Source organism: Streptomyces sp. NBC_00083 (genome assembly GCF_026343295.1).
Lineage (GTDB): Bacteria > Actinomycetota > Actinomycetes > Streptomycetales > Streptomycetaceae > Streptomyces.
Genome location: NZ_JAPELY010000002.1, coordinates 1,245,574 through 1,302,018, shown reverse-complemented (window position 1 = coordinate 1,302,018; position 56,445 = coordinate 1,245,574). Strand labels below are relative to the sequence as shown.

54 protein-coding genes and 1 riboswitch (1 of these 55 only partly in view) are annotated in these 56,445 nt (G+C 71.4%); of the genes, 12 read left to right on the top strand and 42 right to left on the bottom strand.

The window, feature by feature from the left end; genetic code table 11:
- Positions 1-2,113 carry the 5' portion of an ATP/GTP-binding protein gene (locus OOJ98_RS22285; RefSeq protein ID WP_267056697.1) on the bottom strand. It extends 233 nt beyond the left edge of the window, so the window shows 2,113 of its 2,346 coding nt (coding positions 1-2,113); the start codon lies at positions 2,111-2,113; its stop codon lies beyond the left edge, outside the window.
- 244 nt (positions 2,114-2,357) lie between these two features.
- On the opposite strand from OOJ98_RS22285, the gene gabT reads away from it, so the two are divergent.
- Together gabT and OOJ98_RS22275 are read left to right on the top strand one after the other, a co-directional pair.
- Complete coding sequence (gene gabT, locus OOJ98_RS22280) at positions 2,358-3,692, top strand: 4-aminobutyrate--2-oxoglutarate transaminase (protein WP_189968255.1); 1,335 nt, start codon at positions 2,358-2,360, stop codon at positions 3,690-3,692.
- 113 nt (positions 3,693-3,805) lie between these two features.
- Positions 3,806-4,603 carry a phosphatase PAP2 family protein gene (locus OOJ98_RS22275; RefSeq protein ID WP_267056696.1) on the top strand — a complete coding sequence of 266 codons (798 nt, stop codon included), beginning with the start codon at positions 3,806-3,808 and terminating at the stop codon, positions 4,601-4,603.
- Here the strand turns inward: OOJ98_RS22275 and OOJ98_RS22270 are convergent.
- From OOJ98_RS22270 to OOJ98_RS22225, 10 genes are all read right to left on the bottom strand, one after another.
- A complete protein-coding gene (locus OOJ98_RS22270; protein WP_323177920.1) occupies positions 4,554-6,374 on the bottom strand; it encodes a glycoside hydrolase family 18 protein in 1,821 nt (606 codons plus the stop codon). The genes OOJ98_RS22275 and OOJ98_RS22270 overlap by 50 nt on opposite strands.
- A 110-nt stretch (positions 6,375-6,484) precedes the next feature.
- Entirely contained in the window at positions 6,485-6,958 is a 474-nt protein-coding gene (locus tag OOJ98_RS22265) for a hypothetical protein (RefSeq protein WP_267056694.1), read from the bottom strand.
- 271 nt (positions 6,959-7,229) lie between these two features.
- Positions 7,230-8,003 (bottom strand): alpha/beta fold hydrolase, encoded by a 774-nt coding sequence (locus tag OOJ98_RS22260; protein ID WP_267056693.1) that lies wholly within the window; start codon positions 8,001-8,003, stop codon positions 7,230-7,232.
- 150 nt (positions 8,004-8,153) lie between these two features.
- Positions 8,154-9,026 (bottom strand): helix-turn-helix transcriptional regulator, encoded by an 873-nt coding sequence (locus OOJ98_RS22255; RefSeq protein ID WP_267056692.1) that lies wholly within the window; start codon positions 9,024-9,026, stop codon positions 8,154-8,156.
- A gap of 179 nt (positions 9,027-9,205) precedes the next feature.
- Positions 9,206-10,627, bottom strand: coding sequence for an FAD-binding oxidoreductase (locus OOJ98_RS22250; RefSeq protein ID WP_267056691.1), 1,422 nt, complete (start codon positions 10,625-10,627; stop codon positions 9,206-9,208).
- Between the two features lie 31 nt (positions 10,628-10,658).
- Entirely contained in the window at positions 10,659-11,462 is an 804-nt protein-coding gene (locus OOJ98_RS22245; RefSeq protein WP_267056690.1) for an ABC transporter permease, read from the bottom strand.
- Positions 11,462-12,388 carry an ABC transporter permease gene (locus OOJ98_RS22240; RefSeq protein ID WP_267056689.1) on the bottom strand — a complete coding sequence of 309 codons (927 nt, stop codon included), beginning with the start codon at positions 12,386-12,388 and terminating at the stop codon, positions 11,462-11,464. The genes OOJ98_RS22245 and OOJ98_RS22240 overlap by 1 nt, the downstream gene beginning before the upstream one ends.
- A complete protein-coding gene (locus tag OOJ98_RS22235; RefSeq protein ID WP_267056688.1) occupies positions 12,385-13,536 on the bottom strand; it encodes an ABC transporter ATP-binding protein in 1,152 nt (383 codons plus the stop codon). The genes OOJ98_RS22240 and OOJ98_RS22235 overlap by 4 nt, the downstream gene beginning before the upstream one ends.
- A 199-nt stretch (positions 13,537-13,735) precedes the next feature.
- Positions 13,736-15,025, bottom strand: a complete 1,290-nt coding sequence (locus OOJ98_RS22230) for a spermidine/putrescine ABC transporter substrate-binding protein (RefSeq protein ID WP_267056687.1) — start codon at positions 15,023-15,025, stop codon at positions 13,736-13,738.
- Between the two features lie 50 nt (positions 15,026-15,075).
- Positions 15,076-16,635, bottom strand: a complete 1,560-nt coding sequence (locus tag OOJ98_RS22225) for a gamma-aminobutyraldehyde dehydrogenase (protein WP_267056686.1) — start codon at positions 16,633-16,635, stop codon at positions 15,076-15,078.
- 181 nt (positions 16,636-16,816) lie between these two features.
- Between OOJ98_RS22225 and OOJ98_RS22220 the strand changes: the two genes are divergently transcribed.
- Positions 16,817-17,395, top strand: coding sequence for an NADAR family protein (locus OOJ98_RS22220; protein ID WP_267056685.1), 579 nt, complete (start codon positions 16,817-16,819; stop codon positions 17,393-17,395).
- A 112-nt stretch (positions 17,396-17,507) separates the two neighbouring features.
- Here the strand turns inward: OOJ98_RS22220 and OOJ98_RS22215 are convergent, their stop codons facing one another.
- Positions 17,508-18,248, bottom strand: a complete 741-nt coding sequence (locus tag OOJ98_RS22215) for a DUF4190 domain-containing protein (RefSeq protein ID WP_267056684.1) — start codon at positions 18,246-18,248, stop codon at positions 17,508-17,510.
- 141 nt (positions 18,249-18,389) lie between these two features.
- On the opposite strand from OOJ98_RS22215, the gene OOJ98_RS22210 reads away from it, so the two are divergent.
- Both OOJ98_RS22210 and OOJ98_RS22205 read left to right on the top strand, forming a co-directional pair.
- Entirely contained in the window at positions 18,390-19,421 is a 1,032-nt protein-coding gene (locus OOJ98_RS22210) for an adenosine deaminase (RefSeq protein ID WP_267056683.1), read from the top strand.
- 57 nt (positions 19,422-19,478) lie between these two features.
- The gene (locus tag OOJ98_RS22205; RefSeq protein WP_267056682.1) at positions 19,479-20,171 is read left to right on the top strand and encodes a glycerophosphodiester phosphodiesterase; all 693 of its coding nucleotides are present in this window, start codon (positions 19,479-19,481) and stop codon (positions 20,169-20,171) included.
- 15 nt (positions 20,172-20,186) lie between these two features.
- On the opposite strand, the gene OOJ98_RS22200 is transcribed toward OOJ98_RS22205, so the two are convergent.
- From OOJ98_RS22200 to OOJ98_RS22190, 3 genes are all read right to left on the bottom strand, one after another.
- Positions 20,187-20,711 (bottom strand): hypothetical protein, encoded by a 525-nt coding sequence (locus OOJ98_RS22200; RefSeq protein ID WP_267056681.1) that lies wholly within the window; start codon positions 20,709-20,711, stop codon positions 20,187-20,189.
- Positions 20,712-20,788: 77 nt separating this feature from the next.
- Entirely contained in the window at positions 20,789-21,985 is a 1,197-nt protein-coding gene (locus tag OOJ98_RS22195) for a spermidine/putrescine ABC transporter substrate-binding protein (protein WP_267056680.1), read from the bottom strand.
- A gap of 186 nt (positions 21,986-22,171) precedes the next feature.
- The gene (locus tag OOJ98_RS22190) at positions 22,172-23,611 is read right to left on the bottom strand and encodes a gamma-aminobutyraldehyde dehydrogenase (RefSeq protein ID WP_267056679.1); all 1,440 of its coding nucleotides are present in this window, start codon (positions 23,609-23,611) and stop codon (positions 22,172-22,174) included.
- A 180-nt stretch (positions 23,612-23,791) separates the two neighbouring features.
- Here OOJ98_RS22190 and OOJ98_RS22185 point away from each other — a divergent pair, with 180 nt between their 5' ends.
- From OOJ98_RS22185 to OOJ98_RS22160, 6 genes are all read left to right on the top strand, one after another.
- Positions 23,792-24,337: an Lrp/AsnC family transcriptional regulator gene (locus tag OOJ98_RS22185; RefSeq protein ID WP_267056678.1), complete on the top strand. Its 546-nt coding sequence runs from the start codon at positions 23,792-23,794 to the stop codon at positions 24,335-24,337.
- Positions 24,322-25,701, top strand: a complete 1,380-nt coding sequence (locus OOJ98_RS22180) for an aspartate aminotransferase family protein (protein ID WP_267056677.1) — start codon at positions 24,322-24,324, stop codon at positions 25,699-25,701. The genes OOJ98_RS22185 and OOJ98_RS22180 overlap by 16 nt, the downstream gene beginning before the upstream one ends.
- A 192-nt stretch (positions 25,702-25,893) precedes the next feature.
- On the top strand, positions 25,894-26,631 hold the full coding sequence (locus OOJ98_RS22175) for an ABC transporter ATP-binding protein (protein WP_267056676.1): 738 nt from the start codon (positions 25,894-25,896) through the stop codon (positions 26,629-26,631).
- A complete protein-coding gene (locus tag OOJ98_RS22170; protein ID WP_267056675.1) occupies positions 26,613-27,770 on the top strand; it encodes a hypothetical protein in 1,158 nt (385 codons plus the stop codon). The genes OOJ98_RS22175 and OOJ98_RS22170 overlap by 19 nt, the downstream gene beginning before the upstream one ends.
- A 554-nt stretch (positions 27,771-28,324) precedes the next feature.
- Entirely contained in the window at positions 28,325-29,461 is a 1,137-nt protein-coding gene (locus OOJ98_RS22165; protein WP_267056674.1) for an LOG family protein, read from the top strand.
- 124 nt (positions 29,462-29,585) lie between these two features.
- Positions 29,586-30,563, top strand: coding sequence for a hypothetical protein (locus tag OOJ98_RS22160; protein ID WP_267056673.1), 978 nt, complete (start codon positions 29,586-29,588; stop codon positions 30,561-30,563).
- Here OOJ98_RS22160 and OOJ98_RS22155 read toward each other — a convergent pair.
- From OOJ98_RS22155 to rpsB, 9 genes are all read right to left on the bottom strand, one after another.
- Positions 30,560-31,609: an ABC transporter ATP-binding protein gene (locus OOJ98_RS22155; RefSeq protein WP_267056672.1), complete on the bottom strand. Its 1,050-nt coding sequence runs from the start codon at positions 31,607-31,609 to the stop codon at positions 30,560-30,562. The two genes, OOJ98_RS22160 and OOJ98_RS22155, sit on opposite strands and share 4 nt — an antisense overlap.
- Complete coding sequence (locus OOJ98_RS22150) at positions 31,609-33,222, bottom strand: iron ABC transporter permease (RefSeq protein WP_267057056.1); 1,614 nt, start codon at positions 33,220-33,222, stop codon at positions 31,609-31,611. The genes OOJ98_RS22155 and OOJ98_RS22150 overlap by 1 nt, the downstream gene beginning before the upstream one ends.
- A 92-nt stretch (positions 33,223-33,314) precedes the next feature.
- Complete coding sequence (locus OOJ98_RS22145) at positions 33,315-34,415, bottom strand: thiamine ABC transporter substrate binding subunit (RefSeq protein ID WP_267056671.1); 1,101 nt, start codon at positions 34,413-34,415, stop codon at positions 33,315-33,317.
- 83 nt (positions 34,416-34,498) lie between these two features.
- Positions 34,499-34,618, bottom strand: a riboswitch (TPP riboswitch).
- A 122-nt stretch (positions 34,619-34,740) separates the two neighbouring features.
- Entirely contained in the window at positions 34,741-35,853 is a 1,113-nt protein-coding gene (rlmN, locus tag OOJ98_RS22140; RefSeq protein WP_267056670.1) for a 23S rRNA (adenine(2503)-C(2))-methyltransferase RlmN, read from the bottom strand.
- Positions 35,854-36,146: 293 nt separating this feature from the next.
- Positions 36,147-37,256: a phosphatidate cytidylyltransferase gene (locus tag OOJ98_RS22135; protein ID WP_267056669.1), complete on the bottom strand. Its 1,110-nt coding sequence runs from the start codon at positions 37,254-37,256 to the stop codon at positions 36,147-36,149.
- A complete protein-coding gene (gene frr / locus OOJ98_RS22130) occupies positions 37,256-37,813 on the bottom strand; it encodes a ribosome recycling factor (protein ID WP_120727660.1) in 558 nt (185 codons plus the stop codon). Before frr ends, OOJ98_RS22135 begins: the two co-directional genes overlap by 1 nt.
- Positions 37,814-37,937: 124 nt before the next feature.
- Entirely contained in the window at positions 37,938-38,726 is a 789-nt protein-coding gene (pyrH, locus tag OOJ98_RS22125) for a UMP kinase (RefSeq protein ID WP_267056668.1), read from the bottom strand.
- Positions 38,727-38,886: 160 nt separating this feature from the next.
- A complete protein-coding gene (gene tsf, locus OOJ98_RS22120; RefSeq protein WP_267056667.1) occupies positions 38,887-39,723 on the bottom strand; it encodes a translation elongation factor Ts in 837 nt (278 codons plus the stop codon).
- Positions 39,724-39,845: 122 nt separating this feature from the next.
- Complete coding sequence (rpsB, locus tag OOJ98_RS22115; RefSeq protein ID WP_267056666.1) at positions 39,846-40,781, bottom strand: 30S ribosomal protein S2; 936 nt, start codon at positions 40,779-40,781, stop codon at positions 39,846-39,848.
- A gap of 205 nt (positions 40,782-40,986) precedes the next feature.
- Between rpsB and OOJ98_RS22110 the strand changes: the two genes are divergently transcribed.
- Positions 40,987-41,541: a M23 family metallopeptidase gene (locus tag OOJ98_RS22110; RefSeq protein WP_267056665.1), complete on the top strand. Its 555-nt coding sequence runs from the start codon at positions 40,987-40,989 to the stop codon at positions 41,539-41,541.
- Between the two features lie 116 nt (positions 41,542-41,657).
- On the opposite strand, the gene OOJ98_RS22105 is transcribed toward OOJ98_RS22110, so the two are convergent.
- The 18 genes from OOJ98_RS22105 to proS all read right to left on the bottom strand — a co-directional run bounded on the left by OOJ98_RS22105 (position 41,658) and on the right by proS (position 56,445).
- Positions 41,658-42,215, bottom strand: a complete 558-nt coding sequence (locus tag OOJ98_RS22105; RefSeq protein ID WP_267057055.1) for a TetR/AcrR family transcriptional regulator — start codon at positions 42,213-42,215, stop codon at positions 41,658-41,660.
- 84 nt (positions 42,216-42,299) lie between these two features.
- Positions 42,300-43,142, bottom strand: a complete 843-nt coding sequence (gene whiG / locus OOJ98_RS22100) for an RNA polymerase sigma factor WhiG (protein WP_267056664.1) — start codon at positions 43,140-43,142, stop codon at positions 42,300-42,302.
- A gap of 241 nt (positions 43,143-43,383) precedes the next feature.
- Positions 43,384-44,550, bottom strand: coding sequence for a DNA-processing protein DprA (gene dprA / locus OOJ98_RS22095; protein ID WP_267056663.1), 1,167 nt, complete (start codon positions 44,548-44,550; stop codon positions 43,384-43,386).
- The gene (locus tag OOJ98_RS22090) at positions 44,547-46,163 is read right to left on the bottom strand and encodes a YifB family Mg chelatase-like AAA ATPase (protein ID WP_267056662.1); all 1,617 of its coding nucleotides are present in this window, start codon (positions 46,161-46,163) and stop codon (positions 44,547-44,549) included. Before OOJ98_RS22090 ends, dprA begins: the two co-directional genes overlap by 4 nt.
- Position 46,164: 1 nt before the next feature.
- A complete protein-coding gene (locus OOJ98_RS22085) occupies positions 46,165-46,542 on the bottom strand; it encodes a YraN family protein (protein ID WP_267056661.1) in 378 nt (125 codons plus the stop codon).
- Between the two features lie 140 nt (positions 46,543-46,682).
- Positions 46,683-46,991: a DUF2469 domain-containing protein gene (locus OOJ98_RS22080; protein WP_003965949.1), complete on the bottom strand. Its 309-nt coding sequence runs from the start codon at positions 46,989-46,991 to the stop codon at positions 46,683-46,685.
- A 55-nt stretch (positions 46,992-47,046) separates the two neighbouring features.
- A complete protein-coding gene (locus OOJ98_RS22075; protein ID WP_323177919.1) occupies positions 47,047-47,532 on the bottom strand; it encodes an NUDIX hydrolase in 486 nt (161 codons plus the stop codon).
- 5 nt (positions 47,533-47,537) lie between these two features.
- A complete protein-coding gene (lepB, locus tag OOJ98_RS22070; protein ID WP_267056659.1) occupies positions 47,538-48,281 on the bottom strand; it encodes a signal peptidase I in 744 nt (247 codons plus the stop codon).
- 102 nt (positions 48,282-48,383) lie between these two features.
- Positions 48,384-49,238 carry a signal peptidase I gene (gene lepB, locus OOJ98_RS22065; protein ID WP_267056658.1) on the bottom strand — a complete coding sequence of 285 codons (855 nt, stop codon included), beginning with the start codon at positions 49,236-49,238 and terminating at the stop codon, positions 48,384-48,386.
- Positions 49,183-50,376 (bottom strand): signal peptidase I, encoded by a 1,194-nt coding sequence (lepB, locus tag OOJ98_RS22060; RefSeq protein WP_267056657.1) that lies wholly within the window; start codon positions 50,374-50,376, stop codon positions 49,183-49,185. Before lepB (OOJ98_RS22060) ends, lepB (OOJ98_RS22065) begins: the two co-directional genes overlap by 56 nt.
- Positions 50,369-51,142 (bottom strand): signal peptidase I, encoded by a 774-nt coding sequence (lepB, locus tag OOJ98_RS22055; RefSeq protein ID WP_267056656.1) that lies wholly within the window; start codon positions 51,140-51,142, stop codon positions 50,369-50,371. Before lepB (OOJ98_RS22055) ends, lepB (OOJ98_RS22060) begins: the two co-directional genes overlap by 8 nt.
- Positions 51,143-51,199: 57 nt before the next feature.
- Complete coding sequence (gene rplS / locus OOJ98_RS22050) at positions 51,200-51,550, bottom strand: 50S ribosomal protein L19 (protein ID WP_100577961.1); 351 nt, start codon at positions 51,548-51,550, stop codon at positions 51,200-51,202.
- 126 nt (positions 51,551-51,676) lie between these two features.
- Entirely contained in the window at positions 51,677-52,498 is an 822-nt protein-coding gene (trmD, locus tag OOJ98_RS22045; RefSeq protein ID WP_267056655.1) for a tRNA (guanosine(37)-N1)-methyltransferase TrmD, read from the bottom strand.
- Positions 52,498-53,094, bottom strand: coding sequence for a ribosome maturation factor RimM (rimM, locus tag OOJ98_RS22040; RefSeq protein WP_267056654.1), 597 nt, complete (start codon positions 53,092-53,094; stop codon positions 52,498-52,500). Before rimM ends, trmD begins: the two co-directional genes overlap by 1 nt.
- A gap of 144 nt (positions 53,095-53,238) precedes the next feature.
- Positions 53,239-53,478: an RNA-binding protein gene (locus OOJ98_RS22035; protein WP_030206382.1), complete on the bottom strand. Its 240-nt coding sequence runs from the start codon at positions 53,476-53,478 to the stop codon at positions 53,239-53,241.
- Between the two features lie 2 nt (positions 53,479-53,480).
- Positions 53,481-53,918, bottom strand: coding sequence for a 30S ribosomal protein S16 (rpsP, locus tag OOJ98_RS22030; protein ID WP_267056653.1), 438 nt, complete (start codon positions 53,916-53,918; stop codon positions 53,481-53,483).
- 212 nt (positions 53,919-54,130) lie between these two features.
- Complete coding sequence (locus OOJ98_RS22025; protein WP_114040425.1) at positions 54,131-54,733, bottom strand: hypothetical protein; 603 nt, start codon at positions 54,731-54,733, stop codon at positions 54,131-54,133.
- A 299-nt stretch (positions 54,734-55,032) separates the two neighbouring features.
- Positions 55,033-56,445: a proline--tRNA ligase gene (gene proS, locus OOJ98_RS22020; RefSeq protein ID WP_267056652.1), complete on the bottom strand. Its 1,413-nt coding sequence runs from the start codon at positions 56,443-56,445 to the stop codon at positions 55,033-55,035.

Sequence of the window (56,445 nt, the reverse complement as noted above, 5' to 3'; positions counted from 1 at the left end):
CGACCTCGGTGGTCTCCACCCACTCGGTGCCCCAGGCCTGCGCGAAGAGCCGCCCGTCCCAGGTGGTGACCCCGGAGAACGCCATGTGGCAGCCGACCGAGCCGAGCAGCGAGGTGTGCAGCTGTTCCGGTACGTCACCGAGCGCCCGCAGGGTGAGCAGTACCCCGGCGTTGCAGTTCCGCAGCCGCTGCACGGCCCGCACGGATTCGGCGGTGATGGCGTGGGTCGCGTCGTCGAGGGCGAGGAAGGCGAAGAGCGAGCGGTCCCTGCGGGCGGTCGCCCCCGCGGTGAACTGGGCGAGGACCAGCCGGGTCAGGAGGTGCGCGGCCTCCGGGTGGGCGCGCTCGGGCACGTCGACGCGCACCCGCAGCGGGTGTTCGAGGGCGCGCAGCGAGAACGGCCGGGTCTCGCCGGTGGTGTCGAAGAACCCCTCGAAGGCGGGCCGGTCGAGCACCGCGACCCGCGCGGCCAGCGCGAGCCCGGGGTCGCCCGGCATGCCCAACTGGCGTTCCCGTGCGTCGAGTTCGCGCAGGTACGCACGGTGTGTCTCGGCGTCGAGCCGGCCCCGGAGCTCCGCCATGGCGCCGGGTGAGCCGTCCAGGAGCTCGCGCAGCACGGGCACGGAGGGGAAGCGGCCGTGGGCGGCGCGGTAGGGGCCGAGCAGCTGGGCGAGGGCGGTCGCGGCGCGGCGCGCGTCGACCTCGGCGAGGTCGCCCGCGAAGGCCTCGGCGAGCAGCGCCGCGGCCTCGTCGGGGTCGAGGGAGCCGCCGTACAGGTCGAGGTCGTACGCCGACGCGGGGTCGCCGGGCTTGATCACCACGTCGTATCCGTCGTCGGCGCCGAGCGGGGTGCCGGCCGCGCAGACCGCGACGACGGCGGCCTTCCCGGCGAGCGCCTGAAGGGCGAGCGATTCCACGACGGGCCGGACCAGGTGCCGGGTCTTGCCCGAGCCGAACGGGCCGATCGCGAGCAGCGAGGAGCCGAGCGCGGCCGGCTCGACCGCGGCGCCGGCGCCCCTGCGGGCGGCCGGGGTGCGTTCGGTGTCGGGGTAGCGGCCGATCCGTACCTGCGAGGTGAGCAGGTCGTGGGTGGCCGCGCGGGCGGGCAGGTCGCGGTCGCCCGAGGGGTGCAGACAGGCCCGCGCGCCCTGGCCCGCGACGGCGTCGGTGAACGCGCCGAGGCGGGAGGGGTCGGCCTTGACGGTCGTCCAGGCCCGCCGGATCCGTACGCAGTCGACGTCGTTCATCCGCCCGGCCCGCTCCTCGGCCACCAGCCGGTCGGCGACCGCGCCGAGCCCGGCGTCGCGCAGCTGGGGCCAGTCGGCGGGCGAGGAGGCGGGCGCCGCGGTGGGCGCGCTCTGGGTGTGCGCCGCGGGCGCCCCGCCCCCGCGGAAGCGGCCCAGCCAGTCGCCCGCCTTGGCGAAGGGCCACAGCACGGCTCCGCCCACCAGCACGTACAGGGCGTAGTTGACGAACGTGACGAAGCCGCGGTTGCCGTCGCCGGTGGTCCAGGTCGACGGGAGCAGGCTCCAGATCGCGTAGTAGAACGGGAAAAGGGTGGTCCCTATCACCAGCCATACCGCCGCCGCCCCCGCGAGGCCGGTGCGCAGGGTCCGCTCGGGCTGCGGGCAGTCCACGGCGTAGCGGTGGAACACCTCGATCCAGTTGCCCATCCGCCCGAAGGCGAACATCAGCAGCGCCGCGAACAGACTGTTGTAGACCGCGATCGCCTCTCCGGCCTCCGGCGGCCGGGGGTAGGCCCACCAGTCGGCCGGGGTGAACAGTTCGAGCAGCACCCGGCTGTGCGGGATGTAGCCGTTGCTCCACAGCGACCAGACCAGCACGGCCGCGAGGAACGCCACCAGCGCACCGCCCAGCAGCGCCCGGTCCGGCACCCGGTCCGGGTCCGCGTCCGGGCGGGGCTTGTGCCCGAAGCGCCACAGGCCGGGCTCGGCGGCGGCGCGCGGAGTGCGCAGCCAGTCGCCGAGGGGGGCGCCGGCCGTGGGCGCTCCGGCGGGCCGGGGCGGGAGCGCCGGGCGCGGAGGCGGCCCGGCGGGACGCGGGACCGAACCCGAACGGGTGCCGCGTGCGTCGTACGTGCCTTCGGTGTCCATCGACCCCTTGCCCCCTGACCAGCCAGGTCCGTTCCGAGCGGTGCGAACGCTCAATCTAGTGGCAGCGCGCCGGGGTTCACCGCTGCCGCGCACCAAGCGCCCGTGCCGGGGAACTGTCCGCCGAGGACAAGGGACACACCCCCACCACTACCGATCGGCGCATGCCAGGGTCCCCCGGTCCGCCCTAGCCTGCCCATACAGCCGAGAAAGCCGTCCGAAACCCCAGAATCTCCAGGAGCCCCTCATGAGCGCGATCCCGCAGGAGCGCCGCGTCGTCACCGCCATCCCCGGCCCGAAGTCGCAGGAGCTTCAGGCCCGCCGTCTCGCGGCCGTCGCCGCGGGTGTGGGCTCCACGCTGCCCGTCTTCACCGCGCGCGCGGGTGGCGGCATCATCGAGGACGTCGACGGCAACCGTCTGATCGACTTCGGTTCCGGCATCGCGGTGACCTCGGTGGGCGCCTCCGCCGAGGCCGTGGTGCGCCGGGCCAGTGCCCAGCTGCAGGACTTCACGCACACCTGCTTCATGGTCACGCCGTACGAGGGCTACGTGGCCGTCGCCGAGCAGCTCGCGGAGCTGACGCCGGGCGACCACGCCAAGAAGTCCGCGCTGTTCAACTCGGGCGCCGAGGCGGTCGAGAACGCCGTCAAGATCGCCCGTGCGTACACCAAGCGCCAGGCCGTCGTCGTCTTCGACCACGGCTACCACGGCCGCACCAACCTGACGATGGCGCTGACCTCCAAGAACATGCCGTACAAGAACGGCTTCGGCCCGTTCGCGCCCGAGGTCTACCGGGTGCCGGTGGCCTACGGCTACCGCTGGCTGACCGGCCCGGAGAACGCCGGCGCCGAGGCGTCCGCGCAGGCCATCGACATGATCAACAAGCAGATCGGCGCGGACAACGTCGCCGCGATCATCATCGAGCCGGTGCTCGGCGAGGGCGGCTTCATCGAGCCGGCCAAGGGCTTCCTGCCGGCGATCAGCCAGTTCGCCAAGGACAACGGCATCGTCTTCGTGGCCGACGAGATCCAGTCCGGCTTCTGCCGGACCGGCCAGTGGTTCGCCTGTGAGGACGAGGGCATCGTCCCGGACCTGATCACGACCGCCAAGGGCATCGCGGGCGGCATGCCGCTCGCCGCGGTGACCGGCCGCGCCGAGATCATGGACTCCGCCCACGCGGGCGGCCTCGGCGGCACCTACGGCGGCAACCCGGTGGCGTGTGCCGCCGCGCTCGGCGCGATCGAGACGATGAAGGAGCTCGACCTCAACGGCAAGGCCAAGCGCATCGAGGAGGTCATGAAGGCCCGCCTGGCCACCATGGCCGAGAAGTACGACATCATCGGCGACATCCGCGGCCGCGGCGCCATGATCGCCATCGAGCTGGTCAAGGACCGCGCCTCGAAGACGCCGAACCCGGAGGCCGCCGGCGCGCTCGCCAAGGCCTGCCACGCGGAGGGCCTCCTGGTCCTGACCTGCGGCACCTACGGAAACGTGCTGCGTTTCCTGCCGCCGCTCGTCATCGGCGAGGACCTGCTGAACGAGGGCCTCGACATCATCGAGCAGGCCTTCACCGGCGTCTGATCCGAACACGAACCAGAGGCACTCGCACCGCCTGTGAAGAAGGTGTGGGGGGGCGATGGCGGGATGGAGTTCCCGCTGTCGGACCCCCGCCGACTGCCGTACGGTTCCTGCAGATGAGAGAAACACCCCGCCCGCAGGGGACTGCGGGCGATCCCAGGGCTCAGCAACCCCAGCCTCGCCCTGGTCGTGCCCTCGCGCACACCACTGGAGCCTCCGGCTCCGGAACTCCTCACCGATCGGATGACCGACCGCCCCACACCCCCCGGGGCGAGCGGTACGCCGGTCCAGGCGGCCGCCCCGGAACCTCCCCCCCTGTTCCGGGGCGGCCGGCTTTCCTCTTCGCCGCGCTGCTCTGCGTGTTCGCGGTCATCACCTGGCAGGTCGTATCTCACGGCCCGCTGCGCCGCCTCGACGAGCGCGTCGACCCCTCGCTCGCCGGCCACGGCCCGTCCTGGTTCGCCGAGGCCCTCGCCGATCTCGGCAGCATGCCGGTGGCCCTGCCGGTCCTCGCCTGCGCGATCGGGTACGCCCTGTGGCGCGGTCTGCGCCGGCAGCCCCTGATCGCCGCCGTCACGATGGCGCTGGTGCCGCTGCTGGTGGTCCCGCTGAAGGAGTGGACCGCGCGGCCCGGCCCGTTCGACCCGGCCACCGGCTACTACCCCTCGGGGCATACGGCGACCGCGATGGTGGCCTACGGCGCGGCGGCCCTGCTGCTCGCCCCCTTCGTACGCCGCAGGTGGCTGATGCCCGCCGCCGCGGGGGCGCTGACAGCGGCGACGGGCATCGGTCTGGTGCTGCACGGCTACCACTGGCCTCTTGATGTGCTCGCCAGTGTCTGCCTGTGCGGAGCGCTCCTGGTGGTCAGCTCCACGGGTATGCGTCGTAGTTCTTGGAGAACTCGCCGCCGTTGAACCGGTCCCAGTTGATGGACCAGGTCATCAGGCCGCGCAGCCCCGGCCAGCTGCCGTGGGTCTGGTACGAGCCGCAGTTGGCCTTCTTCGTCAGGCAGTCCAGGGTCTTGGTGACCTCGGCGGGGCTGGTCCAGCCGTTGCCCGCCTGAGTGGAGGCCGGCAGGCCGATGGCGACCTGGTCGGGCCTCAGTGCCGGGAACACCTTGCCGGTGTCGCCGGCGACCGGGAAGCCGGTGAGCAGCATGTCCGTCATGGCGATGTGGAAGTCCGAGCCGCCCATCGAGTGGTACTGGTTGTCGAGGCCCATGATCGAGCCCGAGTTGTAGTCCTGGACGTGCAGCAGGGTGAGCGCGTCGCGCAGCGCGTAGATCACCGGCAGGTAGGCGCCGCACCGGGGGTCCTGTCCGCCCCAGGGCCCCGAACCGTAGTACTGGTAGCCCATCTGCACGAAGAACGTCTCCGGCGCCATGGTGAGGACGAACTTCGCGCCGTACTTGGCCTTCAGCGTCTTCAGGGCGTCGATGAGGTTGACCACGACGGGGGTGGTGGGGTTCCGGAAGTCGGTGTCGCCGGTGTTCAGGGAGAGCGAGTGGCCCTCGAAGTCGACGTCGAGGCCGTCGAGGCCGTAGTCGTCGATGATCTTCGAGACGGACGCGACGAAGGTGTCGCGGGCGGCGGTCGTGGTGAGCTGGACCTGGCCGTTCTGGCCGCCGATGGAGATGAGCACCTTCTTGCCCGCGGCCTGCTTGGCCTTGATGGCCGCCTTGAAGTCGGCGAGGGACTCCACGGTCGGGCACTCACTGACGGGGCAGAGGCTGAAGCGGATGTCGCCCGAGGTCGGCGAGGTGGGCTCGCCGAACGCCAGGTCGATGATGTTCCAGTCGTCCGGCACGTCCGCCATGCGCGTGTAGCCCGCTCCGTTGGCGAACGAGGCGTGCAGATAGCCGACGAGGGCGTGCCCGGAGGCCGGCGGGGTGGTGCCGCCCCCGCTAGTGGTGCTCGCGCTGACGGCGGACGACTTCGGGGACTCCCCCGCGCTGTTGGTGGCGGTGACCTGGAAGCTGTACGAGGTGGTGGCGGAGAGCCCCGTCACGGTGGCCGAAGTGCCGCTCGCCGACGCCACTTTGGCGCCGTCGCGGTAGACGTTGTAGCCGGTGGCGCCGGTGACCGGGGACCAGCTCAGGCCGATGCTGGAGGAGGTGGCGCCCGAGGCGGCGAGGCCGCCGGGCGCGGCCGGTATCTGCACGGGCGCGCCGCCGGGGCCGGTCAGGCTCACGTCGTCGGCGGTGTAGGCGGGTGTTCCGTACCAGCCGTGCGTGTAGACGGTCACCGATGTGGTGCTCGGGCCCGTCTTGAACGTGGTCGTCAGCTGCTGCCAGGAGGACGCGGACTGGGTCCAGGTCGACACATCGGTGGTGCCGGTACCGGAGGCGCCGAGGTACACATAGCTGCCCTGCACCCAACTGCTGAGCGTGTACGAGGAGTTGGGCTGCACGGCCACGCTCTGGGCGCACTGCGCGTTGTCGCTGCCGGCCGGGGTGGCCTTCAGGGCGTGGCTGCCGCTGTGCACGGGCGAGGTGACGACGGCGCCGCTGCCCGCGGTGCAGGTCCAGCCGTCGAGCGAGGACTCGAAGCCCCCGTTGCGCATGAGGTCGGTGTCGGCGGCGTGCGCGGCCGGCACGGCGGCGACGAGCCCGGCCGCGGCGAGGGCCGCCGCCGTCAGGGCGCCGAGGAGCGATGACCGTGGGGCCTGATGTCTGGTGCGGACCACAACTGCCTCCGGGCAAGGGGGTATTGAGACACGAAGTGCGCACAACATGGTCCAGACCAATCCCCTTGTCAAGGGTTCCGGCAGCGAACCGCCCGCGGGCCGGCCCCTGCTCAGCCCTCCTTGCCCCGCTTGTCGCCGTCGTGTGCGATATGGGCGGCGGCCTCGTGCATCGCCAGCTCCAGGACGGCGGGGTCGGTCAGGGTGCCGGAGCCGTCGGGCGCCACGACCCACCGCACCCCGCCGGTCACCCGGCCCGGGTAGGGGACCACGATCCAGCTGCCGCTCCCGGCGCCCCGCACGCCCGTACCCAGCCAGCGCGCGGCGGTGCCGGGCGGCACGAAGAACCCGAGGCGGGTCTCGCCCAGGTCCGCGAGGACCGGGCCCGGCCGGTCCACGAGCCGGGACAGCACGTCGAGCGCGCCGCGTCCGAGCCCGCCGGGCAGGATCAGTACGTCCCAGCGCCGGCCGGCCGGAAGGAGCGCGACCCCCAGGGGGTTGCGCTCCCATTCCCACCGGCAGGCGTCGGGATCCGGCGCCACCGCTGCCAGCCATTCCACCGCGCTCCTTGCCCCCGAGGCAGTCATTGCCGTCCTCCGTTCCGAGGCCATTCCACCGGGCGCAGAGGTTGCGTCCACTGAGGAGAGCGGCTTCGGGGCGGGCTATGACGCGACTTCGGCTACCTGGTGGTAGTGAACTGGGTCACATCATGATCCAACGGGGTGCGCCCCCGGCGTGACCGGGGGCGCGCGGGGTGATCAAGCCGTGGGTCGACCGGTGCCGGCCAGCGGGGCAGGGCGATCCCGAACGGGCCCCGCTTCACTGGGGGATACCGCCGGTCGGGGCCCGGAGCGATCTTCAGGCCGGGAGACGGCGGATGAAGTCCATGAGCAGGGTGCAGAACGCGGAGGGCTGTTCCAGCGGCGCGAGGTGCCCCGCGGCCGGGATGACCACGGTCCGGCCCGCGCCGAGGTCGCGGGCCAGGCCGTCGCCACCCGTGAAGAAATCGGGCATGTCGTGTTCGCCGACTCCGACCAGGGCGGGAGCAGTCAGTCCCCGCAGCGCTGCCGTGCCCGCGCCGAGCGGGTCCGCCGCCAAGGGCGGCTCGCCGTGGGCGAGTTGTCCGGCGAGCCGGCCGCGGAGCATGCGGGCCGCGTGAGCACGCACCTCGTCGCTCGCGCCGGACCAGGTCCATGCCGCGACGCCGGCGGTCACCGCCGCGTCCAGGTCGCCGACGGCGAGCGCTGTCCTTTCGGCGTCCCAGGCGGCTTGCAGCTGTGGAGAGGCCGGCTGGTCGTGGGGCCGGTACCCGACGAGCACCAGACCCTCGACCCGCTCGGGCGCCGTGACGGCGGCCTGGAGCGCCACCAGGGCGCCGAGCGAGTTCCCGGCCAGGACGAAGCGGTCGATCCCGAGGTGGTCGAGCGTGTCGAGCACGTCCGTCCAGGGCGCCACTTCACGGCCTTCGGGCACGCACGCGTCGCCGTGGCCGGGCAGGTCCAGGGCTATGGCCCGCACGCCGGCGTCGGCCAGCAGGGGAAGGTGGGCACCCCACATGGTCCGGTCGGTGGGGCGGGCGTGCAGCAGGACTACGGGGCGGCCTCGGCCCGATTCGTCGGAGGGCAGCAGCATGGCAGACGTCTTTCTTCGGCGCGGACATTCGGTGGGAGCAGGGAGGGGGAACGGGCGAGGCAGGCAGGGGTGGGACCGACGACAGTCAGCTCGGGCTCAGGGTGCGAGGGAGCGCGAGGGAGCGCGAAGCCTGTCGTCCCGGGGCGGATGTCACGCCGTGGCCGGCTTCTCCTCTTCCGCCACGGAATCGTTCCGGTCCGCCGAGGCCGCGTCCTGTTCGGAGAGCCGGCCGAGCAGGACCAGTGCGTCGGCGCTCGCGCTGCCGGGCGCCGCGCTGTAGACGGACAGGTGCTGCCCGGGGGCGCTGGTCACGGCGAGCGCCTCGAAGTGCAGACGCACCTCTCCCACCTGCGGGTGCCGGAAGTGCTTGTCCTCGTGCGTCCGGGGACGCACCTCGTACCGTGCCCACAGGCCCGTGAACGCGGGGCTGTGCACGCTCAGCTCGCCGACGACCCGCTGGATCCGCTCGTCCCGGGGGAACTGTGAGGAGGACGCCCGCAGGTTGCCCACCGCGATCCGCGCCGCCTGGTCCCAGTCGGCGTAGAAGTCCCGCGCGAAGGGGTCGAGGAAAATCATCCGCAGCAGGTTGTCGTAGCGGGCGAATCCGCGGTACAGCTCCCGCGCCATCGCGTTGGCCGCCAGTACGTCCTGCGCCGCCCCGACCACGAAGGCCGGTGCACCCTTCATGCCGTCCATCAGCCGCAGCAACTCGGGAGCCACGGTCGTCGTGGCGGCCACCGTCCCGCCGACGGACAGGCCCAGCCGGAAGAGGTGGGCGCTTGCCGCGTCGTCCAGCCGCAGCGTCCCGGCGATCGCCCGCAGCACCTGCTCGGACGGACGCCGCTCCCGGCCCTGCTCAAGCCGGATGTAGTAGTCCGTGCTCATCCCGGCCAGTAGTGCCACTTCGTCCCGGCGCAGCCCCGGCACCCGCCGAGGCCCGTCGTCGGGCAGGCCGACATCCGCCGGTGCCAGCGCCGCACGACGGGCACGGAGGTAGTCACCGAGTTCGTTCTCGCTTTGCATGACAGCCACGCTAATCGCGGACGGACGCCGGGGCGTGGGTGCGCTGCACCCACCCACGAAGGCTCATGTCGTCATCCGCTCCATGACTGAGCCCCAGGCCGGTGACCTGGGGCTCAGTCATGGAGCGGATGACGGCGAGGCCGAGCTCCCCCGGGGAAGCTCGGCGCCGTCGGGCGGGCTCAGCTGTCGAAGCCCAGTCCCACCCGGTCCATCGCCTTCAGCCACAGATTGCGCCGCCCGCCGTTCTCGTCGGCCCTGGCCAGGGACCACTTGGTGATGCCGATGCCCGCCCAGGCCACCGGCTCCGGCGGGAAGGGCAGCGGCTTGGTGCGCACCATCTCCAGCTCGGTGCGCGCGGTGGACTCCCCCGACAGCAGGTCGAGCATCACATCGGCGCCGAAGCGGGTCGCGCCGACGCCGAGCCCGGTGTATCCGGCGGCGTACGCCACCCGGCCGCCGTGGGCGGTGCCGAAGAACGCCGAGAAGCGCGAGCAGGTGTCGATCGCGCCGCCCCAGGCGTGGCTGAAGCGGACCCCCTCCAGCTGCGGGAAGCAGTGGAAGAACTGCTCGGCGAGCTTGGCGTAGGTCGCGGGGCGGTCGTCGTACTCGGTGCGCACCTTCTTGCCGTACTGGTAGATCGCGTCGTAGCCGCCCCACAGGATGCGGTTGTCGGCGGAGAGGCGGAAGTAGTGGAACTGGTTCGCCGCGTCGCCGAGCCCCTGACGGCGGTGCCAGCCGATGGCGGCGAGCTGGTCCGAGGTGAGCGGCTCGGTCATCAGGGCGTAGTCGTACACCGGGACCGTGTACGGGCGCAGCCGCTTGACGAGGGAGGGGAACACGTTGGTGCCGAGGGCGACGTGCTCCGCGCGGACCTTTCCGTACGGAGTGCGGACGCCCATGCCGGTGCCGACCCGGGCCAGCGAGAGGCCCGGGGTTCGCTCGTAGATCCGTACGCCGAGATCGAGGCAGGCGCGCTTGAGGCCCCAGGCGAGCTTGGCCGGGTGGAGCATGGCGACGCCGTCGCGGTCCCAGAGCCCGCCGAGGAAGGTGGGTGAGTCGACCTCGGCGCGCACCTGGTCCGCGTCGAGGAGTTCGAGCCCGCCGAAGCCGAGCTTCGTCGCCTCCTCGTACATCTCGTGCAGCTCTTCGAGCTGGTGGGGTTCGGTGGCGACGTCGATCTCGCCGGTGCGCTCGAAGTCGCAGTCGATGCCGTAGCGGGCGACGGCGGCTCCGATGGCGTCGAGGTTGGCCGCGCCCAGCTCTTCGAGTCGGGCCAGCTCGTCGGGCCAGCGGGCGAGGCCGTTGCCCAGGCCGTGGGTGAGGGAGGCCGCGCAGAAGCCGCCGTTGCGGCCGGAAGCGGCCCAGCCGATCTCCTTGCCCTCGATGAGGACGACGTCGCGGCCGGGCTCGCGCTCCTTGGCGATCAGGGCGGTCCACAGTCCGCTGTAGCCGCCGCCGATGACGAGCAGGTCGCACTTCTCGTCGCCGGTGAGGGCGGGCCGCGGCTCGGGGCGGCCGGGGTCCTCCAGCCAGAAGGGGACGGGCTGCGCGCCCGCCAGGGACTGCCGTGCTGCACTCTTCATGGCTCGGGTCACGGCCATGATTTCCAACTCCCTCAGGAACTGCGTACGGTTACGCTTTCGCGCTGTTCTTGCGCCGGTTCGCAATGAATTGTCCGCCGGTGACCACCAGGACGGCGATGATGAACATGGCCGTTCCGATGACGTTGATCTGCACGGGCGTGCCGCGCTGCGCGGAGCCCCACACGAACATGGGGAAGGTCACGGTGGAGCCCGCGTTGAAGTTGGTGATGATGAAGTCGTCGAAGGAGAGCGCGAAGGCGAGCAGCGCGCCGGCCGCGATGCCGGGCGAGGCGATCGGCAGCGTCACCCGCAGGAACGTCTGGACGGGGCCGGCGTAGAGGTCGCGCGCGGCTTCTTCGAGCCGGGGGTCCATGGACATCACGCGGGCCTTGACGGCGGTGACGACGAAGCTGAGGCAGAACATGATGTGGGCGATGAGGATGGTCCAGAAGCCCAGCTGTGCGCCCATGTTGAGGAAGAGCGTGAGCAGGGACGCGGCCATGACGACCTCGGGCATCGCCATCGGCAGGAAGATCAGCGAGTTGATCGCGCCGCGCGCCCGGAACCGGTAGCGGACCAGGGCGAACGCGATCATCGTGCCGAGCACGGTCGAGCCGATCGTCGCCCACAGCGCGATCTGGAGCGAGAGCGAGAGCGAGCCGCACATGTCGGCGACACCGCAGGGGTCCTTCCAGGCGTCGGTGGAGAACCGCGTCCAGGAGTAGTTGAAGCGCCCGTTCGGCTTGTTGAACGAGAACACCATGACGACGACGTTGGGCAGGATCAGGTACGCGAGCGTCGCGAGCCCCGCGATGACCACGAGGTTGCGGCGCAGCCACTTGATGAGGGGCATCAGACCAGGTCCTCCGTCCCGGATCGGCGGATGTAGACGGTGACCATGATCAGCACGATCGCCATCAGGATGAAGGAGAGCGCGGCGGCCGTCGGGTAGTCCAGGACCCGCAGGAACTGGGACTGGATCACGTTGCCGACCATCTTCTGGTCGGTGGAGCCGAGCAGTTCGGCGTTGACGTAGTCGCCGCTCGCCGGGATGAAGGTGAGCAGGGTGCCGGAGACGACGCCGGGCATCGACAGGGGGAAGGTCACCTTGCGGAAGGTGGTGGCGGGGGTGGCGTACAGGTCGCCGGCGGCTTCGTGCAGCCGGGAATCGATCCGTTCCAGCGAGGTGTAGAGCGGCAGGATCATGAACGGCAGGAAGTTGTAGGTGAGTCCGCACACGACGGCCATGGGTGTGGCGAGGACGCGGCTGCCGTCGGTCCATCCGAGCCAGCTGGTGACGTCGAGGACGTGCAGCGTGGACAGGGCGTGCACGACGGGCCCGCCGTCGGCCAGGATCGTCTTCCACGCCAGGGTGCGGATCAGGAAGCTGGTGAAGAACGGCGCGATGACCAGGACGAGGACCAGGTTGCGCCAGCGGCCCGCCTTGAAGGCGATCAGGTAGGCGAGCGGGTAGCCGAGCAGCAGACACAGCAGGGTCGCGGTTCCCGCGTAGAGCAGGGAGCGGACGAACTGCGGGTAGTACTCCTTGAAGGCGTCCCAGTACGTCTGGAAGTGCCAGGTGACCTGGAAGCCCTTCTCCAGGGAGCCGGTCTGTACGGAGGTGGAGGCCTGGTACACCATCGGCAGCGCGAAGAACACGATCAGCCAGAGGATGCCGGGCAGCAGCAGCCAGTACGGTACGAGCCGCTTGCGCGCGGACGCCTTGCGCACGGGGAGCTCGTCGCTGGGCGCGGGGGGCGCCTCGGCCAGGGCGGTCACGCGGCGTCCTCGACCTTCTCCACGCCCGCGTCGATCGCCTGGGCCGCGTCGAGCCCGAAGGTGTGCGCCGGGTTCCAGTGCAGGACCACCTCGGCGCCCGGGACGAGCCGGGTGTCGCGTTCGATGTTCTGCTCGTACACGGCGAGGCCCCGGCCCGCCGGGGAGTCGACGAGGTACTGGGTGGAGACGCCGATGAAGGACGAGTCGACGATGCGTCCGGCGACGCGGTTGCGGCCCTCCGCGATGGCGCCCTCGTCGTCGCGGTGGGCGAGCGAGATCTTTTCGGGGCGTACGCCGACGAGGAGCTTGCCGCCGCTGCTCGCGGGGGCCGAACATCGCCCGCCGGGCAGCCGCAGCTTGGCGCCGCCGGCGCTGACGACGAGGTCCTCGCCGCTGGATTCGACGATCTCCGCCTCGATGAGGTTGGAGGTGCCGAGGAAGTTCGCGACGAAGGTGGTGTTGGGATTCTCGTACAACTCTGCCGGCGCGCCGAGCTGTTCGACGCGTCCGCCGTTCATCACCGCGACGGTGTCGGCCATCGTCATGGCCTCCTCCTGGTCGTGGGTGACGTGGACGAAGGTGATGCCGACCTCGGTCTGGATGCGCTTGAGCTCCAGCTGCATCTGGCGGCGCAGCTTGAGGTCGAGGGCGCCGAGCGGTTCGTCGAGGAGGAGCACCTGGGGGTGGTTGATGAGGGCGCGGGCGACCGCGACGCGCTGCTGCTGTCCGCCGGAGAGCTGGTGCGGCTTGCGCCGGGCGAAGTCGCCGAGCTGCACGAGTTCCAGCATGTCGTCGACCTGCTTCTTCACCGATTTGATGCCCCGCCGGCGCAGCCCGAAGGCGATGTTCTCGGTGACGTCCAGATGCGGGAAGAGGGCGTACGACTGGAAGACGGTGTTCACGGGCCGCTTGTAGGGCGGCAGGTCGGTGACGTCCTTGTCGCCGAGGAAGACCGTGCCGGTGGTGGGTTCCTCCAGGCCGGCGATCATGCGCAGGGTGGTGGTCTTGCCGCAGCCGGACGCGCCGAGCAGCGCGAAGAACGAGCCTTGCGGAACCGTCAGTTCGAGGGGGTGCACGGCGGTGAAGGAACCGTACGTCTTACTGATCCCGGTGAGGCGGACATCGCCGCCGGCGGTGCTGTCGGTCATGGGTGGGTCCCAGGGGGTCGAGAGGAAAGGGGGTGGAGTTCACAGGGAGCTGAGCCGAGAGCTTTCAGGGGCGCGGGGCGGTGACATCGTGCGGCTCCGCCGCGATGGGGGTCCCCCTGTTCGAGTGGAGCCGAGAACTTGGGGGAGCGACCGGCCACAGCGGCCCCGCACCCGACGGTGACGCACACCCGCGGAGCGCCTACGCTCCGATGAGCCGCGAGAACTTCTGCTCGTACGCCGTCTCCTCGGCCTCGCTGAGCGAGCGGAAGGAGTGGGACTTCGCGCTCATCGCCCGGTCCGGCAGGATCAGTTCGTTCTGCGCGAGCGCTGGGTCGATCTTGGCGAGGTCGTCGCGGACGCCGTCGACCGGGCACTGGTAGTTGATGAACGCGGCGAGCTTGGCGGCGACGGGAAGCTCGTAGTAGTAGTCGATGAGTTTCTCCGCGTTGCTCTGGTGGCGGGCCTTCGCCGGGACGAGCAGGTTGTCGCTGGAGGTCATGTAACCGGCGGCGGGGATGGCGTACTTGATGTCCGGGTTGTCGGCGCGCAGCTGGGTCACGTCGCCGCCCCAGGCGACGCACGCGGCGAGGTCGCCCTTGACGAGGTCGCCGGTGTAGTCGTTGCCGGTGAAGCGGCGGATCTGCTTGGTGTCGACGCCCTTCTGGAGTCGACCGATCGCGGCGTCGAAGTCGGCGTCGGTGAACGTCGCGGGGTCCTTGCCGAGGTCGAGCAGGGTCATGCCGATGGAGTCGCGCATCTCGGACAGGAAGCCGACCCGGCCCTTGAGACTGGGGTCGTCCAGGAGCTGGGTGATCGAGTCGACCTTCTTGCCGCCGGTCGCCTTGGCGTTGTAGGCGATGACGGTGGGGATGCCGGTCCAGGGGTAGGAGTAGGCGCGGCCGGGGTCCCAGTCGGGCGACCGGAACTGGGGGGCGAGGTTGGCGTAGGCGTGGGGCAGGTGCGCAGGGTCGAGCTGCTGTGCCCAGCCGAGCCGGATGAGCCGGGCGGCCAGCCAGTCGGTGAGGACCATGAGGTCGCGGCCGGTGTCCTGGCCGCCGGCGAGCTGCGGCTTGATCTTGCCGAAGAACTCGACGTTGTCGTTGATGTCCTCGGTGTACTTGACCTGGATTCCGGTGCGGCGGGTGAACTCGTCCAGCGTCGGGTGGTGCTTCTTGTCGTCGCTGATGTCCATGTACTGCGTCCAGTTGGAGAAGTTGACCTCCTTCTCCTGGGCCGAGTGGTCGGCGTTGGACGGTCCGGTGCCGTTCTCCTTGGTGGCGGCGGGGATGCCGCAGGCGCTCAGGGTGGCGAGGCCGCCGACGGTGAGGGCGCCGACGCCGGACGCGCGCAGCAGGGAGCGGCGGGTGAGCGCGCCCCGGCCGTTGGTCAGGCTGCGCCGGACGGCGGCCAGTTGGGCCGTGGAGAAGGGGGCCCTCCCCGCTCCGGGGGAGCCGGGAGCTGGGGGGAGGTCGAACTCGTACTGCTCCATGCGCGATGTGCCCTTCCGGGTGGGTTCGGTGGCCTGGTCGGGCCCCTCGGCTATCGGTCCCCGAAGATCGTGCGGTGCCAGTCCTTCCTGGCGACCGCTGTGTTGTCGTACATCACGTGCTTGACCTGCGTGTACTCCTCGAAGGAATACGCCGACATGTCCTTTCCGCTCCCGCTCGCCTTGTAGCCGCCGTGCGGCATCTCGCTGATGATCGGGATGTGGTCGTTGATCCAGACGCAGCCGGCCTTGATCTCACGGGTGGCCCGGCCGGTGCGGTACACGTCGCGGCTCCAGGCGGAGGCGGCGAGTCCGTAGGGGGTGTCGTTGGCCAGCGCGATGCCGTCGTCGTCGGTGTCGAAGGGCAGCACGACGAGGACGGGGCCGAAGATCTCGGCCTGGACGGCTTCGCTGTCCTGGGCGGCGTCGGCGATGAGGGTGGGCGGGTAGTAGGCGCCGTCGCCCCGGGGGGTCTCGCCTCCGGTCACGATCGTCGCGTAGCCGCGGGCGCGCTCGACGAAGGCGGCGACGCGGTCGCGGTGGACGTGGGAGATGAGCGGGCCGAGGTCGGTGCCGTCGTGGAACGGGTCGCCGAGGCGGACGGTCTCCATGAGGGCCGCGACCTGTGCGACGAAGGCGTCGTAGAGGGGGCGTTGTACGTAGGCGCGGGTGGCGGCGGTGCAGTCCTGGCCGGAGTTGATGAGCGAGCCGGCGACGGCGCCGTGCACGGCGGCCTCCAGGTCGGCGTCGTCGAACACGACGAAGGGGGCTTTGCCGCCGAGTTCGAGGTGGACGCGCTTGACGGTGCGGGTGGCGATCTCCGCGACGCGCTTGCCGACGCCGGTGGATCCGGTGAAGGAGGTCATGACGACGTCCGGGTGGCCGACGAGGTGTTCGCCCGCGTCCCGGCCGGCGCCGCTGACGATGTTGATCACTCCGTCCGGGATCCCGGCCTCCTTCGCGGCCTCGGCGAACAGGAGCGAGGTGAGGGGGGTGATCTCGGCGGGTTTGAGGACGATGGTGTTGCCGGCCGCGATCGCCGGGAGGATCTTCCAGGCGGCCATCTGGAGCGGGTAGTTCCAGGGGGCGATGGATCCGACGACGCCGATGGGTTCGCGGCGTACGTAGGAGGTGTGGTCGCCGGAGTACTCGCCGGCCGACGTGCCCTGGAGGTGGCGGGCCGCGCCGGCGAAGAACGCGGCGTTGTCGACGGTGCCGGGGACATCGAACTCGCGGGTCAGCCTGAGGGGCTTGCCGCACTGGAGGGACTCGGCCTGTGCGAACTCCTCGGCGCGGCCGGCGAGGACTTCGGCGAGCCGGTGCAGGGCGTCGGAGCGCTCACCCGGGGTGGCGCCGGACCAGCCGGGAAAGGCCGCCCCGGCCGCGGCGACGGCGGCGTCGACATCGGCGGGGCCCGCCAGCTCGTACGTGTAGACCGTCTCCCCCGTCGCCGGATCGACGACCGCCTGGTGCCGTCCGGAGGTGCCGGGGCGCAGCCGTCCCGCGATGTACTGGGCGCCCGCCGCGAATCGGTCCTGTGCGGGGAAGCGGTCCGGTGCGGGGGTGCCGTCCTGTGCGGGGGTGCTGGTGCCTTGGCCGGTGTCGGTGTCCATGTCGCCCACGTTCTTCGTAGCTTCAGCTCGATTTGAGTGACGATCCTGGCAGAGCGACATCTGGCCAACAAGTGATTCCGTTGTTGCCTTTTGGTTACGCGACGGAATCTGTCGACCATGTGTCGCGTCGGAGCGGTATTGGCCCGACGGGTTGTCAGTGGCGCGTGCCAGACTCACGTGCATGACGGAGATCACGGGGGACCGCGCGCCGCTCGACGCGCTTATCGCGCAGGTCAAAGAGGGTCAGCGGATCAAGCTCCTGCCCTTCTGGGGGCATGCGCCGCGGCGCGACGGAGCGCTGGGGCCGAGCTGTTTCAGTCAGTGGTGGCCGTCACGCTTCGTGGTCGACGGCGTCGTGTACGCGACGGCCGAGCACTGGATGATGGCGGCGAAGGCCCGGCTCTTCGGGGACGCGGAGGGCGAGCGCGCGGCGCTCTCGGCGGCGAGCCCGGCGCAGGCCAAGGCGGCCGGGCGTCTGGTGCGGGGCTTCGACGACGAGGTGTGGCGGCGGGAGCGGTACGGGATCGTGCTCGCCGGCTGTCTGCACAAGTTCGGCCAGGACGCGGCGCTGCGGGCGTATCTGCTGGGCACCGGCGACCGGGTGCTCGTCGAGGCGAGTCCGCGGGACCGCATCTGGGGCATCGGCCTGGCGGCGAGTGCGCCGGAGGCGGAGGATCCCGCGCGGTGGCGTGGCTTGAACCTGCTGGGCTTCGCGCTGACCGAGGCCCGCGAGGCGCTCCGCCGGGCCGAGGGGGTGTGAGCGGGGGCGGGGCCGGGGGCTCCGCGCCGGGTTCAAGGTGGCGCTCGGCCCATGCCCAGGCGGCGCTCACGCACCGCTCGGGCATGGGCCAATCGTTTCCTCGGGGCGTGCCTCAGCGGGTCGAGGAGGCCAGCGTGAGGGCGTTCTCCCAGTAGTCGTAGTCGCTGTGGTTCGAGTCGGGCGCGTTGGCCACGAGCACGATCAGCAGGACCAGGATCACCAGGCCGAGCACGATGCCGACGAAGCCCATGATGATGCCCGCCAGGGCCTGGCCCCGGTTGTTGGCCTCACCGCGGGCGACCTTGCCCTTGCCGAGGAAGCCGAAGATCAGGGCGAGCGCGCCGAGCACGATGCCGGAGATGCCCCAGGTGCAGATCATCGACGCGCAGGCGACGATGCCGAGCACCATGCCGGCTATGCCGAAGCCGTTCTGCGGTGCGGGCATCCCGGTCCAGCCGGCGTAGCCGTAGGCGGCCTGCTGGTTCGGGTAGCCGGGGTAACCGGGGTAGCCGCCGTCCTGGCCCGGCTGGCCGGGGTAGCCCGGGTAGCCGCCGTCCTGGGCGGGCTGCTGGGGGTAGCCCGGGTAGCCCGCGTCCTGGGCGGGCTGCTGGGGGTAGGCGGGGTAGCCGTAACTGCCGGGCGCCGCCTGCGGGGCGGGCGGCGGCGTCGGTGCGCCGAAGCCGGGCGCCTGCTGACCGGGCGCGCCCGGGGCGTCGGCGGGCGGCGTGGGCATCGAGACGACGGTCTGCTGGTCGTGCACCGGCGGCTTGTCCAGCGGGACCTTGTGCTCCGGCGGCGCCCAGGGGTCGCGGGGCTCCTGGCCTCCCGGCGGCTGCTGGCTGTTCTCTGACATGGGCCTCCCCCATCGTGGTTCCGTCATGCTACGGCCCGGGTCATGGGCCGATCCGCCCGGCCTACCATGATCCCCGACCGGCGAAGGCCCTACGACGCCGACCACGCGAGCACCCTCGCGGCAGACCCCTGGAGGACCCCCATGACCGATCTGCACCCCTTCATCGCGGGGCTGCCCAAGGCCGAGCTCCATGTGCACCACGTGGGCTCCGCCTCGCCGCGCATCGTGGCCGAACTCGCCGCCCGGCACGCGGATTCGAAGGTCCCCACCGATCCCGAGGCACTCGCCGACTACTTCACCTTCACGGACTTCGCACACTTCATCGAGGTCTATCTGTCGGTCGTCGACCTGATCCGCACCCCGGAGGATGTGCGCCTTCTCACGTACGAGGTGGCCCGGGACATGGCCCGGCAGAACATCCGGTACGCCGAGCTGACCATCACGCCGTTCTCCTCGACCCGCCGCGGCATCGACGAGCGCGCGTTCATGGACGCGATCGAGGACGCCCGCCGGGCCGCCGAGGCCGAGTTCGGCACGGTGCTCCGCTGGTGCTTCGACATTCCCGGCGAGGCCGGCCTCGAAGCCGCCGCGGAGACCGCGCGGCTCGCCACGGAGGACGGGGTGCGCCCCGAGGGCCTGGTCTCCTTCGGCCTGGGCGGCCCCGAGATCGGCGTGCCGCGCCCGCAGTTCAAGCCCTACTTCGACCGGGCCATCGCAGCGGGACTGCACTCCGTACCGCACTCGGGCGAGTCCACGGGGCCGCAGTCGATCTGGGACGCGCTGATCGAGCTGCGTGCCGAGCGCATCGGCCACGGCACCAGCGCCACCCAGGACCCGGCGCTCCTCAAGCACCTGGCCGACCACCGGATCGCGCTGGAGGTCTGCCCGACGTCCAACCTGGCGACGCGGGTGGTGGCCGATCTCGACCAGCACCCCGTCAAGGAGATGGTGGCGGCCGGTGTCCTGGTGACGATCAACAGCGACGACCCGCCGATGTTCGGCAGCGACCTGAACAACGAGTACGCGGTCGCCGCGCGCCTGCTCGACCTGGACGAGCGGGGCCTCGCGGGCCTCGCCAAGAACGCCGTGGAGGCGTCGTTCCTCGACCCGGCGGGCAAGACCGGGCTCGCCGCGGAGATCGACGACTACACCACGAAGTGGCTCGCCGGCTGAGCCGCCCGGAGCGCGTTCCGGCTGGCCGCGCCCGCTGCCGGTCCGCACAATGACCCCATGCGCACCGTGACAGCCGTGGCCCACCGCGGCGACCCGTACCGCGTCCGCGAGAACACGCTCCCCTCCATCGCCTCGGCCCTGGAGCGGGGCGCGGACGCGGTCGAGATCGATGTCCGCACGACCAAGGACGGCGTGCCCGTGCTGCTGCACGACGACACGCTGAAGCGGCTCTGGGGCGTCGACCGTCCGGTGGCCTCGCTGCCGTACGAGGAGGTGCGCGAGGTGACCGGCGGCGGGGTGCCGACCCTGCGCCGGGCGCTGATGGCGGTCGGCACGCACCGGGTGCTGATCGATCTGCCGGGCGCGACCGAGGAGTCGGTGCGCAAGGTGGTGGGCACGGTGCGCGAGTGCGGGGCGGGCGAGCGGGTGTACTACTGCGCGGGCCCGGTCGCCATGCTGCGGGTCCGTGCCGCCGATCCCGGCGCGGAGATCGCCCTGACGTGGACGAAGCCGGCGCCGCCGCGGCCCGCTCTGGTCGCCGCGGTGAAGCCGCGCTGGCTCAACTACCGCTTCGGCCTGGTCGATCCGGACGTCGTGGACCGGGTCCACCGGGACGGCATGCTGCTCGCGGCGTGGACCGCGGACACCCGGCGCGCCCAGCGGCGGCTGGTGGAGTACGGCGTGGATGCGATCACCACCAACCGCCTGGACGCGCTGCGCGCGGTCCTGTCCGCCGCGTCCGGCGGCTGACGGCACCGGCCCGCCTCACGCCGGCACGACGTCCGGCGCCGGAGCGCCGGCCATCTTCTCCAGCGCCTTGATCTTGCGCCGCACCACGTACAGCGGGAGCACCCCGAACACCCCGAAGGACATGTCGATCACCGACCACCAGAAGGGGATCCCGCGCACGGGCCCGCAGATCAGGGCCACCGGGATGACTCCGGCGCAGGCGATCATCGCGAACTCGACGACCCAGACGTTGCGTACGGGATCCCGCACGACGCCGTAGAAGGCGACGGCGATGACGAGATGGGCGAAGGCCAGCCAGTCCGTCCCGTACAGCAGGAACGGATAGTCGGCGTCGGCGGAGTCGAGCCCGTCGCGCGCCCGCCCGATCCAGGCACTCAGCCCCGGCAGCCACTCCCCCAGCGGGGTGTTCCGCAACAGGGCCTGCGTCCAGTGCACTTCGTGCACCAGCGGAAAGGCCGTCAGGCCGCTCAACACGAGGCAGACGACGAACACGACGACCCATACGCGTATACGCCTCAGTTGGGCGCTTCGCTCGCTCATGATCGCAGCGTACGCCTTTATTGAACGCGTTCAAACAGTGGGCCCCCGCCGGGCGTTCCGGGCGCGGGTCCGCCCTGTCACAGGCCCACGATCGCGTTCCAGCGCTTGGCGAATTCGACGCGTTCCTCGGACGTGATGTCCCGGGCGATCGCGAGGCGCTCGCGCATCGTGGTGTCCGGGAAGATGAGGGGGTTCTCGGCCAGTTCGGCCTCGTCCTTGTCCTTGGAGGAGGCCAGGACCTCGCGGGCGGCCGGGACCGGGCAGACGTAGTTGACGGATGCGGCCAGCTCGGCGGCGACCTCGGGGTCGTAGTAGTAGTCGACCAGCGCCTCCGCGTTCGCCTTGTGGCGGGCCAGGTTGGGGATCATCATCGACTCCGCCCACAGCTCCGCGCCCTCCTCCGGGACCACGAACTCGATGTCGGGGTTGTCGGCCTGGAGCTGGAACACGTCGCCGCTGTAGGCCTGGCAGGCCAGGACGTCGCCCTTGTTGAGGTCGCTGGTGTAGTCGTTGCCGGTGAAGCGCCGGATCTGCCGGCTCGCGACCTGCTTCTCGACCTCGTCGCACATGCGGTGGAAGTCGTCGGCCGTCCACTTGGTGATGTCGACGCCGTTGCCCTGCATGAGGAGGGCGAAGGACTCGTCCAGGCCGGAGAAGAGCGTCACCTTGCCGGCGAGGCGCGGCTCCCACAGGTCGCTGACGTGCTTGAGCTCGCGGCCGAGCTTCTTCTTGTTGTACGCGATGCCGGTGATCCCGGACTGCCACGGGACGCTGTGCAGACGCCCGTTGTCGAAGGCCGGGGTGCGCAGCTGCGGGTCGAGGTACTTGCCGACGTTGGGCTGCTTGGCGCGGTCCATCTCCTGCACCCAGCCCAGCCGCACGAACCGGGCCGCCATCCAGTCGCTGATGACCATGAGGTCGCGGCCGGTCTCCTGGTGGTTCATCAGGGCCGGGCTGATCTTCCCGAAGAACTCGTCGTTGTCGTTGATCTCCTCGGTGTACGTGACGGAGATCCCGGTGCTCTTGGTGAACGCCTCCAGGGTGGGCCGCTTGGAGGCGTCGTTGTCGTCGACGTCGATGTAGAGCGGCCAGTTGGCGAAGGTCAGCGACTTGTCGTCCGCCGAGCGGTCGCGTCCGGCCCGGTCGCCCGGTGCGACGTACGCCGCGGGTACCCCGCAGCCGGCGAGGCCGGCCAGCGCGGCGCCGCCGCCGAGGGCGCGCAGGAGGCTGCGGCGGGAGAGGTTGCTGCTGGCGCGGTGCGCGGTCGGTGGCATTCCCGCAGGATGCCCGCCCCGCCCACCGGGTTCAATGGACGCTGCGTACAGCCCTGCGCCCCAGGCCAGACACCCTGTCGGGCACGGGTGGCGTACGCGGGGGCGGGACGGCACGCGCAAGGGGCGGGGGATCGGCTCCCCCGCCCCTTGCGGTCGTTCACGCCCGGTCCGGGCTGCGCGGCCGGCTCAGCCCTCGATCGACGTCATCACGTGCTTGATGCGCGTGTAGTCCTCGAAGCCGTACGCCGAGAGGTCCTTGCCGTAGCCGGACTTCTTGAAGCCGCCGTGCGGCATTTCGGCGACCAGCGGGATGTGGGTGTTGATCCACACACAGCCGAAGTCGAGGTTCTTGGACATGCGCATGGCGCGCGCGTGGTCCTTGGTCCACACCGAGGAGGCCAGCGCGAACTCGACGCCGTTGGCGTACTCCAGGGCCTGGGCCTCGTCGGTGAAGGACTGGACGGTGATGACCGGTCCGAACACCTCGTTCTGGATGATCTCGTCGTCCTGCTTGAGGCCGGAGACCACGGTCGGGGCGTAGAAGTAGCCCTGGTCGCCGACGCGGTGGCCGCCGGCCTCGACCTTGGCGTGGGCCGGCAGCCGCTCGATGAAGCCGGTGACCTGCTTCAGCTGATTGGCGTTGTTGAGCGGGCCGTACAGCACGTCCTCGTCGTCCGGCTGCCCGGTCTTGGTGTCGGCCGCGGCCTTGGCGAGCGCGGTCACGAACTCGTCGTGGATCGACTCGTGCACCAGCACACGGGTGGCGGCGGTGCAGTCCTGTCCGGCGTTGAAGTAGCCCGCGACCGCGATGTCCTCGACGGCCTTGGCGAGGTCGGCGTCCTCGAAGACGACGACCGGGGCCTTGCCGCCCAGCTCCAGGTGGACGCGCTTGACGTCCTTGGACGCGGACTCGGCGACCTGCATGCCGGCCCGTACGGAACCGGTGATGGAGGCCATCGCCGGGGTCCGGTGCTCGACCATGGCGCGGCCGGTGTCACGGTCGCCGCAGACCACGTTGAAGACGCCCTTGGGCACGATCGCGCCGATGATCTCGGCGATGAGGACCGTCGAGGCGGGCGTCGTGTCGGACGGCTTGAGGACGACGGTGTTGCCCGCGGCGAGCGCCGGGGCGAACTTCCACACGGCCATCATCATCGGGTAGTTCCACGGCGCGACCTGCGCGCAGACGCCGACCGGCTCGCGGCGCACGATCGAGGTCAGCCCCTCCATGTACTCGCCGGCGCTGCGGCCTTCGAGCAGCCGGGCCGCGCCCGCGAAGAAGCGGATCTGGTCCACCATCGGCGGCACTTCTTCGGTGCGGGTGAGCTCCAGCGGCTTGCCGGTGTTCTCCGACTCGGCGGCGATCAGCTCCTCGGCGCGCTCCTCGAAGGCGTCCGCGATCTTCAGCAGGACGCGCTGGCGCTCGGCCGGCGTGCTGTCGCGCCAGGCGGGGAACGCCGCGGCGGCGGCGGCCATGGCGGCGTCGACGTCCTCCTGGCCGGAGAGCGGCGACGTCGCGTACGCCTGGCCCGTGGCGGGGTTGACCACCTCGATGGTCCGCCCGTCGGCGGCATCGCGGAACTCCCCGTCGATGTAGTTGCGCAAACGACGCAGTTCGGTGGTCACTTCGCTGGCCTCCCGGTCCGATGTCCGATGGATGAGACAACCCACCCTAGTCGGTGAAGCGACGCTTTCGACAGACCCGACGCCCCTGAACTTCGGATTCAGTTCTCTGAAGGTCACGGAACAACGAATTTCATCGCTTTGGGGTTGCGGGACGGACCGGGTCGGGTGCAGAGTGGCTCCGTGGCCAGCCGAAGCACAGACCCCAGGACCGGGAACGGAACATCCTCCCGGCTCCCGACCCCCGCACCGCAGCAGGACGCCGTGCGTCGCTCCAACGGGACGGCGGTCGATGCCGTCTCCCTGGCGATCATCGAGCAGCTCCAGGAGGACGGGCGCCGCCCGTACGCCGCGATCGGCAAGGCCGTGGGCCTGTCCGAGGCGGCCGTGCGCCAGCGCGTCCAGAAGCTGCTCGACCAGGGTGTGATGCAGATCGTCGCCGTCACCGACCCCCTCACCGTGGGGTTCCGGCGGCAGGCGATGGTCGGCATCCGGGTCGAGGGAGACCTCGACCCGGTGGCGGAGGCCCTGACGGCCATGGCCGAGTGCGAGTACGTGGTGATGACCGCGGGCTCGTTCGACCTGATGGTGGAGGTCGTCTGCGAGGACGACGACCACCTTCTCGAAGTGATCAACAAGAGGATCCGCGCCCTCCCCGGCGTGCGGTCCACCGAGAGCTTCGTCTATCTCAAGCTGAAGAAGCAGACCTATATGTGGGGAACCCGATAGCCGTGAGCAAGGACCTCAGCCAGACCGCCTACGACCACCTGTGGATGCACTTCACCCGCATGTCGTCGTACGAGAACGCGCCCGTTCCCACCATCGTCCGTGGCGAAGGCACCTACATCTACGACGACAAGGGCAAGAAGTACCTGGACGGCCTGTCGGGCCTGTTCGTCGTCAACGCAGGCCACGGCCGTCACGAGCTCGCCGAGACCGCCTACAAGCAGGCGCAGGAGCTGGCCTTCTTCCCGGTGTGGTCCTACGCCCACCCCAAGGCCGTCGAGCTCGCCGAGCGCCTCGCGCACTACGCGCCGGGCGACCTCAACAAGGTCTTCTTCACCACCGGTGGCGGCGAGGCCGTCGAGACCGCGTGGAAGCTGGCGAAGCAGTACCACAAGCTCACCGGCAACCACACCAAGTACAAGGTCATCTCGCGTGCGGTCGCCTACCACGGCACCCCGCAGGGCGCCCTGTCCATCACCGGTCTGCCCGCCCTGAAGGCGCCCTTCGAGCCGCTGGTCCCCGGCGCGCACAAGGTGCCCAACACCAACATCTATCGTGCCTCGATCCACGCCGACGACCCGGTGGCCTTCGGCCGCTGGGCGGCCGACCAGATCGAGCAGGAGATCCTCTTCGAGGGCCCCGAGACCGTCGCCGCGGTCTTCCTCGAACCCGTACAGAACGCGGGCGGCTGCTTCCCGCCGCCGCCCGGGTACTTCCAGCGCGTGCGCGAGATCTGCGACAAGTACGACGTGCTGCTCGTCTCCGACGAGGTCATCTGCGCCTTCGGCCGGCTCGGCACGATGTTCGCCTGTGACAAGTTCGACTACGTGCCGGACATGATCACCTGCGCCAAGGGCATGACGTCGGGCTACTCCCCGATCGGCGCCTGCATCATCTCCGACAAGCTCGCCGAGCCGTTCTACAAGGGTGACAACACCTTCCTGCACGGCTACACCTTCGGCGGCCACCCGGTCTCCGCCGCGGTGGGCCTCACCAACCTCGACATCTTCGAGCGCGAGGGCCTCAACCAGCACGTCCTCGACAACGAGGGCGCCTTCTTCGACACCCTGAAGAAGCTCCACGACCTGCCGATCGTCGGCGACGTCCGCGGCAACGGCTTCTTCTACGGCATCGAGCTGGTGAAGGACAAGGTCACCAAGGAGAGCTTCAACGACGAGGAGACCGAGCGCGTCCTGTACGGCTTCCTCTCCAAGGCGCTGTACGACAACGGCCTGTACTGCCGGGCCGACGACCGCGGCGACCCGGTCGTCCAGCTCGCGCCGCCGCTCATCTCGGACCAGTCGACGTTCAACGAGATCGAGGGCATCCTGCGCGAGGTCCTGACGGAGGCCTGGACGAAGCTCTGACCGTCCCCGACGGCGCGTTCGGCGTCGTCACCCCCGGCCCGGCCGCGCCCATCCGAGTGAGATGGGCGCGGCCGGGCCGCGTGCTGTGGGGAGAGCCCCAGCCCACTGCTTAGCGTGCCAGTGACCGATCGGCCCTGCCTTCGTTCCCCCGTACGGGGAGCAGGAAATCTGATCTGAACCGAGGTGTGCACCATGGTGGCTCCGCCGGACAACGATGTGCTGTGGGCGCGTTCCCTGCACCATTCCCACAGCGGCTCGCCCGCCCTGACCGGGGTCTCGGTGGGGGTCCGCGAGGGCGAGATCCTCGCGGTGGGCGGTCCGCGCGGCTGCGGCAAGACGACCCTGCTGCGCTGCCTCGCGGGCAGCCTCGTACCGGACGAGGGCGAGGTGTGGTTCGACGGGGTGCCCGTCAACACCCTGGGCCCGGTGGCCCGTGAGCGGCTGCGGCGCGACCGGTTCGCGTGGATCGACCCCGAGCCCACGCTGGTGCCCGAGCTGAGCGCGTGGGAGAACGCGGCACTGCCGCTGCTCCTGCGCGGGGTCGCACAGCGCGCCGCGAAGAAGACCGCGCTGGAGTGGCTGGAGCGGCTCGACATCGACACCTGTGCGAAGAAGCGGCCGTACGCCCTGCTCCAGGCGGAGCGCCAGCGCGTCGCGATCGCGCGGGCCCTGGTCACCGAGCCGGCCGTGCTGTTCGCGGACGAGCCGACGGCCACCCTGCACCGGGGCGACGGAGCCCAGGTGCTGCGCACCCTGCTGACCGCGGCCCGCTCGCACCACATCACCACGCTCATCGCCACCCACGACACGGAGGTGGCGGAGCTGGCCGACCGCACGGTGGTCCTCATCGACGGCCGCCGGGTCAACTCCCGCGGAAACAATGGCAGTTCGGATACGGAGGGTATCGCCGCGTGCTCGCTCTCCGTCTAGCCCGCGGCACCCACCCGCTGGTCCTGCTGCGCCGCCTGCTGGTGTCGGCGGCGTCCGCCGGGGTCGGCTTCCTCCTGCTGTGCACGCTCGGCCACGCCGTCGGTCATCCCGGTGCGTCGGTCCTGCGGCTGCTGTGGTGCGCCGTGCCGCTGGCGGCGACCGTGCACTTCGCGGTGGCGGTGGCCCGCACCGATCCCAGCACCCGGCCGCGCCCCGGGCTCTCCGCGGTGGGCCTCGGGCCCGCGCGTCTCGCCGCGATCGCCGCCGCGTCCACGGCGGTGACCTGCACACTCGGCTCCGCGGTGGCGCTCCTGGTCTACCTCCATCTGCGCGGCGACATCACCGGGCTGCCCTTCGACGGGGCCGCGGCGGGTCTGCTCGCCGCGGACCAGCCCATGCCGCTGGCGGCCGCGCTGACCCTGCTCGCCGTGCTGCCGGTGACGGCGTCGGCGGCGGCCGGTCTCACCCTGCGCCCGCGCTCGGCCCGCGCCGCCGAGCGGAGCGACCCGGTGCACCCGGAGGAGCCCGCGGCCACGCCGAGCGGACTGCCGTGGGGCTGCGCGCTCATCGCGGTGGGCCTCGCGGTGGAGACGTACGCGAGCCGGGGCGCTTCGGGGTCGGCGTTCCCGATGCCGGGCCACCCCGAGGGCAGCCCGGCCGGGCTGCTCGGCGGCTGGGCGCTGACCGCGCTCGGCCTGGCCCTGGCGGGCCCCGCGCTCGCCCACTTCAGCGGGCGCCTGCTGCAACTGGCCCGCCCCGGTGCGGCCCGGCTGCTGGCCGGCCGGGTCCTGATGGCGGAGGCCCGTCGCATCGGACGGCCCCTCGGCGTGGTGAGCGCGGTGGCGTCCGCGGCGATCGCGGCGGCGGCGCTCTACGGCGACCAGGCCGGTGCGCACCCCTTCGGTCCGCTGACCGGGCTCGGCGCGGCGCTGGTGATGAGCTGCACGGTGGCCACGCTGCTGACCGCGGTTCTGGAATCGCGGCACGCCCGTGCCCACACGACGGCGGCGCTCCTGTCGCTCGGCACGCCCGCCGCCACGCTGCGGGCCGCGGCCGCCCTGCGGGCTCTGGCGCTGCTGGCCGTCTTCACCCCGCTGACCGCCACGATCGCCGAAGCCGCCGCGTTCCCGCTCCGCTAGCCCCGGACCCCGGGGAGTTCCCCACCCCGCCCCTTCCCGAAACCCTCCGGGGGTCATGGAACGGGCTGAGGTCCAGGCTCCTGGGGCTCCGCCCCAGACCCCGATCGCGCCCGAAAGGCGCTCGTCCTCAATCGCCGGACGGGCTGAAGTGGCCCGGGGTGGGCATGCCGCCCAGGCCGACCCCGATAGGGGCGCGGGGAACTGCGCGAGACGCGGGCACGGTCTGCGGACGACAGCGGGGTACCTGGGCATCGGCACCCTGCCAAGGTCAACCCCGCCAGGGGCGCGGGGAACTGCGCGAGACGCGGGCACGGTCTGCGGACGACAGCGGGGCTACCGGGGCTCCGCCCCAGACCCCGGCGCGCCTGAAAGGCGCTCGTCCTCAAACGCCGGACGGGCCGAGGTGACCTGCACTGGGCATGCCGCCCAGGCCGCCCCACCCAGGGGCGCGGGGAACTGCGCGGGACCGCAGGCGGCAGCGGGGGCACCCGGGCCTCCCTGGCAAGGATCACCCCCGTTCCGCCCGGCACAGCGCAGCGCCTAGCATGGCCGCCGTGCCGGACACAGACGAAACGCCCCTCCCCGCCGACAGCCCCCGCAGCGACACCGAGATCGAATCGCTCGCCGAATTCGACGCGGTCACCGCGCACCGCGGCCTCGCCGGATACCGGGTGCAGTCCGTCGACCTGACGGCCCGTACGCCCGTCCTGCTCGCCACCGACACCGCCAGCGCCGTCTTCCTCGGCTGTGCGATGGAGCCGGACGCCGCCGCGAAGGTGCGGGCCGACGGCGCCCTCGTCTTCCCGCCCGTCCCGCACCTGCCGTTCGACCCGTACCGCGGCACCCTCTACTCCCCCGCCGAGCTCTTCGAGGGCCTCGCCTCCGGCTACGAGCACACCCCCGACGCGCTGTCGTACGCCTGGTTCCAGCGGACCAAGGCCGACGGCGACGTCTTCTCCTCGATGCTGCGCTCCATCCACGACGACGCGATCTCCGACGCCCTGGACGAACTCCTCCTCGGCGCCCGGGTGGTGGGGGTGATGGGCGGCCACGCGATGGCCCGCGGCACGAGCGAGTACCAGGGCGCGGCCGTGCTGGGACGCACCCTGGCCCGTGCCGGGTTCACCGTGGCGACCGGCGGCGGGCCGGGCGCCATGGAGGCCGCGAACCTCGGCGCGTACGCGGCGCCCTTCGACGACGCCATGCTCGACTCGGCCCTCCAACTCCTCGGCGCCGAGCCCTCGTTCAGGCCGTCCGTGTCGGCGTGGGCGCGCGCCGCCTTCGAGGTGCGGACGAAGTGGCCGCGCGGCGGGACCTCCGTCGGCATCCCCACCTGGTTCTACGGCCACGAGCCGCCGAACGCCTTCGCGGGCGCCATCGCCAAGTACTTCGCCAACGCCACCCGCGAGGACGGCCTGCTCGCCCGCTCCAACGCCGGCGTCGTCTTCCTGCCGGGCGCGGCCGGCACCGTGCAGGAGATCTTCGACAACGCGACGCCGAACTACTACGAGTCGCGGGGCACTCCGACGCCGATGGTGCTCGTCGACCGTGCGCACTGGACGGAGGAGCTGCCGACGTGGCCGCTGCTCCGGGCGCTGGCGAAGGACCGTCCGATGGCGGCCCGGATCGCCCTCGTCGACTCCGTGGCCGAGGCGCCCGCCGCGCTGGCCCGCATGTCCGCCGAGGGCTGAGGGCGCCGCCGGGCCGGGCGGGACAGAAAGTGCGGGGCACCAGGCAACTCCCAAAGGACGGCAAACGTCTGGTAAAGCGGAGTGGGGTGAACCGGTTGCCCCCGCCAAGGAACGGAGTCCGCCCGTGCTGCTCGGTCTGCTGACCGCCATCGCCGCCTCGGTCTGTTACGGCACGGGCTCGGTCCTGCAAGCCGTCGGGTCCCGCAAGTCCGCCCGGCGCGACGCGGCGGAGAGCGACCGTACCCAGCACGGCGGGCCCAGCCTCTCCTCCACGGCGAAGGCGGCGACGACCTGGGAGTTCGTCGTCGGCACAGTGCTCGACTTCGTCGGGTTCGGGCTCGGCGCGCTGGCGGCCCGGCTGCTCCCCCTCTTCCTCTCCCAGACGGTGATCAGCGCGAACCTGGTCATCACGGCGGTGCTCAGCGTCAAGCTCCTCGGCATCCGGCTGAGCCGCGCCGAGTGGACGTCCATCGGCGTGGTCTGCTCGGCGCTGGTGCTGCTCGCGTCCGCGGCGGGCCACGAGGGCAGCGGGCACACCGACTTGGCGACGCACTGGTGGCTCCTCGCGGTCGCGCTCCTCCTGATGGCCGGGGGCACGGTGGCCGTACGCCTCCTCGGCGCCCGCGCCGCGATCCTCGCGGGGCTCCTGTCGGGGCTCGGCTTCGGGGCGCTCGGGGTCGGCGTACGCGTCCTGAACGGCGTGGACCCCTTCGACCTCGGCGCCCTGCTCGGCGACCCGGCGCTGTACGCGATCCTCGTCGCCGGCATCGGCGGGATGTACCTGCACACGGTGGCGCTGCAGATCGGCTCGGTCAACGGGGCGACGGCGGCGCTCGTCGTGGGCGAGACGGTGCTGCCGGGAGCGATCGGGGTGGTGTGGCTCGGCGACGCGTCGCGGGCGGGGCTCGCCTGGATGGCGGTCCTGGGGTTCGTCCTCGCGGTGGCCGGTGCGGTCGCCGTGGCCTGGTTCGGCAGCCCCGACACCGACGCCGGCCCCGCTCTCACCCCCGACCCCGCCGAGGACGACCCCGTCAGGGGCGCGGGGAACCGCGCGGGCGACGAGCACGGCCCGCGGGCGGAGTCCTGCGCCCGGAGGGTCTAGGGAAGGGGCGCGGCGGGGGCGGGATCCGCCTCCAGGACCACCACCTCCGCCGCGGCGAAGGCGACCTCCACCTCCGCACCGACCTGCGCCGCCGCCCGCCCCGGCTCGCACTCCGCCTCGATCGGCGGCCCGGCCGCGGGCCGCAGGCTCAGGGCGACGCGGCTGCCGCGGAACGTCCGCGCGACGACCTCGCACGGCAGCCCCTCCCGCTCTCCCACGATCCGTACACCCGCCGGCCGCACCAGCACCCGGACCTCGCCCTGCGGGGAGCCGGGCGGCACCGGGACCGTGCCCCAGGGGGTGTCGGCGGCCTCCCCCGCCACCGTCGCCGGCACCACGTTCTCGAAGCCGAGGAAGCGCGCCACGAACTCCGACGCGGGGCGCTGCCAGACGTCGAGGGGCGTGCCGGTCTGCGCGATGCGGCCGTCGCGCATCACCACCACCCGGTCGGCCAGGGCGAACGCCTCGCCCTGGTCGTGCGTGACGGCGAGCACCGTCGTGCCCAACCGGCCGAACAGGGAGCGCAGTTCGAGCACCAGGCGCTCGCGCAGGGTGCGGTCGAGCTGGCCCAGCGGCTCGTCCAGCATGAGCAGCCGGGGCGAGGGCGCCAGGGCGCGGGCGAGGGCGACGCGCTGCTGCTCGCCGCCGGAGAGGGCCCCGACGGCCCGCCCGCCCGCGCCGGGCAGCCCGACCAGGTCGAGCAACTCGCTCACCCTGCCTGCCTGTTCGGCCCGCGAGGCGCCCCGCATGCGCAGCCCGAACGCCACGTTGCCCGCGACGTCGCGCTGCGGGAAGAGCTGGTGGTCCTGGAACATCAGGCCGAGCCCGCGCTTGTGCACGGGCACCCCCGCCTGGTCGGCGCCGCCGAGCAACACCCGTCCGGCGTCGGGGTGCTGGAGGCCCGCGACGACCCGCAGCAGCGTCGATTTGCCGCTGCCGCTGGGGCCGAGCACACACACCGTCTCGTGCTCGGCGACCTCCAGGTCGACGGCGTCGAGCGCGGCCCGCTGTCCGAACCGTACGGTCACCTGGTCGAGCTTGAGCATCAGAACTCCCCGCTCCGGTCGGTCCGGATGCGTTCGAGGACGAGCAGCGACACCGCGCACACCACCATCAGAATCGTGCTGAGGGCCATCGCCTGGCCGTAGTTGAGGTCGCCGGCGCGGCCGAGGAGGCGGGCCACGGCGACCGGCAGGGTCGGGTGGTCGGGCCGGGCGATGAAGACGGTCGCGCCGAACTCGCCGAGCGAGACGGCGAAGGCGAAGCCCGCCGCGACCAGGAGCGCCCTGCGTACCAGCGGCAGGTCCACCTCGCGCCAGACCCGCAGCGGGGACGCGCCGAGCACGGCCGCCGCCTCGCGCAGCCGTCCATCCACCGCGCGCAGCACGGGCAGCATGATCCGTACGACGAAGGGCGTGCCGACCAGGGCCTGGGCGAGCGGCACCAGGATCCAGGAGGTCCTGAGGTCGAGCGGCGGCTCGTCGAGGGTGATCAGGAAGCCGAAGCCGACGGTGACGGCGGAGACGCCGAGCGGCAGCATGAGGAGTGCGTCGAAGCCGCGCATGAGGCGTCCGCTGCCGCGCCGGGCCAGGGCGGCCGCCGCGAGGCCGCCGACGACGAGCGCGATCGCGGTGGCGGCGAGGGCGTACTGGAGCGAGTTGCCGATCGCCTCGATGGGCGGCACGAGGAAGCTGCCGTTGTCGCCCGCCGCCTGGAGCGCCCGGTAGTAGCCGAGTCCGTACCCGTCGGGGGTGTCGAGGGAGCGTTGGACGAGGACGCCGATGGGCAGCAGGATCAGCAGGGCGACCACCGCGAGGACCGAGCCGAGCAGGGCGTACTGGCCGGCGCCGCGCGGGCGGCGGGCGGTGTGCGCGGGGTCGACGAGGGTGAGGGCGCTCTCGCGGCGGCGGACGGTCCAGGCGTGCACGGCGAGGATCGCGCCGACCGCGGCGAACTGCACGAGGGTGAGCACGGCCGCGGTGGGCAGGTCGAGGAGTTCGGCGGTCTCGCGGTAGATCTCCACTTCGAGGGTGGAGAAGGTGGGGCCGCCGAGGATCTGGACGACGCCGAAGGAGGTGAAGGTGAAGAGGAAGACCATGAGGCCGGCCGCGGCGACGGCGGGGCCGAGCGCGGGGAGCGTGACCTGGCGCCAGGCCGCGAGGCGGGAGGCGCCGAGCACGCGGGCGGCTTCTTCCTGGCGGGGGTCGAGCTGCGACCACAGGCCGCCGACGGTGCGGACGACCACGGCGTAGTTGAAGAAGACGTGCGCGAGCAGGATCGCCCACACCGTGGTGTCCAGGCGCACCCCCCACAGCTGGTCGAGGAGCCCGCCGCGGCCGAGCAGGGCGAGGAAGGCGGTGCCGACGACGACGGTGGGCAGCACGAACGGGACGGTGACCACGGCCCGCAGGAACTGTTTGCCGGGGAAGTCGAGGCGTGCGAACACGTAGGCGCCGGGCAGCGCGATCAGCAGGGTGAGCGCGGTGGAGGCGAGCGCCTGCCAGGTGGTGAACCACAGGACGTGGGTGATGTCGGGGTCGCTGAGGACCTCGGTGATCCGGCCGAACTGCCAGGCGCCGTCCGTCTTGAGCCCGCGGCCGACGATGGCGGCGACGGGCCAGGCGAAGAACACCGCGAAGAAGGCGAGCGGCAGCGCCATGAGGCCGAAGCACACGGCGGTGCGGCGCGGCGCGCTCTGCCGCGCCGCGTCCGGCCGCCCCGGGGTGCGGGGCGGCCTGCCCGGGGGGCGCTCTACTTCAGGACGAGCGAGGACCATGTCTTGACCCACTGGTCACGGTTCTTGGCGATCGTGTCGGGGGCGACGGTCGCCGATTCGGTGATCTTCGCGCCGAACTTGGTGAACTCCGCGGGCACGGCGGCGTCCTTGGCGACCGGGTCCACGAACATCTGGAGCGGCATGTCCTCCTGGAACTTCTTGGAGATCAGGAAGTCGAGGAGCGCCTTGCCGCCGGCCTCGTTCTTGGCGCCCTTGAGCAGGCCCGCGAACTCGGTCTGGCGGAAGCAGGTGCCGGTGGCGACGCCGGTGGGGGCCTCGGTGGGCTTGGGGTCGGCGTAGATCACTTCGGCGGGCGGGCTGGAGGCGTAGGAGACGACGAGCGGCCGGTCGCCCTTGGCCTTCTTGCCGCCGGCCGAGCCGGAGAAGTCCGTGTTGTAGGCCTGCTCCCAGCCGTCGACGACCTTGACACCGTTGGCCTTCAGCTTCTTCCAGTACCCCTGCCAGCCTCCGTCGCCGTACGTGGCGACCGATCCGAGCATGAAGCCGAGCCCGGGGGACGACGTCGCCACGTTCTCCGTGACGAGGAGGTTCTTGTACTCGGGCTTGATCAGGTCGTCGAAGGACTGCGGGGGGCTCAGCTTCTTGTCCGCGAAGTACTTCTTGTCGTAGTTGACGCAGATGTCGCCGGTGTCGATGGGCGTGACCCGGTGCTTGTCCTTGTCGAGCTGGTCCTCGGCGGGCACCCGGTCCAGGCCCTTGGCCTCGTACGGCGTGAAGATGCCGTTGTCGAGGGCGCGCGAGAGCAGGGTGTTGTCGACGCCGAAGAAGACGTCGCCGCGCGGGGAGCCCTTGGTGAGGATCTCCTGGTTGAGGGCGGCGCCGGCGTCCCCGCTCTTGAGCACCTTGACGGTGTAGCCGGTCTGGGCGGTGAACGCCTTGAGCACCGCGTCGGAGGCGGCGAACGAGTCGTGGCTGACGAGCGTGACGGTCTTGCCGCCGGATCCGCCGGCCGTGCCGGACGCCTTCGTGTCGTTCGAGCCGCCGCAGGCCGCGAGCGTCGCGACCCCGAGGGCGGCGGCGAGCGTGCCGGCCGCGAGCCTCTTGGTACTGCGCATTTCTTCATTCCTCCTGGAGATGACCAGGAAGAGACGCGGCCCTGCCCGCACGACGCGGAGGTCGTGCGGGCAGGGCGCAACAGCTTGAGTAATCGCCGAACTTCCTACCCCGAATGACCGGGGCAAGGTTCAGAGGGTCTGCGGTCCGTGTCCCGTGATGGGCACCGCACTCTCAGCGCTGTGGCGCTCCCCTGTCGGAATATGCAGATGTTTCCAGCCAGGTTACACGGGCCCTGTGAGGGGACCCGGGCCGTTTCGCCGTTCGGACACCGGCGCCCCAGCGGCGCCCGGGGCGCGGCCGGCGGGCGTCCGTGGCGTGTTCCGGCTACCGCTCGGACGCGGCCAGCTGGCCGCAGGCTCCGTCGATCTCCTGGCCCCGGGTGTCGCGGACGGTGACGGGCACGCCGTGCGCCGCGATGGCCTCGACGAAGGCCTTCTCGTCCTCGGGCCGCGAGGCCGTCCACTTGGAGCCGGGCGTCGGGTTGAGCGGGATCAGGTTGACGTGCACGCGCTTGCCCTTGAGGAGCCGGCCGAGCAGGTCACCGCGCCACGCCTGGTCGTTGATGTCGCGGATGAGGGCGTACTCGATGGAGATGCGGCGCCCGGACTTCTCGGCGTACTCCCATGCCGCGTCGAGGACCTCGCGGACCTTCCAGCGGGTGTTGACCGGGACGAGGGTGTCGCGCAGCTCGTCGTCGGGGGCGTGCAGGCTCACCGCGAGGCGGCACTTGAAGCCCTCGTCGGCGAAGCGGTGCATGGCGGGGACCAGGCCCACGGTGGAGACGGTGATCCCGCGCTGGGACAGGCCCAGGCCGTCCGGCTCGGGGTCGGTGAGGCGGCGGATCGAGCCGACGACCCGCTTGTAGTTGGCGAGGGGCTCGCCCATGCCCATGAAGACGATGTTGGACAGGCGGGCCGGGCCGCCCGGGACCTCGCCGTCGCGCAGCGCCCGCATGCCGTCGACGATCTGGTGCACGATCTCGGCGGTCGACAGGTTGCGGTCGAGGCCCGCCTGGCCGGTGGCGCAGAACGGGCAGTTCATGCCGCAGCCGGCCTGGGAGGAGATGCACATCGTGACGCGGTCCGGATAGCGCATCAGGACGGACTCGACGAGCGTGCCGTCGTGGAGCTTCCACAGCGTCTTGCGGGTGGTGTCGTCGTCGCAGGAGATGTGCCGCACGACGGACATCAGGTCGGGCAGCAGCTCCTCCTGGAGCCGGCCGCGCGCGGCGAGCGGGATGTCGGTCCACTCCGCGGGGTCGTGGGCGTACCGCGCGAAGTAGTGCTGCGAGAGCTGCTTGGCGCGGAACGGCTTCTCGCCGATCGCGGCGACGGCTTCCTTGCGCTCGGCCGGCGACAGGTCGGCGAGGTGCCGCGGGGGCTGCTTCGCTCCGCGGGGTGCGGTGAAGGTGAGTTCTCCCGGAACGGGGCGTGCCATGAGCGGTAACTCCTCAGTACGACGAGGCCGGCGATCCCCGCTGGGCGCGGAGCAGGCGACGATACGGTGCCGAAGCCAGGAGACCTCACAGGATCACCCCGCAGCCGCGGGGCCGAAAAGGGCGCGTCGCTCGCGAGCGACGCGCCCTTCCAGGGTAACCGGCGTCCGGTCAGCCCGTGCCGACGAAGGCCACGAGCAACAACCACACCACCGGAGCCGTCGGCAGCAACGAATCCAGACGGTCCATGCCGCACCGACGTGCGGCTACCGCCGCAGGGCGCCGTGGCCCCCGGTCACCCAGAGCCCACGAACACCACGAGCAACAACCACACCACCGGAGCCGTCGGCAGCAGCGAGTCCAGGCGGTCCATGATGCCGCCGTGGCCGGGGAGCAGGGTGCCCATGTCCTTGATGCCCAGGTCCCGCTTGATCATCGACTCGCCGAGGTCGCCGAGGGTGGCGCTCGCGGCGACCGCGAGGCCGAGCAGGAGACCCTGCCACCAGGTGCCGTCGTCGATCAGGAACTGCATGCACAGGGCGCCCGCGACCATCGCGAACGACACCGCGCCGAAGAGGCCCTCGCGGGTCTTGCCGGGGCTGATGCGCGGGGCGAGCTTGTGCTTGCCGAAGCGCCAGCCGATCGCGTACGCGCCGGTGTCGCTGACCACGGTCAGGAGCAGGAAGGTCAGCACCCGCCAGGGGCCGTCGTCGGCGGTGAGCAGCATCGCGACGAACGTGGCGAGGAACGGCACGTAGAACGCGGCGAAGACGCCGGCGGTGACGTCCCGCAGATAGTTCTCGGGCGGCTCGGTCATCCGCCACACGAGGACCGCGAGCGCGGTGAGCGCCATCGCGACCCACGCGCCCTCGGCGCCGCTGACGTATCCGGCGACGACCATCGCGGCGCCGCCGACCGCGAGCGGGACGAGCGGTGCCTTGATCTGCTTGCGCTCCGCGAGGCGGCTGGTCAGCTCCCACAGGCCGACGACGACGGCGACCGCGATGACCCCCACGAAGACGGCCTTCACGACGAACAGCGACGCGATGATCACCGCGCCCAGAGCGACGCCGACCCCTATCGCGGACCGCAGATCGCGGCCCGCCCGCTTCTTCTCCGGCTGGGCGGGCACGGGGGGCGGGGGCGGGGTGCTTGCCATGGGCTCCTGCGGCGTCTCGTCGCGGAAGAGAGGACCGCCCGGCAGAGCGGTCCCCCGGTCACGTTCGTCGCGGTCTTCGGCGTACGCCCCCGTATCGGGCACGACGGGCATCTGCTGCGTCCGCGACACGGGCGGGGCGTCCTGCGCATCGTATGCAGACCCCGCCGGGAACGCCCCCTGGGAAGGCCCCTCGGGGGTTCCCCAGTACTCGGGTCTCGGCGGAGCCCCCCAGGAAGAGTCGTTCATCAGACCTCTAGCAGCTCGGCTTCCTTGTGCTTGAGCAGCTCGTCGACCTGCGCCACGTACTTGGCGGTGGTGTCGTCGAGCTCCTTCTCCGCACGGCGGACCTCGTCCTCGCCGGACTCCTTGTCCTTGACGAGCTTGTCGAGGGCGTCCTTGGCCTTGCGGCGCACGGCGCGGATCGACACCTTGGAGTCCTCGGCCTTGGTGCGCGCGACCTTGATGTAGTCCTTGCGGCGCTCCTCGGTCAGCTCCGGGAAGTTCACGCGGATGATGCTGCCGTCGTTGCTGGGGTTGACGCCCAGGTCCGAGTCGCGGATGGCCTGCTCGATGTTGCGCAGCGCGCTCTTGTCGAACGGCGTCACGACCGCCATGCGCGGCTCCGGCACGGAGAACGAGGCGAGCTGGTTGATCGGCGTCAGCGCGCCGTAGTAGTCCGCGACGATCTTGTTGAACATCGCCGGGTGCGCACGGCCGGTGCGGATCGCGGCGAAGTCCTCCTTGGCGACCACGACGGCCTTCTCCATCTTCTCCTCGGCCTCGAGGAGGGTTTCTTCGATCACCACTTGCTCCTGCATGTCTTGGGTGGGCCGGGAGTTCTCAGTGCGTCCTGAGGCCCTGGGCCCTGGATAACCAGCGTCTTTCCCTGCACGGTGTCCGACCGGCAGAGCATTGTCCATCCCCCGGTCAGGCCCGGGTGCCCTGGTCGCTCACGAGCGTGCCGATCTTCTCACCCTTGACGGCGCGCGCGATGTTTCCGGCCGTCAGGAGCTCGAAGACGAGGATCGGAAGGTTGTTGTCGCGGCACAGGGTGATCGCGGTCATGTCGGCGACCTTCAGGTCACGGGTGATGACCTCGCCGTACTCCAGCGCGTCGAACTTCACCGCGTCGGGGTTGATGCGGGGGTCGGAGTCGTAGACGCCGTCCACCCCGTTCTTGCCCATCAGCATGACCTCGGCGTCGATCTCCAGGGCGCGCTGTGCGGCGGTGGTGTCGGTGGAGAAGTACGGCATGCCCATGCCGGCGCCGAAGATGACGACGCGGCCCTTCTCCAGGTGGCGTACGGCCCGCAGCGGGATGTACGGCTCGGCGACCTGGCCCATCGTGATGGCGGTCTGGACGCGCGAGTCGATGCCCTCCTTCTCCAGGAAGTCCTGGAGGGCGAGGCAGTTCATGACCGTACCGAGCATGCCCATGTAGTCCGAGCGGGCCCGGTCCATGCCGCGCTGCTGGAGCTCGGCGCCACGGAAGAAGTTGCCGCCGCCGATGACGACGGCGATCTCCGCTCCGTCCCGGACGACGGCGGCGATCTCCCGGGCGATGTTGTGCACGACGTCGGGGTCGACACCGAGCGCCCCGCCGCCGGCGAACGCCTCACCGGAAAGCTTCAGCATGAAGCGCCCGGCCACCTTGCCGTCGTCGCGCTTGTTGTCCGCCGAGTGATCGGCCTTGGGGGTGTCCGCGCCCTGATTCATGGAGATCTCCTCGTGCACATACGAAGAAGGCCATTGCCGGTGGGTACTCGTAGTCCCTAGCGGCAATGGCCTCCTCGTCAGATCTGCGGTCGTCCGTCGCGTGCGCGGCCGACGACTGCCTCAGACCCTAGCGGGGTCTAGTGTCGAACGCTGAACAGACTCAGATGCCGACCTTGATGCGCGAGAAGCGCTTCAGGGTGACACCGGCCTCCTTCAGAACCTGCTCGACGGACTTCTTGTTGTCGAGCGCGTACGGCTGGCCAAGGAGCGTGGCGTCCTTGAAGAAGCCGTTGACGCGACCCTCGACGATCTTCGGGAGCGCGGCCTCGGGCTTGCCCTCGGCGCGGGTGGTCTCCTCGGCGACGCGACGCTCGGTCTCGACGACCTCGGCCGGAACGTCCTCACGGGTGAGGTACTTCGGCGCGAAGGCGGCGATGTGCTGCGCGATGCCCTTGGCGATCTCGGCGTTGTCCTTGTCGAGCTCGACGAGGACGCCGATCTGCGGCGGCAGGTCGGGCATCGTGCGGTGCATGTACGCGGAGACGAAGCCGTCGGAGAACTGCGCGAAGCGGTCCAGGACGATCTTCTCGCCGAGGTTGGCGTTGGCCTCGTCGACGAACGCCTGAACGGTCTTGCCGGCCTCGATCTCGGAGGCGAGCAGCGCGGTCAGGTCGGCCGGAGAGGTGGCGGCGACGTGCTCGGCCAGCTTGGTGGCGACGGCCTGGAACTTGTCACCCTTGGCGACGAAGTCCGTCTCGCACTTCAGCTCGACCAGGACGCCGGAGGTCTTGTCCTCGGCGATCAGGGAGACGACGGCGCCGTTCTCGGCAGAGCGGCCCTCGCGCTTGGCGACGCCCTTCTGACCCTTGATGCGCAGGGCCTCGACGGCCTTGTCGACGTTGCCGTCGGCCTCGTCGAGGGCCTTCTTGCAGTCCATCATGCCGGCGCCGGTGAGCTCACGGAGCTTCTTGACGTCAGCGGCGGTGTAGTTCGCCATGAGTCTGTGTTTCTCTCTCGGAGTCTAGAAAGATCTACGAAGATCTGCGGGGCTACGGGTCGACGGCGGGGGCTTGTGGCCCCCGCCGTCAACTACCGAACCTGTGGGTCCCGGTGAGGGGATCAGGCCTGCTCGGCGTCCGCGGCCGGAGCCTCGGTGGCCTCGGCGGCCGGAGCCTCGGCAGCGGCCTCGGCCGGCTTCTCGGCCTCGTCGGCCGGAGCGGCGTCGGCAGCCGGAGCAGCCTCGGCGGCGTCGGCCGCGGGGGCCTCGTCGGCCTTCTTGTCACCCTCGAGCAGGTCGCGCTCCCACTCGGCGAGCGGCTCGCCGGCGGCCTTCTCGCCCGGCTTCGAGTCGCCCGTGGCCTGGCCGGAGCGGGCGATGAGGCCCTCGGCGACGGCGTCGGCGATCACGCGGGTGAGCAGGGTGACGGAGCGGATCGCGTCGTCGTTGCCCGGGATCTTGTAGTCGACCTCGTCGGGGTCGCAGTTCGTGTCGAGGATCGCGACGACGGGGATGTGGAGCTTGCGCGCCTCACCGACCGCGATGTGCTCCTTCTTGGTGTCGACGATCCAGACGGCGCTGGGAACCTTCGACATCTCGCGGATACCACCGAGGGTCTTCTCCAGCTTGGCCTTCTCGCGCGAGAGGACCAGGAGCTCCTTCTTGGTGAGACCCGAGGCCGCGACGTCCTCGAAGTCGATCTGCTCGAGCTCCTTGAGGCGCTGCAGACGCTTGTAGACGGTGGAGAAGTTGGTCAGCATGCCGCCGAGCCAGCGCTGGTTGACGTAGGGCATACCCACGCGCGTCGCCTGCTCGGCGATCGCTTCCTGCGCCTGCTTCTTGGTGCCGACGAACATGATGGAGCCGCCGTGCGCGACGGTCTCCTTGACGAACTCGTAGGCGCGGTCGATGTACGACAGCGACTGGAGCAGGTCGATGATGTAGATGCCGTTGCGCTCCGTGAAGATGAAGCGCTTCATCTTCGGGTTCCAACGACGGGTCTGGTGACCGAAGTGGACGCCGCTCTCCAGCAGCTCCCGCATCGTGACGACGGCCATGGCCGTACTCCTTGAGGTACTCGGTTACCGCGGCTGCCGGTCGGCTGCCGCGCCTGACGCCCCGGTGCGCCGTGCCCTTGAACCCGCGAGGGTGAGGACCGAGAGACGCGGCCGGCGATAGTGGTGAGACCGCCGGCGGGGCGTGCGAAGTCGATCCGGTGACCCGGATCGCCACAAGAAGTGTACGGGACCCGCACAGTGCCGGGTGACGGCGCTGTCCACAACCGCGCAGTACTCCACAGATCCCGGTCAAGATCCACCCGGATCCCGCCGGACCGGGACCCTGTTCCCCATGTACCGCACCCTCTTCGCCGCCCTCCTGGCAGCGGCGGCCTGGCCCGTCCTGCCGCCCGTCGTGGTCCACCCCTGGGCCCCGCCGGCCACGCCCTACGGCCCCGGCCACCGCGGCGTCGACCTGGCCGCGCCCGCGGGCACCCCGGTCCGCGCGGCAGCGTCGGGCCGCGTCACCTTCGCGGGGCAGGTGGCCGGCCGGGGCGTCCTCACGATCACCCTGCCGGGCCCGGCATCCCCACCCCTGAGAACCACGTACGAACCCGTCCGCCCCCTGCTCCCCGTGGGCACCTCGGTCACCGCGGGCCAGGTGGTGGCGACGACGACGGACACCCCGTCCCACTGCCCGGAGGGCTGCCTCCACTGGGGCCTTCTGCGCTCCCACACCTACCTGAACCCCCTCCTCCTGCTCCACCACGCGGCCCGGCCACGGCTACTGCCGGTGGTGGGGGTGGCGGAGCCGGGGTGAGGGGCTGTTCAGGAAGGGGTTGCGGAGGGGCGGGGGGGGCGGGGGGGCGGGGGGGCGGGGGGCGGGGGGGCGGGGGGGGCCGGGGGGGCCGGGGGCGGGGGGAAAGCCCCAGGGGGTCAGCCTCCGACGCCCTTCAGCGCCATGGCCACCGCCGCGTCCGTGATTGCGGACGAGGGGTCCGTGGGGCTCTGTTCGATGCGGCGGACCGCTGCGTCGACGATGCCCTGGAGCAGGACCGCGGCCAGGCGGGGCTGGTCGTGGCCGAGGTCGGCGAGGGCTTCGACGATCATGGCGATGAGGCCGCCGTGGGCTGCCCGGATCTTCTCGCGGGCGCCTGCGTCGAGTTCGCTGGCGGAGATGGCGACGACGGCCCGGTGCCGCTGGTCGCCGACGAGACCGAGCTGATGGCGTACGTACGCCTCGACCTTGCCCTCGGGGGTGTCGGCCCGCTCCATCGCGCCTTCGATCTCGGCGGCCCAGAGCGGGAAGTCGGCGGCGCACAGTTCCTCGACGACCGCGGCGCGCGAGCGGAAGTACTCGTACACGGAGGAGCGCGCGAGCCCCGTGCGCTCGGCCAGGGCCGGGAACGTCAGCGCTTCCGTCCCGCCTTCGGACAGCAGGGAGCGTGCGGCGTCGAGGAGGGCGTCACGCTGCATGGTGCGGTGCTCGGCCACGGAGGCCGCTCGGATCCTGGGCACTGTTCCACTTTACGGCCGGGCCGCCGAAGCGATCGGCAGGGACGATTCACCGGGACGGGCTCATCGTCCGACGTCGGCCAGTTTGGCGCGGAGCTGGAGCACCGACTTGGTGTGGATCTGGCTGACCCGGCTCTCGGTGACGCCCAGGACGTTGCCGATCTCGGCGAGGGTGAGGCCTTCGTAGTAGTAGAGCGTGACGACGGTCTTCTCGCGCTCGGGGAGCGTGTTGATCGCGCGGGCCAGGAGCCGGCGCAGCTCGCGGTCCTCGGCGACCTCGACGGGGTCGTCGGCGGAGGTGTCCTCCAGGGTGTCCATGAGGCTGAGCCGGTCGCCGCTCTCACCGCCCACGTGCAGCAGTTCTTCGAGGGCCACCACGTTGGCGAGCGACAACTGGCTGAAGACGGCGTGCAGTTCCTCCACGGCGATGCCCATCTCGGCGGCCACCTCGAGCTCGGACGGGGTGCGTCTGAGCTGGGCTTCGAGGGTCGCGTAGGCGCGTTCCACGGCGCGCGCCTTCTGGCGCACGGAGCGCGGGATCCAGTCGAGGGCGCGCAGTTCGTCGATCATCGCGCCGCGGATGCGGGTGATGGCGTACGTCTCGAACTTGATGGCGCGCTCGATGTCGAACTTCTCGATGGCGTCGATGAGGCCGAAGACTCCGGAGGAGACGAAGTCGGCCTGCTCGACGTTGGGCGGCAGGCCCACGCTCACGCGTCCCGCGACGTATTTGACGAGGGGCGAGTAGTGCAGGATCAACTGCTCGCGCAGCCGCTCGTCGCCGGTGGCCTTGTACGACCGCCACAGCTCGTCGACGGACGAGGGTGCCGGTGGCCGCACGGTGCCGCTGCCGCGGGCGGCGGGGGGCACCGCCGTGCGGTCAGACCCGGAGATGTGCTGGGGCATGCGTTGCCTTGAGCCGTTCTGCTGTGCCGTGAGCGGGGGCTGTTTTCGGTCGGGAGCCTCGTGAGCGTAGCGTGACTGCACCATCGCGGTGCGCGAAGGTCGGGTGCGCGGGCGCGGCCGTTCCCCGGGGTGTGGGCGCATCCGCAGGTGGGGGCCGTCGCGCCGCGCGCGGGCCCCGAAAGCGCTGTGGTGCGGCCCGCGGTGGACATCACTTCTCACCTTGTCACCCGAATGCCCCAGGTCAAGCACCGCCTCGCCGCGCGCCCGCAGGTCGCAGTGGGCCGGGCGTCAACTTCCAGCCGTCGCCGACCCGTTCGACGAATCCGAGGGCGTGCAGTTCGTAGAGGCGCCCGAGGGCTTCGTCGGTGCTGGTACCGGCCTCCCTGGCGAGATCTCGCACGTCGGCCGTGCCGTGGGACGGCAGGGCTTCCAGGACGCGGCCCGCGCCGGGAGCGAGGAGGTCGCGGGGCAGGACGGGGCCGCGCCGGGCGGGGGCCAGTTCCCCCATGTCGCCGACGAGTTCGACGACTTCCGCGGCGTCGGTGACCAGCACGGCTTCGCCGCGCAGCAGTTCGTGGACGCCGGCCGAGAGACCGCTGGTGGCGGGGCCGGGCACCCCCATGGTGAAGCGCCCGAGTCTCTGTGCGGCGCGGGCCGTGACGAGGGAGCCGCTGCGGTATTCGGCTTCGACGACGACGGTCCCCCGGGTCAGCGCGGCGATGACCCGGTTGCGCAGCACGAACCGGCTGGGCGTCGGATGGTCGCCGGGTGGTAATTCGCCCACGAGGAGGCCCTGTTCGGCGATGCGTCCGATCAACTCGGCGTGGCCGCGCGGGTAGACGACGTCGACTCCGCAGGCGAGGACGGCGATGGTGGCGCCGCTCGCGGCGAGGGCGCCGCGGTGCACGGCACCGTCGATGCCTGCGGCCGCGCCGGACACGACGACCCAGCCCCTCTCGGCGAGACCGGAGCCAAGGACCGCGCCCATGTGCGCTCCGTAGGGGGTGCAGGCGCGGGCGCCCACGACGGCGACCGAGCGCAGTGCCCATATCCGCAGGTCGGGGCGGCCCCGCACCCACAGTCCGACGGGCCGGGTGTCGGCGAGGTCGTCGAGTTGGCGGGGCCATTCCTCGTCGCCGGGGACGAGGAATCGGGCGCCGGCGGCCGCGGCGGTCTCCAGATCGCGCTCGGGGTCGGCGAGTGCGGCCCGGCGGCGGAGGCCTTCCAGGCGTGCGGGGGTGGCGCCGGGCAGGTCGTCCGCGGGGCCGGCCGGCCCTGTGAGGCGGCGCAGGAGCCCGGCGGCGCCGTAGGTGCGCAGCCAGCGGCCGCCGCGTTCGTCGCCGGGCTCGATGACGCGGGTGAGGGCGGCTCGCGCGAGGCGTTCAGCGCCGCTCGCCGGGGTGTTCACGGCATGCTCCCGGCCGGGATGGGGGTGCCGCGGGAGATGCCGGTGCGCAGTTCGAGGGCGAGGGCGACGTGGCCTTCGTCGGGGCGGTCGGCGCCGGCTAGGTCGGCGATGGTCCAGGCGACCCGTAGGACGCGGTCGAGTCCGCGGGCGGTCAGCAGGCCGCGTTCCATGTCGCGTTCGGCGCCGGTGAGGGCGCCGGGTGCGGTGAGCCAGCGGGTGCGCAGCTCGTGGCCGGGGACTTCGCTGTTGCTGTTCCAGGGGGTGTCGGTGAGGCGCCGGGCGGTGCGTTCCCGGGCGGCCAGGACGCGTTCGGCGACGAGGGCGCTGGGTTCGCCGCGGCCGCCTCCGCCGAGCAGGTCCTCGCGGCGCACGGGTTCGACTTCGACGCGGAGGTCGACGCGGTCGAGGAGGGGGCCGGAGAGCCTCGCCTGGTAGCGGCGGATCATGGAGGCGGGGCATTCGCATCCCGCTCCGTGCAGGGTGTGGCGTCCGCAGGGGCAGGGGTTGGCGGCGAGGATCATCTGGAAGCGGGCGGGCAGCCTGATCACTCCGGCGCTGCGGGCGATGACGACGTGTCCCGATTCGAGGGGCTGCCGCAGGGCGTCCAGGGCTTTTCCGGCGAATTCGGGCGCCTCGTCCAGAAAAAGTACTCCTCTGTGAGCGACGGAGACGGCGCCGGGGCGTGGGAGCCCGTTGCCGCCGCCGACGAGGGACTGCATGGTCGCCGAGTGGTGCGGGGCGCAGTAGGGGGCGCGGCGGACGAGGGGTTCGCCGGGCGGGAGGATTCCCGCGACCGAGTGGACCGCGGTGACTTCGAGGGATTCCTGGCGGGTGAGGGGCGGCAGGATGCCGGGCAGCCGCTCGGCGAGCATGGTCTTGCCGGCGCCGGGCGGGCCGGAGAGCAGCAGGTGGTGGCCGCCCGCGGCGGCGATTTCGAGGGCGGCGCGCGCGGCGTGCTGGCCGGCCACGTCGACGAGGTCGAGGTCGGTGTCGCGCGGGCCGGGCGAGAGGCCGGTGCCGGCTCCGGCGCCGGGCACCACGAGGCCGGCGAGCATCGCGTCGGGGCGGCCCTTCTCCGCGGGCTCCTCCTCGGGGACGGGTTCGTCGGTGAGGACGGCGACGAGCTGGCGCAGACTGCGGACGCCCAGGACGGAGATACCGGGGACGAGGCCGGCCTCGGCGGCGGTCTGTTCGGGTACGACGACCTGTTCGTAGCCGGCTTCGGCGGCGGCGAGCACGGCGGGCAGGATGCCGCGCACGGGCCGGACGCGGCCGTCGAGGCCGAGCTCGCCGATCATGACGAGGTCGGTGAGCTCGCGTGGGTCGATGCGTTCGGCGGCGCCGAGGATCGCGCAGGCGATGGCCAGATCGAAGCCCGCGCCGCTCTTCGGGACGGAGGCGGGGCTGAGCCCGACGGTGAGCTTCTTCTGGGGCCAGGTGTCACCGGAGTTGACGACGGCGGCCCGCACCCGGTCGCGGCTCTCAGCGAGGCTCTTGTCGGGGAGGCCGACGAGGGTGAAGGCGGCGACGCCGGGTTCGAGGTCGGCCTGGACCTCGACGACGACGCCTTCGACACCGACGAGGGCGACCGAGCAGGTGCGTGCGAATCCCATGTCAGGCCACCCCCCGCACGTGTTCGGCGCGCGGGGCGCCCTTGCGGGGCAGGACGACGCCGACGACGTCGATGCGTACGCCGCCGGGCGGCGGGCCTCCGTGGTCCGCGAGCCAGCGGCCTGCGAGGCGTTTGAGGCGGTCGGCCTTGACGGCGGTCACGGCGGCCATGGGGTGTTCGTAGGCGCCGGTCCTGCGGGTCTTGACCTCGCAGATGACGAGCACGCGGCCGCCGGGCGCCGTGTCGTCGTGGGCGACGATGTCGATCTCGCCCGTCCTGCCGCACCGCCAGTTGCGTTCGAGCACGGTCATTCCGGCCGCTTCGAGCAGCCGTACCGCCAGGTCTTCGCCGTATTTTCCGAGTGCTCCGCGAGCGTTCATCCGGCACCACCTCCGGCACCGACTCTCACGCATCCCGCGCCGGCGAGTGGATCTTGGTGGACAACCCGGCGGTTGTGGAGAACTCCGCCACCCGAAGGTGCGCCTCCGCGCTCCGGCGCGCCGCCTCAGCGGGCCCCGGTTCAGCCCCCCGGCAGTTCGAGGTCGCTCTTGTTGAGCTCCTCGATGTTCACGTCCTTGAAGGTGAGGACCCGTACCTGCTTCACGAATCTGGCCGGCCGGTACATGTCCCAGACCCAGGCGTCCGCCATCGACACCTCGAAGAACACCTCGCCCTGTACCGAGTGCACCTGCATCTCGTAGTCATTGGTGAGGTAGAAACGGCGCTCGGTCTCGATCACGTATTTGAACAGACCGACGACGTCGCGGTACTCCCGGTAGAGCTTCAGCTCCATCTCGGTCTCGTACTTTTCGAGGTCCTCGGCGCTCATGGCATGTTCCCCTTCAGCCGTGCGTCCCCCTATTGTGCGTCAGCCGCCCGTGCCCCTAAACGATTTCCGGGGCCAGGACCACCGGCGCGTGCGGAGGACCCTCGTCGAGCAGCGTGCGCAGCAGCTCGGCGAGCCTGGTCGGGTACACCGTCTCACGGGCCGCAAGGAGTTCGGCGGAGGTCCACCACCTCAGCCCCGTGGTACTGCGCCGCTCCAGCTCCGTCAGGGCCGTCGGGGCGGCCTCGATCTGGCTGGTGCGGGCCAGGTAGTACCACTCGTCCTGGTCCCAGCGGCGGCCGTCGAAGGGGAAGGAGCAGAGGCGGTGCCACAGCACCGGGCCCAGTTCGACGTCGGTGATCCCGGTCTCCTCCGCGAGTTCGCGCAGGGCGGCCTCGGCCCGGGTCTCATCGCCCTCCAGGCCGCCGCCCGGGGTGAACCACCAGTCGTCGGCGGGGTCTTCGGGCTCGTGGCCGTGCATCAGCAGGATGCGGTCCTGCGGGTCGAGGAGGACGACCCGGGCCACCTTGCGCGGTCGCGTCACGGGCGTCACCTCCCCGCGGGCGCGGCGGCGCGTGTCCTGCGGCGCCGGGTGAGCGAGGCGACCGGCCCGTAGGCGGCGCCGGCCAGGATCAGGACCACGCCGGCCACGATGGCGCCCAGGACCAGTTTGAGCGGGCCGGGCTGCGAGAGGCCGCCGGGCAGCTTCGCGAAGCCCGAGGGGCGCTCCAGCATGCCGCCCACGGGCCAGGCGACGGCGTCCACGCGGGCGCTGACCGCGGTCAGCGGGACGGAGCCGTTGGCCGCGTCGTCCATGTGGACACGGGAGTCCAGGGAGACGAGGCGGTCGTCGCCGAGCAGGAAGACCTGCCCTTGCGGGACCTTGGCTTCGAAGGGCGTGCCCGAAGCGGGGCTCTTCCCGTGCAGATACGGTTCTTCGACCGGGGTGCCGTTGACGGTGAGCCGCCCGTCCGTGCCGCAGCACTTCACGGTGTCCCCGCCGATGCCGACGACCCGCTTGACCATGGGCACGTTGGCCCAGGTCTTGTCCTTGAAGACCACGACGTCGCCCCGGCGCACGTCGTCGCCGGATATGCGCTGGGCGAGCACCCGGTCACCGGCCTTGACCGTCGGATCCATGGACTGGGTGGGCACGGTGTACGGCTTGTACTGCACGGCGCCCCAGGCGAACCCGCCGAGGAAGAGGACACAGCCGACGGCCACGGCCAGCCCCGACAGCACACTGCCGAGACTCCGGCCGCGGCCGTCGTGGTCCAGTCCGTTACCGCTCATCGCAGCGCTCCCTTTCCGGCAGCGCCCCGGGACGCGTGTGGCGCCCGGGACCCCGGAGATCGATATCCGGGACCGCACCCTACCCGGCGGTACGCCCGCCGGTCAGCCCTTGGCGACCGGGGTTTCCGCCTTGACCTGCGCTTGAAGGAACGTACGGCGCCGCCACAGCACCAACGGAAGCGCGCCGGCGAGGCCGACGGCGGCGGGCGCCGCAGCGCCCATCGCGCTCAGGCCGGGCTGGTCGAAGGTGTCGGGGACACCGAGCCAGTCGAGGCGGTTGAGCGGCCAGGCGATGGTGAAGGCGCGGCCGACGACCTCGTCGGTGGAGACCGTGCCGCCGCCCGTGAGCTCCTGGTGGTAGCGGGAGTCCAGCGAGTTCTGGCGGTGGTCGCCCATCACCCAGATCCGGCCCTCGGGCACCTTGATCGGCCCGAACGGCTTGTCGTCGCAGGCGCTGTCGCCCGGGTAGATGTACGGCTCCTTCAGGGTCTTGCCGTTGACCGTGACCGGGCCGCCCTTCTTGCACTCGACCGTGTCGCCACCGACCGCGATGACCCGCTTGATCAGGTCCTTCTCCTCGGCGGACGGCATCAGGCCGATGAAGCTGAGGAACTTCTGCGCCGCGTTCGGCGTCGGCGTGGGCTCGCCGTCGAGCCAGCCGCCCGGGTCGTGGAAGACGACCACCTCACCGCGCTGCGGCTCCGCTCCGAACCACGGCGTGAGCTTGTCGACCAGCACCCGGTCACCGCGCTGCAGGGTGTCCTGCATCGAGTCCGAGGGGATCGAGAAGGCCTGCACCAGGAACGTCTTGATCAGCAGCGCCAGAACGAGCGCGATGCCGATGAGGAGCGGGAGCTCCTTCCAGAAGGAGCGCGGCTTCTTGGGGGCGCGGCCCTCGCCGTCACCGGGTTCTTCGCCGGGTCCGCCGTCGCCCGGTCCGCCGTCCTGTGCGGGCACCCGGTGCCCGGACGCGGAACCGTCCGCCGGTGCCCCGGGGGTCTGCTCCACCGCGGGTCCCGGGGAGGAATCGGCGAGCTCGCTCTCCGGCCGCTCCTCCGGCTCTTCGCGTCCGGATCGTGCGCCGACCGCCAAATCCCCCACATCCACTCCTCACTCGTTGCCACCGCCTGGCCCGTACGAGGCTCAGGCCCACCACTCCCATAACGAGCGGGAGTTCCGCAGGGGTCGGGGGCCGCGTCGCCTGGTCCGGCTCCGCCGCCGGATCCCGGGACGCCACCCTATGCGACGCGGCCGCCGCCGAGGCGCCGGGCGCGGCGGGCACCGAGCCGAACGTGGGCGGCACTTCGAGCCTGCGCCAGTGGGAGAAAGGCCAGGCCACGACCACTGCGCGGCCCACCACTCCGGAGACGGGGACGGTGCCCCGGTGACCGTCGTCGAGGTGGTAACGGGAGTCGGCGGAGTTGGTCCGGTGGTCACCCATGACGAAGATCCGGCCCGGTGGAACCTTTACCTCGAATTGGATTTGGGTGGGCGGATCGGTGGGGGGTGTGAAGACGTACGGCTCGTCGAGGGGTACGCCGTTGACGGTGATCCTGCCGTCGGTGCCGCAGCACTTCACGGTGTCGCCGCCGACCCCGATGACGCGCTTGATGAGGTCCTGCTCGTTGTCGGAGGGGAGCAGGCCGATGAAGGTCAGGCCCTCTTTGATCTGCTTGACGCCGACGGGGTCCTGACTCGTGGACGTCTTCTTCTCGTCCTTGAGCCAGCCGCCGGGGTCCTTGAAGACCACGACGTCGCCCCGCTCCGGCTGGGAGCCGAACCAGGGGGTGAGCTTGTCGACCAGCACGCGGTCGCCGATGGTGATGGTCTGCTGCATCGAGCCGGACGGGATCACGAAGGCCTGCACGAGGAAGGTCTTCAGGACGAGGGCGATGAGCAGCGCCACGGTGATCAGCAGCGGTATCTCGCGCACCGCCGATCTGCGCCTGCGCCGCTTCACCCGGCGGGCGAGCCTGCGCCGCTCGGCCCGGCCCGTCTGCCCGCGGCGGCCCGGGGGCGGCTCGGTGGTGGGGCGGGTCCCGGTCGGCAGCGGCTGGTCGCGGGCGTCGGCGCGTGGCCGCCCGCGGCTACCCATGTCCCCCGCCGGGGTCGCGTACGGCCGCGAAGGCGTCGGAGCCGCCGACCGACGTCCACCGGCCCAGCGGCCAGCCGATCAGGTCGGCCCGGCCGATGACCCGGTCCACGGGGACCATGCCGCCGCCGGGGTCGCCGAGGTGGTCGCGGGAGTCGCTGGAGCGCGAGCGGTGGTCGCCCAGGACCCACAGGGTGCCGGCGGGCACCACGATGTCGAAGGGCACCTGCGAGGGGCTGTCGCCGGGGTGGAGGTAGGGCTCGTCGACTGCGGTGCCGTTCACCTGGATCCTCCCCCGCCGGTCGCAGCAGACCACGTGGTCCCCGCCGACGCCGACGACGCGCTTGACGTAGTCGGTCTCGGCGGGCTCGGTCAGGCCGAGGGCCGCACCCAGGGAACGCACCGCGTGGCCCACCGGGTTCCCGCCGTCCGTCTCCCGGACGAAGGAGCCCCTGCCGTCGAAGACGACGACGTCGCCGCGCCGGGGGGTGTCACCGAAGCTGTAGGCGAGCTTGTTCACCAGGACGCGGTCGCCGACGTTGAGCGTCGGTTCCATCGAGCCGCTGGGGATGAGGAAGGGCTGGACCACGAAGTGGCTGAGCAGCAGGAGGAAGACGACGCAGAGCGCGAACAGGGCCCCGGCCTTGCGCCAGGGGCCTTCGAGACGGCCGTGCAGGGCGGGGAAACGCGCGGAGCGCGACTCCTCGGCCGGCCCCGGTCGGGGGGCCGCTGAGGAGTCGCGCTCCGTGTGCTGTGCTTCGGTGTCCATCGGGGCCAGAGCTTATCCGGCCGCCGTCGGACCCGTGCGCGGGTGTGAGCCGGGGGCTCAGCGGTCGCGCTTCTCCTTGATCTTCGCGGCCTTGCCGCGCAGCTCACGGAGGTAGTAGAGCTTGGCGCGACGGACGTCACCGCGGGTCACGACCTCGATCTTCTCGAAGATCGGGGAGTTCACCGGGAAGGTGCGCTCGACGCCGACGGAGAAGGAGACCTTGCGGACCGTGAAGGTCTCGGAGACACCGGCGCCCTGGCGGCGGATGACAACGCCCTTGAACTGCTGGATACGGGAGCGGTTGCCCTCGATCACGCGGACGTGGACGTTGACGGTGTCACCCGGGCGGAACGACGGGACGTCGCTGCGCAGCGTGGCGGCGTTGACGGAGTCGAGCAGGCTTGCCATGACTGACTACTTCCTCACTGATGCCACAGGTCATCAGCGGAATTCGAGATGAATGGGGTGCTGTGCGCGAGAGGCGGGCGTCGTTCCCCCTGTGGCAGGGGCGCCGGCTGAGCGTACGGCAGCGGCCTATTCTTCCACGGCACTCGGCCTGCGCCAAAATCGGCCGCCGGGCTCGGGGGCCCAGCCGAGGATGGAGAGGGTCTCGCGGTCCTTCTTGTCGAAGGCGGAGGCCTCGCAGCGCTCGATCAGGTCGGGCCGGTGGAGGGCGGTGCGCTTGAACGCCTCGTCCCTGCGCCAGCGGGCGATCCTGCCGTGGTGGCCGCTGAGCAGGACGTCCGGGATGCCGTGGCCGCGCCACTCGGGGGGCTTGGTGTAGACGGGCCCTTCGAGGAGGTTGGCCATGGCGCCGGGCGCGAAGGAGTCGTCGCGGTGGGACTCGGCGTTGCCGAGGACGCCGGGCAGGAGCCGGGCGACGGCCTCGGTGATCACGAGGACCGCGGCCTCGCCGCCGGCCAGGACGTAGTCGCCGATGGAGACCTCGTAGACGGGCAGCCGGGTGGCGTACTCGTCCATGACGCGGCGGTCGATGCCCTCGTAGCGGGCCGGCGTGAAGATCAGCCAGGGTCGCTCGGAGAGCTCCACGGCGAGTTCCTGGGTGAAGGGGCGTCCGCTGGGCGTGGGCACGACCAGGACCGGGCCGTGCGCCCCGGACTCGTACCCGTCGGCGAGGGCGTCGTCCAGGCAGTCGCCCCAGGGCCCGGTCTTCATGACCATGCCGGGGCCGCCGCCGTAGGGGGTGTCGTCGACGGTGTTGTGCCGGTCGTACGTCCAGTCGCGCAGGTCGTGGACGTGTACGTCGAGCTGGCCGCGGGCCCGCGCCTTGCCGACGAGGGAGACGTTCAGCGGTTCGAGGTACTCGGGGAAGATCGTGACGACGTCGAGCCGCATCAGCCGGCGTCCCCGGCGTTCGCGCCACCGGTGCCGGTCGCGTCGGGCTCTTCGGACTCGTCGTCCCGCGCGGAGGCGATCTCGGCGCGGTCGTCGATCAGGCCGGGCGGCGGGTCGATGACCGCGCGCTGCTCCTCCAGGTCGATCTCGGTGACGATCTGCTCGACGAACGGGATCATGACCTCGGTCCCGTCGGGGCGCTCCACGATGAAGAGGTCCTGCGAGGGCAGGTGGGTGATCTCGGTGATGCGGCCGACCTCGGTGCCGTCGGCGAGGACCACGTCGAGGTCCATGAGCTGGTGGTCGTAGTACGCGTCGGGCTCGTCCGGGAGCTCCGCCGGGTCCACGTCCGCGATGAGCAGGGTGTTGCGCAGGGCCTCGGCGGCGGTGCGGTCGCGCACGCCCTCGAAGCGCAGCAGCAGCCGGCCGCTGTGCACCCGGCCGGTCTCGATGGTCAGCGGGCCCACCGACGCCGGGTCGGTGGTGAGTACGGCGCCGGGGCCGAGCCTCAGTTCCGGCTCGTCGGTGCGCACCTCGACGGTGACCTCGCCCTTGATGCCGTGGGCGCGGCCGATCCGCGCGACTACCAACTGCACGCTTGCTTCTCCTTCGGACAACTGCGGCCTCGTGGTGGCCGAGGCCTTCGTACCACTATGGCCCGGAATACGACTACGGGCCGGGGAGGGCGAGAAGCCCTCCCCGGCCCGAGCCGGCGTATCTAGGTAAAGCGACCCTACTGGTCAGCGGACCTGGTCCACGTCGACGAGGTCGACCCGGATGCCACGGCCGCCGATTGCACCCACGACGGTGCGCAGGGCGCGGGCGGTACGGCCGTTGCGGCCGATCACCTTGCCGAGGTCTTCGGGGTGGACCCGGACCTCCAGCACGCGCCCCCGGCGCAGGTTGCGCGAGGCGACCTGCACGTCGTCGGGGTTGTCGACGATGCCCTTCACGAGGTGCTCGAGAGCCTCCTCGAGCATGCTCAGGCCTCGGTCGACTCGGCGGCGGCCTCGGCCTCGTCCGCCTTCTTCTCGGTCTTCTTGGCCTTCTGGGTGATGGCCTCACCCTTGGCCTCGTCGCCCTCGAGGGTCTTGGCGAAGGCCTCGAAGGTGGCGCGCTTGTCTTCCTTCGTCTCCGGCTGGAGCAGCGGCGCGGGGGCCGGGAGGCCCTTGTGCGCCTGCCAGTCGCCGGTGAGCTTCAGGATGGCGAGAACGGCCTCGGTCGGCTGGGCGCCGACGGACAGCCAGTACTGCGCACGCTCGGCGTTGACCTCGATGCGCGACGGGTTGTACGTCGGGTGGTACAGACCGATTTCCTCGATCGCGCGACCGTCACGGCGAGTGCGGGCGTCGGCGACGACGATGCGGTAGTGCGGCTGGCGAATCTTGCCGAGGCGCTTGAGCTTGATCTTGACTGCCACTGGAGTGGTGTCTCCTGGTCTTGACGTGGTTGGGCACATGAGATGCCACGTGGGGTTGCGGTACTCGGGTGCCCGATGGACGCGTCAGCCGGAGGCGAGAGGGTTCCTGTGCGGCTGTCGAGTACAGCTAGCCATTGTGCCACACGCCTGGAGTGCGCACGCCGGGGGTCCCCGGACCTCGCCGCCCCTGCCGGCGGCCGGCCCGGGGCAGGTCAGCCGACCGCGGCGACCACTTCGGCCCCTTCCGGAATGCGGAACGGCTTGCCGCAGCCGCCGCAGACGATGGGGGCCTGGGCCAGGACCGAGGGGACCACGCGCACGTTGCGCCCGCAGTCGCAGACCGCCTTGACCCGCACGCCGCCTCCGGAGGAGCCGTGCCGGGCGGCGGGCCCCCGGAAGGAGCGCTTGGTGTCGGCGGCCGTGGCGACGGTGTGCGCCTTCAGCGCGCGCTGAAGGCGTTCGATGGTGGGGCGGTAGCGGCGCCTGGCCTCGGCGTTCAGCGTGACCAGGGAGAAGCCGCTGCTGGGGTGCGGTTCCTCGGGGTGGTCGAGGCCGAGCTCCTCGGCGATCGCCAGGAACCTCCGGTTGTGGTAGCGGCCGGCGCGGGAGGTGTCGCGGACACCGCGGGCGGCGGCAATGCCGTGGACTGCCTCATGGAGCAGTCGCTCGAAGGAGAGCTCGGCGCCGCAGGCGGACGACGACTCTCCGATCAGGGACTCGGGCGCGGCTAGGTCCGGCAGCTCGGAGTGGTACCGCTGAATGTCGGCCCACGCCTGTGCCAGCTCTGCGGCGAGAACAGGTGGTGTCGTGCTCACGTCGTGACAACGAGCCGCAGGGCCGCTGTGTTCCTATTCCGGGGCATCCCAAATAATTTGCTCGTACCCGTCAGTTGGCATTGATGCGTGCGGACGAGGGCGGGTGCGCTGATCTGCGGAGAAGGCTCACAGCTCACACCAAGGTATGACGTAGCGGCGGGTACGCCCCGGCGAGTAGATGAACTACGCACGCCGGAGCGGCCGTTGCCGGCGAGGACGCAAGAGGGGTTTCGGCCGACTCCCGGTGGCCTGTCGCGCCACCGTCCCCGCCCGGCCCCTCGGCCGGCCCCGGAGCTCACTCAGTAGGCGCGGGCCACGATCGCGACCGTACCGGGCGCGTCGTCGGCGGCGGGCACCGACCCGTCCTCGGCGACCAGGCACCGCACGGAGACGGCCTGTTCGGCGAGCTTGGCCTCGCCCTCGGGCCCGAGGTCGGCCCATGGGATGCGCGCCCAGCCGCCGGCGATCGCCGCCTCGGCCGCCTCACCGAGGGTGGCGACATCGCTCGTACGGGACTCCCGGCGCTCGCGGGACTCCTTCAGGAGCAGCGCCTGGTCCTCTTCGAGGAGGGCGGGCAGCAGCTCGGCGAGGGCGTCGATGGAGACGGGCTCCTTGCCGCCGGGGATGCGGCGGGCCAGCATCGCGGTGCCGGCCTCCAGGTCGCGCGGGCCGATCTCGACGCGTACGGGGACGCCCTTGAGCTCCCAGTCGACGGCGCGGCGGCCGAAGGGGGTGTCGATGCGGTCGTCGACCTGGACGCGCAGGCCGGCCGCCTTGAGGCGGTCGCCGACCTCGCGGACCTTGGCGACGGCCTCGTCGCCCTTGATCGCCACGACGACGACCTGGACGGCGGCGAGCCGGGGCGGCACGCGCAGTCCGCTGTCGTCGCCGTGCGACATGATCAGGCCGCCGACCATGCGCGTGGAGACGCCCCAGGAGGTCTGCCAGACCAGCTCCTGCTTGCCCTCCTTCGACAGGTACTGGGTGTTGAACGCCTTGGCGAAGTTGGTGCCCAGTTCGTGGCTCGTGCCCATCTGGAGGGCCTTGCCGTCGCCCATCATCCCTTCCAGGGTGAGGGTGTTGATGGCTCCGGCGAAGCGCTCCCTGGCGGTCTTGCGGCCGAGGACGACGTCGATGCCGAGGACGTTGATCATGAAGTCGGCGTAGACGTCGCGGTGGATGCGGGCCGCGTAGGCGCGGGCGTCCTCGTAGGTGGCGTGGGCGGTGTGGCCCTCCTGCCAGAGGAATTCGCTCGTACGGAGGAAGACGCGCGGACGCATCTCCCAACGGACCACGTTGGCCCACTGGTTGATGAGCAGCGGCAGGTCGCGGTAGCTCTGGACCCACTTCGAGAAGTATTCGTTGACGATCGTCTCGGAGGTGGGGCGCACCACGACGGGCTCTTCGAGCTCCTTGCCGCCACCGTGCGTGACCACGGCGAGCTCGGGCGCGAAGCCCTCGACGTGCTCAGCCTCGCGAGTCAGGTAAGACTGGGGGATGAAGAGCGGGAAGTAGGCGTTCTGGGCGCCTGCTTCCTTGATGCGCGCGTCCATCTCGTGCTGCATCCGCTCCCACAGGCCGTAGCCGTACGGTCGGATCACCATGGTGCCGCGCACGGGACCGTTGTCCGCGAGCTCCGCCTTGTTGATCAGATCCTGGTACCAGCGCGGGAAGTCTTCCGCCTGGGGCGTGAGAACGGGTGCCTTTGCCAT

Coding starts and splice junctions, on each gene's coding strand:
- OOJ98_RS22255 (WP_267056692.1), bottom strand. CDS start 9,026: ATGCAAAGCGAGAACGAACTCGGTGACTACCTCCGTGCCCGTCGTGCG.
- OOJ98_RS22245 (WP_267056690.1), bottom strand. CDS start 11,462: ATGCCCCTCATCAAGTGGCTGCGCCGCAACCTCGTGGTCATCGCGGGG.
- OOJ98_RS22260 (WP_267056693.1), bottom strand. CDS start 8,003: ATGCTGCTGCCCTCCGACGAATCGGGCCGAGGCCGCCCCGTAGTCCTG.
- OOJ98_RS22205 (WP_267056682.1), top strand. CDS start 19,479: ATGCGCACCGTGACAGCCGTGGCCCACCGCGGCGACCCGTACCGCGTC.
- OOJ98_RS22080 (WP_003965949.1), bottom strand. CDS start 46,991: ATGAGCGCCGAGGACCTCGAAAAGTACGAGACCGAGATGGAGCTGAAG.
- OOJ98_RS22235 (WP_267056688.1), bottom strand. CDS start 13,536: ATGACCGACAGCACCGCCGGCGGCGATGTCCGCCTCACCGGGATCAGT.
- OOJ98_RS22200 (WP_267056681.1), bottom strand. CDS start 20,711: ATGAGCGAGCGAAGCGCCCAACTGAGGCGTATACGCGTATGGGTCGTC.
- OOJ98_RS22220 (WP_267056685.1), top strand. CDS start 16,817: ATGACGGAGATCACGGGGGACCGCGCGCCGCTCGACGCGCTTATCGCG.
- OOJ98_RS22035 (WP_030206382.1), bottom strand. CDS start 53,478: ATGCTCGAGGAGGCTCTCGAGCACCTCGTGAAGGGCATCGTCGACAAC.
- proS (WP_267056652.1), bottom strand. CDS start 56,445: ATGGCAAAGGCACCCGTTCTCACGCCCCAGGCGGAAGACTTCCCGCGC.
- lepB (WP_267056659.1), bottom strand. CDS start 48,281: ATGAGCGGTAACGGACTGGACCACGACGGCCGCGGCCGGAGTCTCGGC.
- OOJ98_RS22090 (WP_267056662.1), bottom strand. CDS start 46,163: ATGGGATTCGCACGCACCTGCTCGGTCGCCCTCGTCGGTGTCGAAGGC.
- OOJ98_RS22265 (WP_267056694.1), bottom strand. CDS start 6,958: ATGACTGCCTCGGGGGCAAGGAGCGCGGTGGAATGGCTGGCAGCGGTG.
- gabT (WP_189968255.1), top strand. CDS start 2,358: ATGAGCGCGATCCCGCAGGAGCGCCGCGTCGTCACCGCCATCCCCGGC.
- lepB (WP_267056657.1), bottom strand. CDS start 50,376: ATGGGTAGCCGCGGGCGGCCACGCGCCGACGCCCGCGACCAGCCGCTG.
- OOJ98_RS22195 (WP_267056680.1), bottom strand. CDS start 21,985: ATGCCACCGACCGCGCACCGCGCCAGCAGCAACCTCTCCCGCCGCAGC.
- tsf (WP_267056667.1), bottom strand. CDS start 39,723: ATGGCGAACTACACCGCCGCTGACGTCAAGAAGCTCCGTGAGCTCACC.
- OOJ98_RS22215 (WP_267056684.1), bottom strand. CDS start 18,248: ATGTCAGAGAACAGCCAGCAGCCGCCGGGAGGCCAGGAGCCCCGCGAC.
- OOJ98_RS22085 (WP_267056661.1), bottom strand. CDS start 46,542: ATGAACGCTCGCGGAGCACTCGGAAAATACGGCGAAGACCTGGCGGTA.
- OOJ98_RS22135 (WP_267056669.1), bottom strand. CDS start 37,256: ATGAACGACTCTTCCTGGGGGGCTCCGCCGAGACCCGAGTACTGGGGA.
- whiG (WP_267056664.1), bottom strand. CDS start 43,142: ATGCCCCAGCACATCTCCGGGTCTGACCGCACGGCGGTGCCCCCCGCC.
- OOJ98_RS22210 (WP_267056683.1), top strand. CDS start 18,390: ATGACCGATCTGCACCCCTTCATCGCGGGGCTGCCCAAGGCCGAGCTC.
- OOJ98_RS22250 (WP_267056691.1), bottom strand. CDS start 10,627: ATGGCCGTGACCCGAGCCATGAAGAGTGCAGCACGGCAGTCCCTGGCG.
- OOJ98_RS22175 (WP_267056676.1), top strand. CDS start 25,894: ATGGTGGCTCCGCCGGACAACGATGTGCTGTGGGCGCGTTCCCTGCAC.
- trmD (WP_267056655.1), bottom strand. CDS start 52,498: ATGCGGCTCGACGTCGTCACGATCTTCCCCGAGTACCTCGAACCGCTG.
- lepB (WP_267056656.1), bottom strand. CDS start 51,142: ATGGACACCGAAGCACAGCACACGGAGCGCGACTCCTCAGCGGCCCCC.
- pyrH (WP_267056668.1), bottom strand. CDS start 38,726: ATGAATCAGGGCGCGGACACCCCCAAGGCCGATCACTCGGCGGACAAC.
- OOJ98_RS22150 (WP_267057056.1), bottom strand. CDS start 33,222: ATGGCGCTGCCGCTCGCCTTCTTCGCGGTGTTCTTCGCCTGGCCCGTC.
- OOJ98_RS22275 (WP_267056696.1), top strand. CDS start 3,806: ATGAGAGAAACACCCCGCCCGCAGGGGACTGCGGGCGATCCCAGGGCT.
- OOJ98_RS22230 (WP_267056687.1), bottom strand. CDS start 15,025: ATGGAGCAGTACGAGTTCGACCTCCCCCCAGCTCCCGGCTCCCCCGGA.
- rpsB (WP_267056666.1), bottom strand. CDS start 40,781: ATGGCCGTCGTCACGATGCGGGAGCTGCTGGAGAGCGGCGTCCACTTC.
- rlmN (WP_267056670.1), bottom strand. CDS start 35,853: ATGGCACGCCCCGTTCCGGGAGAACTCACCTTCACCGCACCCCGCGGA.
- OOJ98_RS22145 (WP_267056671.1), bottom strand. CDS start 34,415: ATGCGCAGTACCAAGAGGCTCGCGGCCGGCACGCTCGCCGCCGCCCTC.
- OOJ98_RS22225 (WP_267056686.1), bottom strand. CDS start 16,635: ATGGACACCGACACCGGCCAAGGCACCAGCACCCCCGCACAGGACGGC.
- rplS (WP_100577961.1), bottom strand. CDS start 51,550: ATGGCAAGCCTGCTCGACTCCGTCAACGCCGCCACGCTGCGCAGCGAC.
- OOJ98_RS22155 (WP_267056672.1), bottom strand. CDS start 31,609: ATGCTCAAGCTCGACCAGGTGACCGTACGGTTCGGACAGCGGGCCGCG.